At 61.5% G+C, this 54,752-nt stretch carries 59 protein-coding genes and 1 pseudogene (1 of these 60 only partly in view); 32 read left to right on the top strand and 28 right to left on the bottom strand.

The genetic code is table 11. From position 1 onward, the window contains the following. Positions 1-507, top strand: a pseudogene (locus tag AC1DMK_RS16105) (hypothetical protein); it begins 321 nt to the left of the window's first position. 145 nt (positions 508-652) lie between these two features. On the opposite strand, the gene AC1DMK_RS16100 reads toward AC1DMK_RS16105, so the two are convergent. Beyond that, the gene (locus AC1DMK_RS16100; protein ID WP_477860297.1) at positions 653-1,783 is read right to left on the bottom strand and encodes a DNA methyltransferase; all 1,131 of its coding nucleotides are present in this window, start codon (positions 1,781-1,783) and stop codon (positions 653-655) included. A gap of 102 nt (positions 1,784-1,885) precedes the next feature. Between AC1DMK_RS16100 and AC1DMK_RS16095 the strand changes: the two genes are divergently transcribed. Together AC1DMK_RS16095 and AC1DMK_RS16090 are read left to right on the top strand one after the other, a co-directional pair. Continuing rightward, complete coding sequence (locus tag AC1DMK_RS16095; RefSeq protein ID WP_477860369.1) at positions 1,886-2,101, top strand: nucleotidyltransferase family protein; 216 nt, start codon at positions 1,886-1,888, stop codon at positions 2,099-2,101. Positions 2,102-2,423: 322 nt separating this feature from the next. Then, entirely contained in the window at positions 2,424-2,570 is a 147-nt protein-coding gene (locus tag AC1DMK_RS16090; RefSeq protein ID WP_477860296.1) for a hypothetical protein, read from the top strand. Between the two features lie 99 nt (positions 2,571-2,669). On the opposite strand, the gene AC1DMK_RS16085 is transcribed toward AC1DMK_RS16090, so the two are convergent. Together AC1DMK_RS16085 and AC1DMK_RS16080 are read right to left on the bottom strand one after the other, a co-directional pair. Beyond that, positions 2,670-3,020 carry an antibiotic biosynthesis monooxygenase family protein gene (locus tag AC1DMK_RS16085; RefSeq protein WP_037059932.1) on the bottom strand — a complete coding sequence of 117 codons (351 nt, stop codon included), beginning with the start codon at positions 3,018-3,020 and terminating at the stop codon, positions 2,670-2,672. Continuing rightward, positions 3,017-3,346, bottom strand: coding sequence for an NIPSNAP family protein (locus AC1DMK_RS16080; protein WP_037059929.1), 330 nt, complete (start codon positions 3,344-3,346; stop codon positions 3,017-3,019). The genes AC1DMK_RS16085 and AC1DMK_RS16080 overlap by 4 nt, the downstream gene beginning before the upstream one ends. 84 nt (positions 3,347-3,430) lie before the next feature. Here AC1DMK_RS16080 and AC1DMK_RS16075 point away from each other — a divergent pair, with 84 nt between their 5' ends. Then, the gene (locus tag AC1DMK_RS16075; RefSeq protein WP_051973915.1) at positions 3,431-4,153 is read left to right on the top strand and encodes an ArsR/SmtB family transcription factor; all 723 of its coding nucleotides are present in this window, start codon (positions 3,431-3,433) and stop codon (positions 4,151-4,153) included. Between the two features lie 28 nt (positions 4,154-4,181). On the opposite strand, the gene AC1DMK_RS16070 is transcribed toward AC1DMK_RS16075, so the two are convergent. After that, positions 4,182-4,853 carry a GntR family transcriptional regulator gene (locus AC1DMK_RS16070; RefSeq protein WP_037059927.1) on the bottom strand — a complete coding sequence of 224 codons (672 nt, stop codon included), beginning with the start codon at positions 4,851-4,853 and terminating at the stop codon, positions 4,182-4,184. A gap of 181 nt (positions 4,854-5,034) precedes the next feature. On the opposite strand from AC1DMK_RS16070, the gene AC1DMK_RS16065 reads away from it, so the two are divergent. After that, on the top strand, positions 5,035-5,724 hold the full coding sequence (locus AC1DMK_RS16065) for an HAD family hydrolase (RefSeq protein ID WP_037059924.1): 690 nt from the start codon (positions 5,035-5,037) through the stop codon (positions 5,722-5,724). Here AC1DMK_RS16065 and AC1DMK_RS16060 read toward each other — a convergent pair whose 3' ends face one another. Together AC1DMK_RS16060 and AC1DMK_RS16055 are read right to left on the bottom strand one after the other, a co-directional pair. Continuing rightward, positions 5,725-6,645, bottom strand: a complete 921-nt coding sequence (locus tag AC1DMK_RS16060) for a diacylglycerol/lipid kinase family protein (RefSeq protein WP_477860293.1) — start codon at positions 6,643-6,645, stop codon at positions 5,725-5,727. 66 nt (positions 6,646-6,711) lie between these two features. Next, entirely contained in the window at positions 6,712-7,359 is a 648-nt protein-coding gene (locus AC1DMK_RS16055; RefSeq protein ID WP_477860291.1) for a hypothetical protein, read from the bottom strand. A 234-nt stretch (positions 7,360-7,593) separates the two neighbouring features. Between AC1DMK_RS16055 and thrC the strand changes: the two genes are divergently transcribed. From thrC to AC1DMK_RS16035, 4 genes are read left to right on the top strand one after another with little or no spacing between them, the layout of a single operon-like run. Then, complete coding sequence (gene thrC, locus AC1DMK_RS16050) at positions 7,594-8,994, top strand: threonine synthase (RefSeq protein WP_477860289.1); 1,401 nt, start codon at positions 7,594-7,596, stop codon at positions 8,992-8,994. 27 nt (positions 8,995-9,021) lie between these two features. Then, positions 9,022-10,320: a M16 family metallopeptidase gene (locus AC1DMK_RS16045; RefSeq protein ID WP_037059921.1), complete on the top strand. Its 1,299-nt coding sequence runs from the start codon at positions 9,022-9,024 to the stop codon at positions 10,318-10,320. 29 nt (positions 10,321-10,349) lie between these two features. After that, positions 10,350-10,964, top strand: coding sequence for a GNAT family N-acetyltransferase (locus AC1DMK_RS16040; protein ID WP_037059920.1), 615 nt, complete (start codon positions 10,350-10,352; stop codon positions 10,962-10,964). Beyond that, the gene (locus AC1DMK_RS16035) at positions 10,961-13,873 is read left to right on the top strand and encodes an EAL domain-containing protein (protein WP_037059919.1); all 2,913 of its coding nucleotides are present in this window, start codon (positions 10,961-10,963) and stop codon (positions 13,871-13,873) included. The genes AC1DMK_RS16040 and AC1DMK_RS16035 overlap by 4 nt, the downstream gene beginning before the upstream one ends. Before the next feature lie 6 nt (positions 13,874-13,879). Here AC1DMK_RS16035 and AC1DMK_RS16030 read toward each other — a convergent pair whose 3' ends face one another. From AC1DMK_RS16030 to AC1DMK_RS16020, 3 genes are all read right to left on the bottom strand, one after another. After that, positions 13,880-14,965: a putative zinc-binding metallopeptidase gene (locus tag AC1DMK_RS16030; RefSeq protein ID WP_037059918.1), complete on the bottom strand. Its 1,086-nt coding sequence runs from the start codon at positions 14,963-14,965 to the stop codon at positions 13,880-13,882. A 91-nt stretch (positions 14,966-15,056) separates the two neighbouring features. Continuing rightward, complete coding sequence (locus tag AC1DMK_RS16025; RefSeq protein WP_477860367.1) at positions 15,057-15,242, bottom strand: CsbD family protein; 186 nt, start codon at positions 15,240-15,242, stop codon at positions 15,057-15,059. A gap of 218 nt (positions 15,243-15,460) precedes the next feature. Continuing rightward, the gene (locus AC1DMK_RS16020) at positions 15,461-16,066 is read right to left on the bottom strand and encodes a YqgE/AlgH family protein (protein ID WP_037059916.1); all 606 of its coding nucleotides are present in this window, start codon (positions 16,064-16,066) and stop codon (positions 15,461-15,463) included. A 139-nt stretch (positions 16,067-16,205) separates the two neighbouring features. Here AC1DMK_RS16020 and AC1DMK_RS16015 point away from each other — a divergent pair, with 139 nt between their 5' ends. The 8 genes from AC1DMK_RS16015 (at position 16,206) to AC1DMK_RS15980 (ending at position 22,281) form a co-directional block, all read left to right on the top strand. Continuing rightward, positions 16,206-17,045 carry a protein-disulfide reductase DsbD domain-containing protein gene (locus AC1DMK_RS16015; RefSeq protein WP_051973914.1) on the top strand — a complete coding sequence of 280 codons (840 nt, stop codon included), beginning with the start codon at positions 16,206-16,208 and terminating at the stop codon, positions 17,043-17,045. A gap of 66 nt (positions 17,046-17,111) precedes the next feature. Next, a complete protein-coding gene (locus AC1DMK_RS16010; RefSeq protein ID WP_477860285.1) occupies positions 17,112-17,597 on the top strand; it encodes a redoxin family protein in 486 nt (161 codons plus the stop codon). 246 nt (positions 17,598-17,843) lie between these two features. Continuing rightward, on the top strand, positions 17,844-18,782 hold the full coding sequence (locus tag AC1DMK_RS16005) for a LysR substrate-binding domain-containing protein (RefSeq protein WP_477860283.1): 939 nt from the start codon (positions 17,844-17,846) through the stop codon (positions 18,780-18,782). Positions 18,783-18,874: 92 nt separating this feature from the next. Continuing rightward, a complete protein-coding gene (locus AC1DMK_RS16000; RefSeq protein WP_477860281.1) occupies positions 18,875-19,483 on the top strand; it encodes a hypothetical protein in 609 nt (202 codons plus the stop codon). A gap of 147 nt (positions 19,484-19,630) precedes the next feature. Further along, a complete protein-coding gene (locus AC1DMK_RS15995; RefSeq protein WP_477860279.1) occupies positions 19,631-19,759 on the top strand; it encodes a hypothetical protein in 129 nt (42 codons plus the stop codon). Then, positions 19,756-20,496: a metal ABC transporter ATP-binding protein gene (locus AC1DMK_RS15990; protein WP_477860277.1), complete on the top strand. Its 741-nt coding sequence runs from the start codon at positions 19,756-19,758 to the stop codon at positions 20,494-20,496. The genes AC1DMK_RS15995 and AC1DMK_RS15990 overlap by 4 nt, the downstream gene beginning before the upstream one ends. After that, positions 20,493-21,365 (top strand): metal ABC transporter permease, encoded by an 873-nt coding sequence (locus AC1DMK_RS15985; protein ID WP_477860273.1) that lies wholly within the window; start codon positions 20,493-20,495, stop codon positions 21,363-21,365. The genes AC1DMK_RS15990 and AC1DMK_RS15985 overlap by 4 nt, the downstream gene beginning before the upstream one ends. Before the next feature lie 16 nt (positions 21,366-21,381). Beyond that, on the top strand, positions 21,382-22,281 hold the full coding sequence (locus AC1DMK_RS15980) for a metal ABC transporter substrate-binding protein (protein WP_477860271.1): 900 nt from the start codon (positions 21,382-21,384) through the stop codon (positions 22,279-22,281). A 34-nt stretch (positions 22,282-22,315) separates the two neighbouring features. On the opposite strand, the gene AC1DMK_RS15975 is transcribed toward AC1DMK_RS15980, so the two are convergent. Beyond that, the gene (locus tag AC1DMK_RS15975) at positions 22,316-22,624 is read right to left on the bottom strand and encodes a Dabb family protein (protein WP_037059895.1); all 309 of its coding nucleotides are present in this window, start codon (positions 22,622-22,624) and stop codon (positions 22,316-22,318) included. A 223-nt stretch (positions 22,625-22,847) separates the two neighbouring features. Between AC1DMK_RS15975 and fdhA the strand changes: the two genes are divergently transcribed. Beyond that, positions 22,848-24,038, top strand: a complete 1,191-nt coding sequence (gene fdhA / locus AC1DMK_RS15970; protein ID WP_477860269.1) for a formaldehyde dehydrogenase, glutathione-independent — start codon at positions 22,848-22,850, stop codon at positions 24,036-24,038. 76 nt (positions 24,039-24,114) lie between these two features. Here fdhA and AC1DMK_RS15965 read toward each other — a convergent pair whose 3' ends face one another. The 6 genes from AC1DMK_RS15965 to AC1DMK_RS15940 all read right to left on the bottom strand — a co-directional run bounded on the left by AC1DMK_RS15965 (position 24,115) and on the right by AC1DMK_RS15940 (position 29,035). Next, positions 24,115-24,918, bottom strand: coding sequence for an endonuclease/exonuclease/phosphatase family protein (locus tag AC1DMK_RS15965; protein ID WP_477860267.1), 804 nt, complete (start codon positions 24,916-24,918; stop codon positions 24,115-24,117). Positions 24,919-25,013: 95 nt separating this feature from the next. After that, a complete protein-coding gene (rnhA, locus tag AC1DMK_RS15960; protein WP_037059889.1) occupies positions 25,014-25,454 on the bottom strand; it encodes a ribonuclease HI in 441 nt (146 codons plus the stop codon). Continuing rightward, a complete protein-coding gene (locus AC1DMK_RS15955) occupies positions 25,451-26,416 on the bottom strand; it encodes a homoserine kinase (protein ID WP_037059886.1) in 966 nt (321 codons plus the stop codon). Before AC1DMK_RS15955 ends, rnhA begins: the two co-directional genes overlap by 4 nt. Positions 26,417-26,672: 256 nt before the next feature. After that, the gene (gene ispH / locus AC1DMK_RS15950) at positions 26,673-27,674 is read right to left on the bottom strand and encodes a 4-hydroxy-3-methylbut-2-enyl diphosphate reductase (RefSeq protein ID WP_477860264.1); all 1,002 of its coding nucleotides are present in this window, start codon (positions 27,672-27,674) and stop codon (positions 26,673-26,675) included. A gap of 229 nt (positions 27,675-27,903) precedes the next feature. After that, complete coding sequence (locus AC1DMK_RS15945) at positions 27,904-28,683, bottom strand: SURF1 family protein (protein WP_477860262.1); 780 nt, start codon at positions 28,681-28,683, stop codon at positions 27,904-27,906. Beyond that, the gene (locus AC1DMK_RS15940) at positions 28,652-29,035 is read right to left on the bottom strand and encodes a DUF983 domain-containing protein (protein ID WP_037059880.1); all 384 of its coding nucleotides are present in this window, start codon (positions 29,033-29,035) and stop codon (positions 28,652-28,654) included. Before AC1DMK_RS15940 ends, AC1DMK_RS15945 begins: the two co-directional genes overlap by 32 nt. A gap of 130 nt (positions 29,036-29,165) precedes the next feature. On the opposite strand from AC1DMK_RS15940, the gene AC1DMK_RS15935 reads away from it, so the two are divergent. After that, positions 29,166-29,807 carry a chloramphenicol phosphotransferase CPT family protein gene (locus AC1DMK_RS15935; RefSeq protein WP_477860259.1) on the top strand — a complete coding sequence of 214 codons (642 nt, stop codon included), beginning with the start codon at positions 29,166-29,168 and terminating at the stop codon, positions 29,805-29,807. 60 nt (positions 29,808-29,867) lie between these two features. On the opposite strand, the gene AC1DMK_RS15930 is transcribed toward AC1DMK_RS15935, so the two are convergent. The 6 genes from AC1DMK_RS15930 to coxB form a co-directional block, all read right to left on the bottom strand. After that, on the bottom strand, positions 29,868-30,746 hold the full coding sequence (locus AC1DMK_RS15930; protein WP_477860257.1) for a cytochrome c oxidase subunit 3: 879 nt from the start codon (positions 30,744-30,746) through the stop codon (positions 29,868-29,870). A gap of 57 nt (positions 30,747-30,803) precedes the next feature. Continuing rightward, positions 30,804-31,409, bottom strand: a complete 606-nt coding sequence (locus AC1DMK_RS15925; protein ID WP_477860255.1) for a cytochrome c oxidase assembly protein — start codon at positions 31,407-31,409, stop codon at positions 30,804-30,806. A 1-nt stretch (position 31,410) separates the two neighbouring features. Beyond that, on the bottom strand, positions 31,411-31,548 hold the full coding sequence (locus AC1DMK_RS15920) for a hypothetical protein (RefSeq protein ID WP_037059870.1): 138 nt from the start codon (positions 31,546-31,548) through the stop codon (positions 31,411-31,413). Further along, the gene (locus tag AC1DMK_RS15915; protein ID WP_037059867.1) at positions 31,548-32,504 is read right to left on the bottom strand and encodes a heme o synthase; all 957 of its coding nucleotides are present in this window, start codon (positions 32,502-32,504) and stop codon (positions 31,548-31,550) included. Before AC1DMK_RS15915 ends, AC1DMK_RS15920 begins: the two co-directional genes overlap by 1 nt. A gap of 68 nt (positions 32,505-32,572) precedes the next feature. Continuing rightward, the gene (gene ctaD / locus AC1DMK_RS15910) at positions 32,573-34,276 is read right to left on the bottom strand and encodes a cytochrome c oxidase subunit I (RefSeq protein ID WP_477860253.1); all 1,704 of its coding nucleotides are present in this window, start codon (positions 34,274-34,276) and stop codon (positions 32,573-32,575) included. Between the two features lie 19 nt (positions 34,277-34,295). Next, the gene (coxB, locus tag AC1DMK_RS15905; protein WP_037059862.1) at positions 34,296-35,189 is read right to left on the bottom strand and encodes a cytochrome c oxidase subunit II; all 894 of its coding nucleotides are present in this window, start codon (positions 35,187-35,189) and stop codon (positions 34,296-34,298) included. A 337-nt stretch (positions 35,190-35,526) separates the two neighbouring features. Here coxB and AC1DMK_RS15900 point away from each other — a divergent pair, with 337 nt between their 5' ends. After that, positions 35,527-36,120: an invasion associated locus B family protein gene (locus tag AC1DMK_RS15900; protein ID WP_037059860.1), complete on the top strand. Its 594-nt coding sequence runs from the start codon at positions 35,527-35,529 to the stop codon at positions 36,118-36,120. 84 nt (positions 36,121-36,204) lie between these two features. After that, complete coding sequence (tldD, locus tag AC1DMK_RS15895) at positions 36,205-37,620, top strand: metalloprotease TldD (protein ID WP_477860250.1); 1,416 nt, start codon at positions 36,205-36,207, stop codon at positions 37,618-37,620. Between the two features lie 68 nt (positions 37,621-37,688). Here tldD and AC1DMK_RS15890 read toward each other — a convergent pair whose 3' ends face one another. Both AC1DMK_RS15890 and AC1DMK_RS15885 read right to left on the bottom strand, forming a co-directional pair. Then, positions 37,689-37,997 carry a nucleoside triphosphate pyrophosphohydrolase family protein gene (locus AC1DMK_RS15890; RefSeq protein ID WP_037059856.1) on the bottom strand — a complete coding sequence of 103 codons (309 nt, stop codon included), beginning with the start codon at positions 37,995-37,997 and terminating at the stop codon, positions 37,689-37,691. A 58-nt stretch (positions 37,998-38,055) separates the two neighbouring features. Next, positions 38,056-39,345, bottom strand: a complete 1,290-nt coding sequence (locus AC1DMK_RS15885) for a D-alanyl-D-alanine carboxypeptidase family protein (protein WP_477860248.1) — start codon at positions 39,343-39,345, stop codon at positions 38,056-38,058. 228 nt (positions 39,346-39,573) lie between these two features. On the opposite strand from AC1DMK_RS15885, the gene AC1DMK_RS15880 reads away from it, so the two are divergent. Continuing rightward, entirely contained in the window at positions 39,574-40,623 is a 1,050-nt protein-coding gene (locus tag AC1DMK_RS15880) for a polysaccharide deacetylase family protein (protein ID WP_477860246.1), read from the top strand. 34 nt (positions 40,624-40,657) lie between these two features. Here AC1DMK_RS15880 and pdxH read toward each other — a convergent pair whose 3' ends face one another. Then, entirely contained in the window at positions 40,658-41,278 is a 621-nt protein-coding gene (gene pdxH / locus AC1DMK_RS15875) for a pyridoxamine 5'-phosphate oxidase (protein WP_037059848.1), read from the bottom strand. A 66-nt stretch (positions 41,279-41,344) separates the two neighbouring features. Between pdxH and AC1DMK_RS15870 the strand changes: the two genes are divergently transcribed. From AC1DMK_RS15870 to AC1DMK_RS15855, 4 genes are all read left to right on the top strand, one after another. Then, positions 41,345-41,803 (top strand): RT0821/Lpp0805 family surface protein, encoded by a 459-nt coding sequence (locus AC1DMK_RS15870; RefSeq protein WP_037059847.1) that lies wholly within the window; start codon positions 41,345-41,347, stop codon positions 41,801-41,803. A gap of 261 nt (positions 41,804-42,064) precedes the next feature. Continuing rightward, positions 42,065-43,237, top strand: coding sequence for a DnaJ C-terminal domain-containing protein (locus AC1DMK_RS15865; RefSeq protein WP_477860243.1), 1,173 nt, complete (start codon positions 42,065-42,067; stop codon positions 43,235-43,237). 122 nt (positions 43,238-43,359) lie between these two features. After that, positions 43,360-44,178 carry an enoyl-ACP reductase FabI gene (gene fabI, locus AC1DMK_RS15860; RefSeq protein WP_037059845.1) on the top strand — a complete coding sequence of 273 codons (819 nt, stop codon included), beginning with the start codon at positions 43,360-43,362 and terminating at the stop codon, positions 44,176-44,178. Between the two features lie 86 nt (positions 44,179-44,264). Continuing rightward, a complete protein-coding gene (locus tag AC1DMK_RS15855) occupies positions 44,265-44,855 on the top strand; it encodes a histidine phosphatase family protein (RefSeq protein WP_037059843.1) in 591 nt (196 codons plus the stop codon). A gap of 26 nt (positions 44,856-44,881) precedes the next feature. On the opposite strand, the gene AC1DMK_RS15850 is transcribed toward AC1DMK_RS15855, so the two are convergent. Beyond that, positions 44,882-45,142 (bottom strand): DUF1344 domain-containing protein, encoded by a 261-nt coding sequence (locus AC1DMK_RS15850; protein ID WP_037060026.1) that lies wholly within the window; start codon positions 45,140-45,142, stop codon positions 44,882-44,884. A 278-nt stretch (positions 45,143-45,420) separates the two neighbouring features. Between AC1DMK_RS15850 and AC1DMK_RS15845 the strand changes: the two genes are divergently transcribed. The 3 genes from AC1DMK_RS15845 (at position 45,421) to ribB (ending at position 50,929) form a co-directional block, all read left to right on the top strand. Further along, positions 45,421-48,558, top strand: a complete 3,138-nt coding sequence (locus AC1DMK_RS15845) for a bifunctional diguanylate cyclase/phosphodiesterase (RefSeq protein ID WP_477860365.1) — start codon at positions 45,421-45,423, stop codon at positions 48,556-48,558. A 160-nt stretch (positions 48,559-48,718) separates the two neighbouring features. After that, positions 48,719-49,816: a chorismate synthase gene (gene aroC, locus AC1DMK_RS15840; protein ID WP_037059842.1), complete on the top strand. Its 1,098-nt coding sequence runs from the start codon at positions 48,719-48,721 to the stop codon at positions 49,814-49,816. A gap of 9 nt (positions 49,817-49,825) precedes the next feature. Further along, positions 49,826-50,929, top strand: coding sequence for a 3,4-dihydroxy-2-butanone-4-phosphate synthase (gene ribB, locus AC1DMK_RS15835; RefSeq protein WP_037059840.1), 1,104 nt, complete (start codon positions 49,826-49,828; stop codon positions 50,927-50,929). A gap of 173 nt (positions 50,930-51,102) precedes the next feature. Here ribB and AC1DMK_RS15830 read toward each other — a convergent pair whose 3' ends face one another. Beyond that, complete coding sequence (locus tag AC1DMK_RS15830) at positions 51,103-52,293, bottom strand: winged helix-turn-helix domain-containing protein (RefSeq protein WP_477860238.1); 1,191 nt, start codon at positions 52,291-52,293, stop codon at positions 51,103-51,105. Positions 52,294-52,435: 142 nt separating this feature from the next. On the opposite strand from AC1DMK_RS15830, the gene AC1DMK_RS15825 reads away from it, so the two are divergent. Genes AC1DMK_RS15825 through AC1DMK_RS15815 form a run of 3 tightly spaced genes read left to right on the top strand, consistent with a single transcriptional unit; the run spans position 52,436 to position 54,305 of the window. Further along, on the top strand, positions 52,436-53,110 hold the full coding sequence (locus AC1DMK_RS15825) for an energy-coupling factor ABC transporter ATP-binding protein (protein ID WP_477860237.1): 675 nt from the start codon (positions 52,436-52,438) through the stop codon (positions 53,108-53,110). Continuing rightward, positions 53,110-53,718: an energy-coupling factor transporter transmembrane component T family protein gene (locus tag AC1DMK_RS15820; protein ID WP_477860235.1), complete on the top strand. Its 609-nt coding sequence runs from the start codon at positions 53,110-53,112 to the stop codon at positions 53,716-53,718. The genes AC1DMK_RS15825 and AC1DMK_RS15820 overlap by 1 nt, the downstream gene beginning before the upstream one ends. A gap of 23 nt (positions 53,719-53,741) precedes the next feature. Further along, a complete protein-coding gene (locus tag AC1DMK_RS15815; protein WP_477860233.1) occupies positions 53,742-54,305 on the top strand; it encodes a biotin transporter BioY in 564 nt (187 codons plus the stop codon). Here the strand turns inward: AC1DMK_RS15815 and AC1DMK_RS15810 are convergent. Next, complete coding sequence (locus tag AC1DMK_RS15810; protein ID WP_037059829.1) at positions 54,302-54,703, bottom strand: hotdog family protein; 402 nt, start codon at positions 54,701-54,703, stop codon at positions 54,302-54,304. The genes AC1DMK_RS15815 and AC1DMK_RS15810 overlap by 4 nt on opposite strands. Positions 54,704-54,752 lie beyond the last annotated feature (49 nt).

The raw sequence follows: 54,752 nt of genomic DNA, 5'->3' as shown, positions 1-54,752 counted from the left end.
CGCGGGCAACGGCGACGGCAGTTGGTGCGGTCGGCGCTGCAGGCGCTGCAACGACCCAGTGACAGCAGCAGCGCTTTTTCTCCGGCCCACTTCACGGACGCGCTCCTGCGCCCTGCAAATTCGGCTTCACCTGCAAACCAAAGCGCACCTGCCAGCCAGAGCAATGAGGGCGCCAGCGCGGAGGTATCGCGCATCCTCTTGAACGGTGTTGCCGCGGGTGAACTTTCGGCCGACGAAAGGACCTATTTGAACCGGGTGGTCGCATCGCGCACGGGTCTTGCGGAAGCGGATGCCAAGGCCCGGGTCGATGCCGTGCAGAAGCGTATCGACGACGCCAAGGTGGCAGCGAAGCAGGCCGCAGATACGGCTCGCAAGGGCGCATCGGCTGTTGCCCTGCTTGGTGCCTTGTCGCTCTTTGTCGGTACTTTCATCGCAAGCGTGGCCGCGGCAATCGGCGGTCATCAACGCGACGAGGACGAAGAGCGGATGGCGTTGCTTCAGCGCTAGAAGCAAAGCCCACTTCAAAAACCGCTGCCTTGCCCGCAAAAAATGAAGACGCCCGGGGTGTTGATCCCCGGGCGCCTTTTCCTTCTTCCGCAACTGGAGGTACAAAAACCGGAAGAAGGCAGTCTCGATCAGGCTTAAACGTGGGTCACTCCGCCTTCGCCAGATCACTGCGGATCACGGACCGCAAATCGTCGATCGGGCGCAGGGATTTCCCGTCGTCGAAATGCCAGAATGTCCATCCGTTGCATGCATCAAGACCCTGGACCTTGGCCCCAAGGCGATGAATTGAACCCGCCTCGCCGCCGGAGGCGACAGTACCATCGGCGCGCACGATCGCGCTGTGGCGGCGCCTGGCATCGGTCAGCACCTGGCCGGGCTTGATCAGGCCGCTTTCGACCAGCACATTGAACGCCACCCGCACTTCCTGCTTCTTGCCGGTCATGACGGTCAGTTCCGCCTTGCCGAGCGGCTCCACCGCTTCGATGCGGGCGGACGCCGCGTCGATGTAGTCCTGCTCGCGCTCGATGCCGACGAAGTGGCGGCCGAGGCGCTTGGCGACGGCACCTGTCGTGCCCGAGCCGAAGAACGGGTCGAGGATGATGTCGCCGGGCTTGGAGGACGCCATGATGACACGGGCCAGCAGCGCTTCCGGCTTCTGGGTCGGATGCACCTTCTTGCCGTCATCGCCCTTCAGGCGCTCGTTGCCGCTGCAGATCGGGAACAGCCAGTCGGAGCGCATCTGCACGTCGTCGTTGGCAGCCTTCATCGCATCGTAATTGAAGGTGTAGCCCTTGGCCTTGGCGTTCGGGCTTGCCCAGATCATCGTCTCGTGGGCGTTCTGAAAGCGGCGGCCCTTGAAGTTGGGCATCGGGTTGGTCTTGCGCCAGACAATGTCGTTGAGGATCCAGAAGTTCAGATCCTGCAGCGTGGCGCCGACGCGGAAGATGTTGTGATAGGAACCGATGACCCACAGCGTGCCAGTCGGCTTGAGGACGCGGCGGCAGGCCAGCAGCCAGGCCCGCGTGAACGCATCATAGGCTTCGAAGGAGGCAAACTGATCCCACTCGTCATCGACAGCATCGACCAGCGACTGGTCAGGGCGGTGCAGCGTGCCGCCAAGCTGAAGGTTATACGGTGGATCGGCGAAAATGACGTCTACGGAGTGGGTCGGCAAGGCTTCAAGCGCAGCAACGCAATCGCCCTTGATGATCGTGTMGATCCAGGAACCCGGCTTTGCGGAGGCCTTGAGATCGGCAAGCGGAAATACTGACGCCATCTGGAAACTCGCTCATACATATTACGCTTTTTACTGTCTGTTATGGTTACTCAGTTTGGTTACCAAAGCCTGAATTACGGAGCGATTTTAGGAAAATAATCGCTGCGTGGAAAACTTTGGCGAGATGCTCAAGAGAGAAGCCATGAAAAAAGCGAAGCGGTCGAACGTCTGAAGAGCACCGCCGAAGCCGCCCGCGCGCTCGGTGCGACCTCGCTTTATCTCTTCGGTTCGGTCGCCCGCAACGAAGCCCAACAGGCAAGCGATATCGATTTTTCATCGACTATTACCTCGAGAGTCAGTTTAACGCCTTCGATCTGATCAGTATCAAACGGATGCTCGCGGAAAAGCTCGACGCCTCAGCCAGACCTCACGACGCGTGACGAGCCTGCATCCGCGCCTAAAAACCAAGATCGAGAAATCGGCGTTGCAGGTTTTCTGACGCCACGCGAAATCAGGCACGTGCTCGATGACATGCGGAGGCGATCGAAGGCATCGAGCGCGCTGTTTTGGGAAAGACCTTTGCGGACTACCAGAATGATTGGCTTCTTCGACATACGCTGCAACGTGCGATCGAGATCATATCCAAAGCAAGCCGAGCGCTGCCCGAAAGCATATGATCGCTGCGGCGGCGGGACATCCCATGGCCGCAGGTACAGGCGATCGGAAACGCCCTACGCCACGAATACATGGCCTTTCCGACAAGATCCTGTCGGACGTCATCATCGATGAGATCCAGCGTCTGCGGACCGCCATCGACGATCTGTGCGCGCGTTTTTCCTGCGCCTAGATCATTTTCGCGATCTCTTCGAATCGCGAAAACACTCTAGCCCTTTGTTTTTATGCAGTTCCGGACGCAAAAACGCTACGCACTTTTGCCGGAATTGCTTTAGGCGGCATCATGCACCCGGCGGCTGTCAGTGGGTGCTTCGGCACGCTCGTTCATTCCGTAGTCGCGAACGATGTGGCCGATGCGCAGGCGGTAGTCCGCGAAGACGCCGTTGCGGCCGGCGGCCTGGGCGGCGCGGTGAACTTCGAGGTTGCGCCATGCCTTGACGGCCTCCTCGTCGCGCCAGAACGACAGCGAGAGCAGCTTGCCGCGCGTCGTCAGGCTCTCGAAGCGCTCGATCGAGATGAAGCCATCGATCTTGTCCAGTTCGGCGCGCAATTCGCCCGCAAGATCGAGATAGGTGTGGCGTTCACCCATGTAGGGCAGCACTTCGAAGATGACGGCGATCATGGCGCGACCTGCTTTGCGTGAGGGAGGGAGACGTTCTTCAGGAAGATGCGGTCCTCTTTCAGAATGAAGCGTTCGCGCCTGGCAAATTCGTAGTTTTCCTTGCCGAGCGGGTCGGCGGCGAGCCGCGCGCGGTAGGCCTCGTAGGCGGCGAGGCTTTCGATGTTGTAGACGCCGTAGGCCGTGGTTGCCGAACCCTCGTGCGGGGCGAAATAGCCGATCAGGTCGGCACCGTTGCGCGGGATAGCCTGGCCCCAATTGCGGGCGTATTCGGCAAATTCCTCCTTCCTGAACGGGTCGATGTCGTAGCGGATGAAGCAGGTTAGCATCTTTGTCTCCAATGAAAGAACTCCTTGTACTGTGAGACCGTTTCGCATGTTGCCGGACGACAATGCTTCGGTTACGATCGAAGTATGAAAGAAGGACCTGACATCGCCCAGATCGGAGCACTCATCGGCGACCCCGCCCGCGCCAACATGCTGACCGCACTGATGGACGGCAAGGCATTGACGGCAACCGAGCTCGCGGCGGCCGGCGGCATCACCGTGCAGACGGCGAGCACGCACCTCGCCAAGCTCCAAGCCGGCCAATTGCTAGCCCAGCGCAAGCAAGGCCGCCACCGCTACTTCACGCTCGCGGATGACGGCGTCGGCAAGCTGCTGGAAAGCATCATGGGCTTTGCGGCCGGGCGGGGGCAGCTGCGCCACCGGCCAGGCCCGAAGGAGCCGGCGCTGCGCAAGGCAAGGATCTGCTACGATCATCTCGCCGGCGATTACGGCGTGCGGATGCTGGACAGCCTGATCGCCAGGGGCGCGATCGATGCGGTCGGTGACGGTCTGGCCATTACCCAGCAAGGCGAGAGCGAGCTGCAATGCATCGGCATCGATGTCGGCGATCTCAAATCGTCGCGCCGTCCGCTCTGCCGCTCCTGTCTCGACTGGAGTGAGCGGCGGGCGCACCTGGCAGGCAGCCTCGGTAAGGCCCTGCTTTTTAATTTCCTCGACAAGGGCTGGGCCCGGCGCACGGCAGGAAGCCGGTCGGTGATATTCTCTCCAGACGGCGAGCGGCAATTTCTGTCGCTCTTTCCGCTGCAGCCGTCGGGCCGGTCGCTGCCTGCAACATCGGGGGAAGCCTGACTTCCGCGGCTCTTCGCTGCGCAGGCGATCAGCCGACGATGGCAAATGCCTCGCGGGCGCCTGTGCCCTTTTGAGCGGACTGCGGCGCACGGCCGATCCATTGCACGTGCCTCTCGAGCGTGGAGGCGGCCTCCTCTACCCTGCCCTGCCGCAGTGCCAGCAGGATGGCGCGGTGATCGTGGTCCGTGCGCTTTTCCCAGCCCGAACGCCAGGCGGAAAAGAGAAAGCGGGCACTTGCCGCATGAAGATCATCGATCGAGGCAAGTAAGCGGCTCATGCTGCAGGGTGCGAGGATCAGGCGATGGAAGCGTCGATTGGCGTCCTCCCAGGCCTGGACATCCGCGGCCGCATCGCCATCGCGCGTGGCTTCCTCAGCGGCATCGAGGATGGCGGGCGTCAGGTGCTGGGCGGCATGGCGCAATGCCAGCACTTCAAGCGCAGCGCGCATTTCTGCCACCTCGCGTACCTCCTTCAGGTCGAAGGATGCGACGCGCACACCTCGGCGCGGCTCGCTGATCGCCAGGCCCTGCGCCTCCAGCCGCCGGAAGGCCTCGCGCACCGGCACGTGGCTGGTGCCGAACTCCTCGGCGATATGATCCTGGCGAAGACGCAACCCGGCCGGCAGCTCGCCGTGAACGATGCGGTCGGCGAGAACGCGACTGATGCGGCTTGCGATTGTGTCTTCAGGTTCTTTGCCCATGCTCATCCATTAGAGAGCCGGAATTGGCTTGTCGAGGCTAGAACGGCGGCGCACGGCCGGCAATTCCCGCAGGAAAGCGACAAAGCCGCCCGCACCACGCAATCCAGCCATGTCGCGCAGCCGGTTGAGCTTATGCCAACCATCATGTAAAGCGGCATGATCCCAAACAAGGCTTGATAACATGGACGGCTTCGACCTCATCATTTTCGACTGCGACGGCGTTCTCGTCGATTCCGAAATCATCGCGGCGCAAGTCGAATCCATGCTTCTGACGGAAGCGGGCTATCCGATCAGCGTCGAGGAAATGGGCGAGCGCTTCTCCGGCATGACCTGGGAGAACATTCTTTTCCAGGTCGAGCGCGAGGCAAGCATTCCGATTTCGGCATCCTTGCTCGACAAGTCTGAACAACTGCTCGACCTGCGTCTGGAGCAGGACGTGCAAGCCATCGCCGGCGTTCAATCGGCTCTGTCTCGGCTGAACCTTAAGCGTTGCGTCTGCTCCAACTCCAGCAGCAAGCGCCTCGACATGATGCTCGGCAAGGTCGGCCTCAAGCCGCTGTTTGCGCCACACATCTTCTCAGCCAAGGATCTCGGTGCCGATCGCGTCAAGCCGAAGCCGGACATCTTCCTGCATGGCGCAAAGCAGATGGCCGTATCGCCTTCCCGGGCCGTGGTCGTCGAGGATTCCGTTCACGGCATCCATGCAGCGCGTGCGGCCGGCATGCGCGTCATCGGCTTCACCGGCGCATCGCATACCTACCCTTCGCACGCGGACACGCTGACGGACGCAGGGGCCGAGACGGTCATCTCGCGCATGAGCGACCTGCCGGGCGTCGTTGCAGCGCTCGCCGAATGGGAAGGCGCTTTCTGATCAGAGCCTGAGCGACAAAGCGCCCGCGAGCACCTCGAAGCGAGCCGGGAGCTGCCCCGGTGCCTCGCCATCGCTGTCGATCAACGCGACTGCCTTGCCGATCGGCCACGCTTCGACGCACTTGGCCCTGTGAACGCTGACGAGCGGGCTCTTGAGGTGGCCGCCGCTGTATATGCTGTTCATCAGCGTGAGGATCTTCAGCCTCGGCGCGGCGCGAATGATGACGACGTCGAACCAGCCATCGGCTACATCCGCATCGGGCGCCACCTTCATTCCACCGCCGAACCAGGCGCCGTTGGCGACCGCGACCGTTGTGATCGGCCCCTCGTAGACATCCTTGCCATCGAGCCGGAGACGGATGCTGCAGGGCTTGTAGCGCAGGATCTGCAGCACGCTGTGGTACAAGAAGACCATACGCCCCGACAATTGCCGATGCCTGCGCGCGGCGTTGACTGCGCGAACGATCTGTCCCGAGACGCCAAAGCTCGCAACGTTGGCGAAGTGCCGCGCGAGATTGTCGCCATCCTCGTCGCTGCATGTCAGCAGACCGGCATCTATCTGACGGATCGCCGGTGATGTCAGATGCTCGGCGAGCTTTTCGGGGTTCTGCGGCATGTCGAAATTGCGCGCAAAGTCGCAGCCCGTGCCGGTCGCAATGAAGGCGAATGCCGTTTCGGGGCGGCTTGACTTCAAAACGCCGCCTGCCACCTCACCGATGGTGCCATCGCCACCGACTGCAACCACGAGATGGGAGCCGCCCTCCGCCAGCTCGCGCCCGAAACGCTCGGCGTCGCCGAACCCCTCGGTCTCGCGCAAGCTGATGTCGGCGCGCCGTATCACCAAAGCACGCCTCAGCATCGACCAGAACAACTTTCGTCCACGCCGGCCGGAGGCCGGATTCACGACGATGCCGATCTTCACCTGGTCCTCTTTCCCACAGCTGGTTGGAAGCACCGTAACGCCAGGGTACAAGGAAGGGTGCCGAACTTACTTCTTCTTCTTGTCGCCTTTCGGCGCGCCTTGATCAAAGCCGATGTTGACGCGAACGAGAGCGCCTGAGCCGACCGGCAGCTTGATGCCGTCCTTGCGGAACAGCACTTGCGTCGCAGCGGTCGACGAAACCTCGGCCGGGAAGTTGGTGACTTCCGAATACAGCGCATCCTCGCCGTCGAGAACGGTGATGCGAACGGGCAGCGTCACCTTACCGGAATTGCCGGCCGGTCCGGCGAGGACACGCAATTGCGCCACCACCGTCATCGTCAGGTTCGTTTCGTTCAGCGTGCACTGGCGCGTGTAATTCGCGATTGAAGCCTGGTAGGCCAGCTTCTCCGGGTCGCCTGTCCTGGCGCCGCCGGCAAAGCTCTTGAAGACCGCCTCGGCATCCTTCATGTAGATCTGCGGGCACGCGCCCTGCACGACCGGGGCGGTGGCCCCCGACGCTGTCGTCGCCGTGCCGATGGCAGGGTTGCTCGAAGAGGGATTGGCGGGCGCCAGCGGCATGATCTGCGCCGTGCCGTCGGACTGGGCCGGCGCTGCAGCCTTGTTCTCCCCGCCACCCATGCCGAGAGAGTTGCAGCCGACCAGAACAACGGCGACCGATGCAGAAACGATAAGACGCGAGACCTTGCCAAGCACGACTATTCCACCCTCTTCACAAAGTTTTTTGCAGGCCCGATGAGTTGCAGACAGGGCCTTTCGTGACAGTTTGCGATGGTCTATATCAGCGGCGCAAACAAAAATCGATTGGGCAAGCACTGTTTTGATGCACATTTCGGGACTGCTGTCGGCCAGGTACGACAGGGCGAGCGAAATGCTACGCCGGGCAAGCTTTCTCTCCAACCCGGATTTCCTCCGGCCGGCACATCAAGGATGACGACAGTGGATTATATCTCGACCCGCGGCGAAGCCCCTTCCCTCGGTTTTTGCGATGCATTGCTGACGGGTCTGGCGCGTGACGGCGGCCTTTACGTACCCCGCGAGTGGCCGCAGTTTTCGAAGAAGGACATCCGGGCGCTTCGCGGCAAGAGCTATCAGGATATCGCCTTCACGATTCTTTCGCCTTTTACCAACGGCGAGATTCCCGACGACACCTTCCGGGCGATGATCGACGAAGCCTACGGCACCTTCCGTCATCCGGCGATTGCGCCCCTGGTTCAGACGGGACCGAACAGCTTCGTGATGGAACTCTTCCACGGCACGACGCTTGCCTTCAAGGACGTCGCCATGCAGCTGCTGGCTCGGTTGATGGACTATGCGCTGGAGAAGCGCGGCGAGCGGGCCACCATCGTCGGGGCCACCTCGGGCGACACCGGCGGCGCCGCGATCGACGCCTTTGCGGGACGCGAGCGCACCGACATCTTCATCCTTTTCCCGCACGGCAAGGTCTCACCGGTACAGCAGCGGCAGATGACGACTTCCACAGCCGCCAACGTTCACGCACTTGCCGTCGAAGGCAACTTCGATGACTGCCAGAACCTCGTCAAAGCCATGTTCAACGACGCGGCCTTCCGCGACAAGGTGAGGCTCGCCGGCGTCAATTCGATCAACTGGGCGCGCATCATGGCCCAGATCGTCTACTACTTCACGACCTCGATCGCGCTCGGCGGGCCGGACCGCAGGATCTCGTTCACGGTGCCGACGGGGAATTTCGGGGACATTTTCGCAGGCTATTGCGCAAAGCGCATGGGCTTGCCGATGGGCAAGCTGGTGGTCGCCACCAACGAGAACGACATCCTGGCGCGCACGCTGAAGACCGGCCGCTACGAAATGAAGGACGTCAAGGCGACGACCTCGCCGTCCATGGATATCCAGATTTCCTCGAACTTCGAGCGGCTGCTGTTTGAAGCCTATGATCGCGATGCATCCAGGGTGCGAGCCGCCATGGACAGCCTGAAGCAGTCGAACGGCTTCGAGATCGCGCCCGACGCTCTTGCCTTCATCAGGAAGGACTTCCGCGCGGGGCGCGCCAGCGAAAAGCAGGTGGCCCAGACGATCAAGAAGACCGCCGCCGATACCGGCTATCTGCTGGACCCACACTCGGCCATCGGCGTTTTCGTTGCGGAAAAGCACGAAACGCCGAACATGCCGATGGTCACGCTCGCCACGGCTCACCCCGCAAAATTCCCCGCGGCCGTAAAATCCGCCTCCGGTATTGACCCCGCGCTTCCAACGTGGCTTGCTGATATGATGCACAAGGAGGAGCGTTTCCAGATCATCAAGCCCGAGCTAAAGGCCGTTGAAACCTTCATCGGCAAGCATATCCGGGCCTGATAGACGGCAGGCGCAGAAAGATAGCCAATGACAGTTGAGTGCACCCGGCTCAAATCCGGGCTGACAGTAGTCACACAGACCATGCAGCATCTCGAAAGCGCTGCGCTGGGCGTGTGGATCAAATCAGGTTCGCGTAACGAAACGGAAGACGAGCACGGCATTGCCCACCTGCTCGAGCACATGGCCTTCAAGGGAACGGCCCGCCGCAGCGCCCGCGAAATCGCGGAGGAAATCGAGGATGTCGGGGGCGAAGTCAATGCTGCCACGTCAACCGAGACGACGTCTTATTACGCCCGCGTTCTGAAAGACCACGTGCCGCTCGCTGTCGATATTCTTGCCGACATCCTGACGGAATCCGCCTTCGAAGAGGAAGAGCTCGAGCGCGAAAAGCAGGTCATCCTGCAGGAAATCAACGCCGCGAACGACACGCCCGACGATGTGGTTTTCGACAAATTCTCAGAGACAGCCTATCGAGACCAGACGCTCGGCCGCGCCATTCTCGGCACGCCGCAGACCGTCGTCTCTTTCACACCGCAGCAGATCCGCAGCTATCTCGGCCGCAACTATACGACCGACCGCATGTTTGTGGTCGCCACCGGCGCCGTGCAGCATGACGAATTCGTGCGCATGGTCGAGGACCGGTTCGCATCGCTGCCGACGGCGCCGAACGCACCGCCGGTCATGGAAGCTGCGAAATATATCGGCGGCAACATCCGCGAAACGCGCGACCTGATGGACGCCCAGATTCTCCTCGGCTTCGAGGGCAAGGCCTACCACGCCCGCGATTTCTACTGTTCGCAGATCCTCGCCAACATCCTCGGCGGCGGCATGTCGTCCCGGCTGTTCCAGGAAGTGCGCGAGATCCGCGGCCTCTGCTATTCGATCTACGCGTTCCACTGGGGCTTTTCCGACACCGGCATCTTCGGCATCCATGCCGCGACCGGGGGCGAGAACCTGCCGGAACTGGTGCCCGTCATCATCGACGAGCTGCACAAGTCGGCGGCACACATCGACCAGAAGGAAATCGAGCGTGCCCGCGCGCAAATCCGCGCGCAGCTCTTGATGGGCCAGGAAAGCCCGGCAGCGCGGGCCGGCCAGATCGCACGGCAGATGATGCTCTATGGCCGACCGATCTCCAATCCGGAGATGATGGAGCGCCTCGAGGGCATCACCGTCGAACGACTGACGGATCTCGCCGGCCGCCTGTTCTTCGACACCGTGCCGACGCTTTCGGCGATCGGCCCACTCGAACATCTTGCTCCGATGGAAGATATCGCCGCGTCTCTTTCGTCGCCCGCCCTTCAGGGCAAACGGGCCGTACTCTGAACCGACGCCCATCCTGCCGGGAGTAATCGATGCCCAAATCGGTTTTTCGGTTCCTGTCGCGGCAGCCGGAAGCAGTGGAGCTTGAAAGCGAGCATTATGTGCTCCGCCTGCCCCGCTACCAAGATTTCAATCAATGGCACAAGCTGCGGGCGGCAAGCCGGCAGTTTCTGGAGCCCTGGGAGCCGACATGGCGTCGCGACGAACTGACGGAGGGCGCCTACCGCGCCCGCGTCATTCGCGGCAAGCAGGAATACGCTTCAGGACAGGCGATCCCGCTGTTGCTGTTTCACAAGAACAGCATGACGCTGCTCGGCGGCATCACCATCGGCTATATCCGGCGCGGCGCCGCTCAGAGCTGCATGATCGGCTACTGGATGGGCGAAGCCCATGCCGGCCAGGGCCATATGTTCGCCGCACTTCGGTTGGTTATACCCTATATCTTCGCAGGGCTTGAGTTGCACCGTATCGAAGCAGCCTGTATTCCAGACAATGCTCGGAGCATCCGCCTGCTTGAAAAAGCCGGGTTTCAGCGGGAAGGTTATCTGCGCGGATACTTGAAAATCAACGGTCAGTGGCATGACCATGTGATGTTTTCACTACTGGCCACCGACACGGATAAAGGCAGGACAACCGACAGCCGATGACTAAACACCGCATGCTGCCCTCATCACCGGCCGGACGACTTATCGCGGTGATCGCAGCTCTTTTTCTGTCGGCTTTGGCACTGATGGCAGGTGCCGCGCAGGCAGCCGAGCCTGTGAAGATCTCGCGTGACGACACCGCTCTCGACCTGACCGCCACCACGGAAATCTATGCGAACCAGGGCGAGGCCTTCCAGGTCTCGACCGCGGCCGGCGCCGACGGTATCCGCCGCCGCATTGAGGTACGTTCCAGCTCCGACAACCATCAGGGCGACTGGGCGGTGTTCGCGCTTGCCAATGTCTCGGACGAGCAGCTGGAGCGCGTGATCGTCGCCCCGCATTTCCGTCTCGTCAACTCCAAGCTTTTCTGGCCGGATCTCGGCTCGCAGCGTATCATCGCGATCACACCGAGCGAAGGCTTCGCGCTCGATCGCCAGCCGAGCGACGAGGCAGACGTCTTCCGCATCACGCTCAACCCCGGCGCGGTCATCACTTTCGTCGCGGAACTGGCGACACCCGAGCTGCCGCAGATCTATCTCTGGGAACCGGACGCCTACAAGGACACGATCAACGCATTCACTCTCTATCGGGGCATCGTGCTCGGTATTGCCGGCCTGCTCGCCGTATTCCTGACGATCCTGTTCGTCGTCAAGGGAACCTCGATGCTGCCGGCGACTGCGGCGCTCGCCTGGGCGGTGCTCGGCTATATCTGCGTCGACTTCGGCTTTCTCGGAAAGCTCGTCAGCATCGCATCGGCGGACCAGCGAATATGGCGCGCCTGCGCCGAGGTGGCGCTGGCATCTAGTTTCGTCATCTTCCTGTTTACCTACCTGAACCTGAACCGCTGGCACACGCATCTCGGCTACCTGACGCTCGCGTGGGTGCTCGGCCTTGCGCTGCTCTTCGGCGTCGCAATCTACGACCCGTCGATTGCCGCAGGCGTCGCCCGGCTGTCCTTTGCGCTTACGGCGACGCTCGGCCTTTTGCTGATCATCTATCTCGGCCTCAACCGCTATGACCGCGCGATCCTTCTGGTCCCGGCGTGGGCGCTCATTCTCGTCTGGATCTTTGGGGCGTGGCTGACGATCACCGGCCGGCTCGACAACGATATCATCCAGCCGGCGCTCGGCGGTGGCCTCGTTCTCATCGTGCTGCTCATCGGCTTCACGGTGATGCAGCATGCCTTTGCCGGCGGCGCGTTCCAACAGGGGCTGTTCTCGGATCTGGAACGTCAGTCGCTTGCACTGACCGGTTCCGGCGACATGGTATGGGACTGGGACGTGGCGCGCGACCGCGTCGTCACTATTCCCGATGTTTCCGTCAAGCTCGGCCTTTCGCCGGGCGCCATGCATGGCGCGGCGCGCAACTGGCTGCCGCGGCTGCATCCCGACGACCGCGACCGCTTCCGCGCCACGCTCGACGTGCTGCTCGAGCATCGCCGCGGCCGGCTGAACCACGAATTCCGTATCCGTGCCGAGGACGGCCATTTCCACTGGCTTTTGATCCGCGCCCGGCCTGTGCTCGGTTCGAACGGCGAGGTCATCCGTTGCGTCGGCACGGTGGTCGATGTGACGGAACAGAAGAACTCCATCGACCGCCTGCTGCAGGATGCCCTTCACGACAACCTGACGGGTCTGCCCAACCGCCAGCTGTTCCTCGACCGGCTGCAGGGCGTGCTGGCGCTGGCTCCCGGCGGCGACATGCTTCGCCCGACCGTGATGGTCATCGACATAGACCGCTACAAGCTGGTCAACGATGCGCTGGGCATTGCAGCCGGCGACAACATCCTGATTGCGCTTACCCGCCGCCTGCGCCGGCTGCTCAAGCCTCAGGATACGCTCGCCCGCCTCTCGGGCGATCAGTTCGGTCTCATTTTAACGTCCGAGCGCGATCCGACGAAAATTGCCGACTTTGCAGACGCCGTCAGCAAGGCGATCATGGTGCCCATCAATTTCTCCAACCGCGAGATCATTCTGACCGCGTCGATCGGCCTTGCCTCCTTCGTCGACCAGCAGGAAAACGCGTCCGGCATGCTGAGCGATGCGGAGCTTGCGATGTACCGCGCCAAGCGGGCCGGCGGCAATCGCGTCGAGCCGTTCCAGCCGGCCTTCCGCGATTTCGGCGCCGACAGGCTGCAGCTGGAATCGGACCTTCGCCGCGCCCTGGAGCGCAAGGAACTCTCCATGGTTTACCAGCCGATCGCCGGGTTGGAAGACGTCGAGATCGCCGGCTTCGAAGCGCTGATGCGCTGGGAACATCCAAAGCGCGGCAACATTCCGCCGTCCGAATTCATTCCGATCGCCGAAGCCTCCGACATCATCAACATGCTCGGCATCTTCGCGCTCGAGCAAGCGACGAACGACCTGATGGGCTGGGAAAATCAGACCGGCGAGCTGCCGATCTTCGTCTCCATCAACCTGTCGAGCGCGCAATTGCTCAACAACGAGCTCTATGACGATGTGCGCTCGGTCCTGGCCAAGACGCATTGCGATCCATCGCGCCTGAAGCTTGAACTGACGGAATCCATGGTCATGGAGAATCCGGAACAGGCTCGTCTCGTGCTGGAGAAACTGAAGGACATCGGGCTCGGCCTGGCACTCGACGACTTCGGCACCGGCTATTCGTCACTTGCCTACCTCACGCGCTTCCCGTTCGACACCATCAAGCTCGACAAGGCGCTGGTGTGCGACACCAGCGACAGGAAGTCGACCGTGCTCCGCGCGGTCATATCGATGGCGCGCGAACTGGAGATGAAGGTCGTGGCCGAGGGCATCGAATCCAACGACGACGCAATCGAGCTTGCAAAAATGGGCTGCACCTACGGCCAGAGCTATCTGTTTGGGCCGCCCATGGCTTCCGAGTCCGTGCTGCGGCTGCTCAAGGAGCGCTTCCCACTGACGAAGCGGGCGTAAGGCAACTCAGGCCGCCGCTTGTCGCTGTTCCGCTGCTGCGTCCTGGATCAGGCGATGCAGGTATTCGAGCTTGGCGACGACAGGCGCGGAGAGGACGAAGGGGTAGGAGTCTCGCTGCCCCATGCTGCGCTGAATGGCATTGATGGCAACCGTCAGCGGGACCCAGGCGCTGACCAGCTGCTCGGCGCTCCGTGCCCTATACGGATCGAAATCCACTTCCGACGCCATTTCCTCGTGGCCGCGCGGATCGATCGCGAGGCCGAAACTGCGCGCGGTTTCCAAGGTATCGACGATATGGAGGTAGTGCGCGAAGCATTCGGCGAAATCCTCCCAGGGATGCGAAGCAGCGTAGGCACTGATGAAGCTCTGCTGCCAGCCAGGCGGTGCGCCGTTGGCGTAGTGATATTGCAGCGCTGCCGCATAATCCTGGCGTTCGTCTCCGAAGACCGCGCGAAAACCATCTAAGCCGCCACGATCCCGGACGAGCCTGTTCCAGGCGAAATGCCCGGTTTCGTGACGGAAATGGCCGAGCAGCGTACGATACGGCTCGTTCATTGATGCGCGGGCCTGTTCGCGGGTCAAATCGTCAGCCTCGGCGGCGCGGATTGCGATCAATCCCTCCTCGTGTCCGGTCATTGCCGGAACGACGTTGCCGTCTTGCTGAACGCTGTCCTCCAGGAAGTCGAAGACGAGCCCGCTGACGGGATCGCGTTGACGATCGGGGGGAGAAAGGTTCCAGCGCAGCAGGGAATAGAAGAGATGCCGTTGCGACTGGCTGATGCGTCGCCAGCGGTCCACCCCGTCCTGTGTGTCGATGTTCGGCACCAGCCTGTTGTACCGGCATGCGATGCAATAGCCGCCTGGATGGCCGTCGGCGACCAACCAGTTGCAGATATCGAGCGCCGCATTGGCGCAGAAGCGAACATCGCGATGCGGCCGAGCCAGAAGCTGCCAGCCGCCGCCGTCCTGCGGAACGAGCGCGCGCATGGAAAGGTCATCGGGCAGGAAGCCCAGCCGATGGCTGCAACGCATGCACTGACGATTGTCAAAATGAACGACCTGATCGCAGTTGTCGCAGGCAAAGAGCCTCATCGCACGTCTCCAGCCAATGGACATTTACATCCGAAAGCGCGCCACGCAGTGCGTGGCGGGCAACGTCTGCACAGCGAGACAAGAGGATATGTCAGAGCTCGTCGACAGCGTCCTTCAGCTTGTCCTTGGCGGTGCCGGTTGCGACCTGCACCTTACCCTTGGCTTCCTGAACCGCGCCTTCTCCAGGCAGCGCATCGTCACCTGTCGCCTTGCCGACCGCCTGCTTCGCCTTGCCGGCGATCTCATTGGTTTTACCGGAAATCTTGGGTTTTACCAGAAATCTTGCCGGTCGTGCTTCCCATCTAAATGGCTCCTTCTTCAGCGGGCTTGGTGGCCGCTTGCCAGTAGGAAACACGCGCTGGCTGAAATCGTTCCGATAATTATGCGCCATCCGATTTCCGAGGACATCACTCGCAGTCACTCCGATTTGCAGCGACGAGCATCGCTTTACAAAAATCCAGGAGGTGGAAAACCGAGCGAGCGCCCGATGGCAAATTATGCGTGGCCTGCCTCGGTCGAGAGCATGGCGGCGCTCACTCCCATCCCGGCAAGGGCGCGCTCATACTTGTCGTCGAGACCGCGATCGAAGATCAATTCCTCGTTCGCCGGGCAATTGAGCCACCCGTTGCTGCCGATTTCGGCTTCCAATTGTCCGGCTCCCCAGCCCGCATAGCCAAGTAGCATGGTCGCGCGCTTCGGGCCCGTCCCCTTGGAAATGGCGCGGATGATGTCCAGGGTCGCCGTCATGCAAATATCGTCGCTGACGGGGATGCTGGATTCGGAGAGGTAGTCGTCGGAGTGGAGCACGAAGCCACGGCCGCTCTCGACAGGGCCGCCGGTCTGGATCGGCAGGTCGCGCGAATGGGGAGGTAGGACGATCGCCTCGTCATCCTTGATCATGTCGAGATGCAGCAGAACATCGGTGAAGGTAAGGTCCTGGGGGCGATTGATGATGAACCCCATGGCGCCGGCATCCGAATGGGCGCAGATATAGATGACTGCACGGGAAAAATTGCTATCCATCATGCCCGGCATGGCAATGAGGAATTGGCCATCGAAGAAACCGCGTTCACGTCTGTTCTTCAGCGTCGATAAGGACATTATTCCTCCTGCTGCCAGACCGCCGAGGCCCCGACCCCGGAAGAATGAGCCAATGTCCGGGATCAATCAACCGAAAATGAGAATTTAATTGTACGAAGCTTCTGGCCGAAGCCTGCTGTTATCAATAAGTCTTTGTTCCATGACTTTTATTTTCCTCCCTATACGCCGAGTTCTGGCAATCGCCATGTCATCCGGTCTTTTGCTCTCGGTCTGGCCCCCCGCACGTGCGGAGATGAGCGCATGGGCCGACAACGAAGGCGGCCGGATGCGGCTGATCGCGCTGCCGCCGGATGCGAATGGCAAGATACGCGCCGGACTGCAGATCGAACCGAAGCCCGGCTGGATCACCTATTGGCGGGAGCCCGGAAAAAGCGGGATCCCGCCCCAGATCACGTTCCCACCGGAAACCGGCATCACGCTCGACCGGATGGACTACCCGGTTCCCAAGCATATCTCAGACGGAACGGTCGACGACGTGGGCTACTATACTCCTGTGACGTTCCCGCTTCAGCTGTCGGCGAAAAATGGGGCGGCGGGCGAGATCAGGGCCGATGCGTTCATTGGCATCTGCAAGGACATCTGCGTACCGTTCAAGGCGCAGTTCGCGATCAATCTTTCGCCCGTGGCGCAATCGCGGCCGCAAGAGGAAATGATCCTTGCGTCGGCAGAGGAAAAGCTGCCCGAAGCACCCTCGTCCACGTTCGAGGTAACGAAGCACCTGCTCTCCGAAGACATGAAGGAGCTGACACTTGAGATCACCCTGCCTGAATCCGGGGAGACCACGCCTGAGGTGATCGTCGCAGGCCCCAGCGGCTACGTGTTCACGCGACAGTTGAGGAGCAAGCGCGACGGCACCGCGCTCACCACGACCCTCGCCATTCTCAAGCTGCCGAAGAACTACGATGTTCGCGGAAAGACCTGGAGCGCACTCGTCATCGATGGCAAGCGCGCGATCGAAAGCCCGCTTGCCTTTGAATAGCCGTATCCTATAGTCCACCCACAATCCCGCGGCACGCGCGGACACCCCAGAACAAGGAGAAATCCAATGACGATCGCAATCGGCGATACGCTTCCTGCGGCCACTTTCAAGGAAAAGACGGCGGATGGCCCGGTTGAAACAACGACCGAGCAGCTGTTCAAGGGCAAGCGTGTCGTGCTGTTCGCGGTGCCGGGCGCATTTACGCCGACCTGCTCGCTGAACCACCTGCCCGGCTATCTCGAAAACCGCGATGCCATTCTAGGCAAGGGCGTCGACGATATCGCCGTCATCGCCGTCAACGACTGGCACGTCATGGGGGCCTGGGCACAGTCTTCCGGCGGCATGGGCAAGATCCACTTCCTCGCCGACTGGGATGCAGGCTTCACCAAGGCGCTCGGCCTCGACGCGGACCTGTCCGGCGGCGGTCTCGGCGTTCGCTCGAAGCGCTACTCGATGCTCATCGAAGACGGTGTCGTCAAGTCGCTCAACGTCGAAGAAAACCCCGGCCAGGCGACCGTCTCCAGCGCCGCCACGATGATCGAACAGCTGTAAGCGGCCGGGACAGAACAGGGCGCCGTGCTCGGCCACGGCCCCTAACGCAAATGTGGCGCGCGTTCTCTTCTGCAACTGTTCTCGATGCCCTCGTTCCGCGACTGAAAGGTCGCGATGCGCAAGGCCTCGGTCAAGGCCTCGTAGATTTGCTTCCACATGGTCACGTCTCCTTCGTGACCATTCAATCCACTTGCACAAGTCTTTCAAACGAGCTTATCGTCAGCTTCGGATAACTTGAGGTTATGGATGAAGCGTGGACGCCTGCCGTTGACGGCCCTGAGGACATTTGAAGTTGCCGGGCGCCTGCGAAGTTTCACTTCGGCGGCCGACGAGCTGTTCGTATCTCAAGCGGCGGTCAGCAGACAGGTTCGTGACCTGGAGGCAGCGCTGGGGCAGAAGCTGTTCGAACGGAAGCATCGCAGTGTCGAGCTGACATGCGATGGCGAACGGCTGCTTTCCGTCCTTACCGATGCATTTGACGACATCGGGGATTGCCTGGAGAGCATTCGAAACAGCGACGTATCCGCATCTGTCGTCGTCAGTTCCGAGCCTTCTTTTGCTGCTTGCTGGTTGCTCCCGCATCTACCCCGGTTTCAACGGGATCACCCTGACATCGACATCGTTCTCGATGTCGACCCGCGCCTGATAGAATTTCGGACCGATCAGGCCACCATCGCTGTTCGCCACAGTGCTCGAAACACACACTGGCCGCGGGTGGAATGCCGGCACTTGATCGACGTGACCCTGGTGCCCGTCATTGCTGCAGGCATGATCAAGCCCGACGCGCCGCTGGCCAAACCGTCCGACCTGCTGCATTTCCCCCTGATCCACGAGGAGAACCGCGATCTGTGGCAATCCTGGTTCGATGTTGCCGACCCCGATACCCCTGCCGCCGTGGAACGCGGAATGGTCTATCCCGACAGCGGCCTGGTGCTACAAGCCGCCTTGCGCGGCCAGGGAGTGGGCCTTATCGATGAGTTCTTTGTCCGCGAGGAGATATCCGCCGGTCGATTGATCCAGCCCTTTGACACGACGATCTCGCATGGCGCGTACTGGATCGTGGCAAGAGACTTCGACGCGATCCCCGAGGCGACCGCAACATTCATAGGCTGGCTGCAGACGGAACTGCGTGATGGCGAGCGAGCATTGCGAAGGCCTGAAGCCCGGGCTGGACTTGAACGTTGACAGGTCATCCGTGCCCTGTAGCATAGGACCTGTTCATCAACTGGCCCCTCCCGTTTGGGCGCGCCTCATCTTTCAAAGGAAAGGGGTGCGTCATGACCAAACGTCGCATCGGGCCTCCGCCCCATCATCAAGATCCGTACTCGAAGCTTACCTCCGCGCATGGCATACCGGTCGATCAACTGGTCTCCGTTTTGCAGAAAGAGATCAGACGCTGCAACGTCGACAACGCCGTTCTTGCTGCTTACGAAATGCTGCTCACCTCCGCCGAGGTCGCGAATCACATGTGGCATCGACTCAAGCTCATTGCGGTCGAGGATGTCGGCATGGGTAATCCCTCAGCGCCACTCCTCATCAATTGCCTCCAGGACAACTATAATACATGCGAAGGGGGTGAGAGAATCATGATGGCGATACATGCCGTGCGCCTTCTCGCCAACGCCAGAAAAGACCGGACGAGCGCAGAGCATACCGACCTGCTCATCCACCTTGTCGCTATCGGCGAGGATTTGGTCGAGATCCCGGATTACGCTCTTTGTGTTCACACCCGCGCCGGCCAGGAAATGGGGCGCGGGCCGATGCAGTGGTGGGAAAGCGGAGCGACGGTCAAAAACGAATCAGCAACGGCTGATCACCGCTATCGCGAGCATCTTATCGACATCTGCCGCCATGCCGAAAACGACTCCGCCAGCGAGATGCCGTAAGCAAGGGGACGCCTGCGTACACGGGTCGACAGGCGTCTCGCACTCCGCCTCGCGCAGCAACGGAAAATCAGGCTCTCAGCCACTCGCCTCTATTCCGCCACATTCGTTATAACATAACAGTAATGTTATTACATTATTGAGGGCGAAATGAGCAAGCGGAGAAGACCAATCGCGGCGGGGCTGATCGGCTATTCCGCGGCCCATCGCGCCTTTGGCGCGCTCATCGCGATCGGCGCGCTTTGGGCGGCGATCTCCTGGGCGGTGCGCCTGCCATGAGTTCGGACCTGATCCGGCTCTCCAACCTGACCGTCGCCTATAACAGGCACCCGGCGGTCCACCACATTTCAGGAGGTATCGCCGCAGGCAGCCTGACGGCGATTGCCGGGCCGAACGGCGCCGGCAAGTCGACGCTGCTGAAGGCGATCATGGGTGAACTCCGTCCCGCCGAAGGACGTGTCGAACACCGGCTGCAACGCACAGACTTCGGCTACCTGCCGCAGGCTGCCGACATCAACCGGCGCTTCCCGATTTCCGTGCTGGACACCGTATTGCTCGGCGCCTGGCGGCAGGCGGGTGCTTTCGGACGGGTCGGAGAAAGCGAGATGGCGAAGGCGCTTGAGGCCGTTTCGGCAGTCGGGTTGGAAGGGTTCGAGGCGCGGCAGATCGGCACCTTGTCTGCCGGCCAGGTGCAGCGCGTGCTCTTTGCCCGGCTGCTCCTCCAGGACGCAAAAGTCATCCTCCTCGACGAGCCCTTCACGGCGATCGACGCCCGCACCACACGCGACCTGATCGACATCATTCTCCGCTGGCATGGAGAGCGCCGGACGATCGTCGCGGTGCTTCATGATTTCGAGCAGATCCGGGCCCATTTTCCGCAGACGCTGCTGATCGCTCGCGAGATGGTCGAATGGGGCGCAACGGCCGAGGTGATGTCTGCGCAGAACCTGCTGAAGGCCCGCGCCATGGCCGAACGCTGGGATGACGACGCAGGCATCTGCGAGCCGGCGGCATGAGCGCCTACGATCTGCTTTTCGCTCCCTTCGTCGACTACGGCTTCATGCGCCGGGCGCTTGTCGCCTGCCTTTGCCTGGGGCTCGGGTCGGGGCCGATCGGCGTTTTCCTGATGCTGCGGCGGATGAGCCTCGTCGGCGACGCGATGAGCCACGCCATCCTGCCGGGCGCTGCGATCGGCTATCTGGTCGCCGGCTCGCTGTCGCTGACGGCGATGGGCGTCGGCGGCCTCGTGGCGGGGCTGGCGGTGGCGCTGCTGTCGGGCGCCGTCAGCCGGGCCACGGTGTTGCAGGAGGATGCGAGCTTTGCCAGCTTCTACCTGGCGTCGCTCGCGCTCGGCGTCCTGATCGTTTCGCTTCATGGCTCGAACATCGACCTGCTGCACGTGCTCTTCGGCACCATTCTGGCGATCGATGCCCCTGCCCTCCACCAGATCGGCGCCATCACCTCGCTGACGCTTCTAGTGCTCGCGGTCATCTACAGGCCGCTCATCGTGGAGTGCTTTGATCCGAGCTTCCTGCGCGCGATCGGAGGGCGAGGCTCCGTCTACCATTTCCTGTTCCTGCTGCTCGTCGTTCTCAATCTCGTCGCGAGCTTTCAGGCGCTCGGGACGTTGATGGCAGTCGGGCTGATGATGCTGCCGGCGGCGATCGCGCAGCTCTGGTCGCGCAGCCTGCCGTCGATGATCGCCGCTGCCGCCGCGAGCGCGACGGCGTCCGGCTATTTCGGCCTCGTCGCCTCCTACCATCTCGAGCTCGCCTCGGGACCGACGATCATCATGACGGCCGCCTCGATCTACGGCCTTTCCATCTTCTTCGCACCGTCGGGGCTTGTCCGACGCCTTTTCCCCCGCCCGCATCTGAAGGGCTGACAAGACGGAGACTTCCATGATTTCCCGCAGGTTATTTCTATCCTTGGCGCTGCCCGCGCTGATGTGCTTGTCCGCCATGCCGGCTTCGGCCGAAACGCTGAAGGTCGTCGCCTCCTTCACGGTGCTCGCCGATGTGGTCAAGCAGGTCGGCGGCGAGCATGTGAAGGTCACCAGCCTTGTGGGTCCGAACGGGGACCCCCATGAATTCGAGCCTTCGCCTGCAGATGCCAAGAGCCTCAATGCGGCGAAGGTCACCTTCGTCAGCGGCGAGGGCCTCGAAGGCTGGATGGACAGGCTGATCAGCGCCTCAGGCTACAAGGGCCAGCCGGTCGTCGTCTCGGAAGGGATCAACACCCGCACCATGGAAGAGGACGGCAGGACCGTCACCGATCCGCATGTCTGGAACAACCCCGTCAACGTGAAGGTGTGGGTTGCCAATATCGAGAAGGCGCTGTCGTCCACCGACCCGGCCGATGCCGGCGCCTTCAAGGCCAATGCCGAATCCTATTCGAAGACACTCGATCAGCTCGATGCCTATGCGCGCTCGAAATTCGAGGCGATACCGGCCGACCGGCGCAAGGTGCTGACCAGCCACGACGCGTTCGGCTATTTCGGCCGCGAGTACGGTGTCGGCTTCCTCGCGCCTCTCGGGGTCTCGACCGAGAGCGAAGCCTCGGCGGCCGACGTCGCCAAGCTGATCGAGCAGATCAAGGCGGAGCACGTGAAGACCTATTTCTTCGAGAACTCGAACGACCCCCGCCTTGTCAAGCAGGTCGCCAACGCGACCGGCGCCAAGCCCGGCGGCGAGCTCTATGTCGAGTCCCTGTCCGATGCGAAGGGGCCGGCATCGACCTACGAGAAGATGTTCCGCTACAACGTCAACCAGATCGCCGCGGCCATGGCGAAGTCCAGCTGACGGCCGGGATCACGGCCGGCTGAATTTGGAGTTCCTAGACCTGGAGATCAAAGACGATCAGCCCACCCAGGCCCCCGTCCGTCGACGAGACGATGCGCTCGCCGACGGCCACATGCTCGGGATGGACGAGATAGACGTCGCGGGCCTCGGGACTTTCGAAGGTCACGGCAAAACCGTCGACATACCCCGCATGCAAGCCTTCCGGCGAAACGTTCGGGCCGTGCTTGATGTCGAGAATGCCGGGGATGAGCTGCTTCAGCGCGACGATCGATTCGAACAAGGACTGCTTCTCTTCGCCCGACATAGCGGCCTTCAGCCGCATCAGCACGCAGTGCAGGATCATATGGTGGCCTCCCTAGTGATATCGCGGCACAATAAAGGGAAAAGACGACAGAGCAAGCACCAATGACCGGGAGTAACGCGCACCGGAGCCGCGGCCATTTCCGGTGTCAATCCGTCGTAAACGGAACGACACTCAGCCCGTTCTGCTCTAAGCTGCCGTGAACGACCGCGTGAGGAAGAGGAGCCCCGCGCGGCCGGCAGCATTCTCAACGGAGGAGATGAAAATGAGCAAGAACCGAGGCGTCGTCTACATGCGGCCCGGCAAGGTCGAAATCCACGACATCGACGATCCGAAGCTCGAGGCGCCCAATGGTCGCCGTATCGAGCATGGCGTCATCCTGAGGGTCATTTCAACCAATATCTGCGGATCGGACCAGCACATGGTGCGCGGCCGCACCACCGCCATGCCGGGGCTGGTTCTCGGCCACGAAATCACCGGCGAAATCATCGAGAAGGGCATCGACGTCGAGATGCTCGATGTCGGCGACATCGTCTCCGTGCCATTCAACGTCGCCTGCGGCCGCTGCCGCTGCTGCAAGGAGCAGGACACCGGCGTCTGCCTGACGGTCAATCCGTCGCGTGCCGGCGGCGCCTACGGCTATGTCGACATGGGCGGCTGGATCGGCGGTCAGGCCCGCTACGTCACCATCCCCTATGCTGATTTTAACCTTCTGAAAATTCCGGATCGCGACAGGGCGATGGCGAAGATCCGCGACCTCACCATGCTCTCCGACATCCTGCCGACGGGCTTTCACGGTGCCGTCCGGGCGGGTGTGGGCGTCGGATCGACGGTCTATGTCGCCGGTGCCGGCCCGGTCGGGCTCGCGGCTGCCGCCTCGGCCCGCATTCTCGGCGCCGCCGTCGTCATGATCGGCGACTTCAACAAGGATCGTCTCGCCCATGCCGCGAAAGTCGGCTTTGAGCCCATCGACCTCTCGAAGAGCGATCGTCTTGGCGACATGATTGCGCAGGTGACGGGCAGCAACGAGGTGGACAGCGCCATCGACGCCGTCGGTTTCGAGGCGCGCGGCCATAGCGGCGGCGAACAGCCGGCGATCGTGCTCAACCAGATGATGGATATCACTCGGGCGGCTGGATCGATCGGCATTCCCGGCCTCTACGTCACCGAGGACCCCGGCGCGGTGGACAATGCGGCCAAGCACGGCAACCTCGCGCTGCGCTTCGGCCTCGGCTGGGCCAAGGCGCAGTCTTTCCACACCGGCCAGACGCCTGTCCTGAAGTATAACAGGCAGCTGATGCAGGCGATCCTGCACGACCGCTTGCCGATTGCCGATATCGTCAACGCCAAGGTCATCCCACTCGAAGACGCGGTCCAGGGCTACGAACTGTTCGACCAGGGTGCAGCCACCAAGTTCGTGCTCGATCCGCATGGGGACGTGGCGAAGGCTGCCTGAGACCAAAGCCTCCCAGGGCTCGGCGCGGCGGGTGCGCAATGCATCCGCCGCGTCACTTTTTCCCGAGGGGCCCCCGCTATTCGATCTCAAGCAGCAGCGCGCGGTGGTCGGAGACCTCCGGCTGCGCGACGACGTCGAACGTGACGACATTCACATCAGCCGTGACCAGCATGTAGTCTGCGAAACGTCCTTCCTTGACGTAGTGCGACGTCCTCGTGTCCGTGTAGCCGCGTGACACCACGAGATCGGCCAGGCCGAGTTCGGCAAGCGCATCGAACATGACGCTGCCGGGCAGGACGTTGAAATCGCCGCAGACCACGAGCGGCTCGCCCTGGGGCCAGACACGACATATCAGGTCAACGAGGCGTTCGGCCTGGGCGCGGCGCGCGGGCGTATCGCCCTTGCCGGCGAGATCGCGCAGGCCGTGAAGCTGGGCGATCATCACCGGACGATTGGCACCATAATCGAAGAGACGGATGCACTGCGCGTTGCGGGCGCGCGGATGCGGTCCGTAGCCACCGGCAGAGAAATTGCCGTGCACGAAGTCCATCGCCTGGCCGATGACCGGAAGCGTTCGGCGGACGAAGGTCGCGAGGCCGAATTCGGACCAAACTTCGGTCTCGCCCGCAAACAGCTTACCCCTCGCCATCGGCGCGAAGAAGGCATCATGCTCGGGAAGCAGCGCCTTGATCTCGTCGAAGAGGTTGGCGCGCTGCGGCAGGACATGGCTGCCGTCGCGATAGACCAGCCAATCGGTCGCAACCGACGGCGACCGCGTGACCTCCTGCAGGCAGAGCACGTCGGGATCGGCTTCCCTGAGATACGGCATCAGCGGCGCATGCAGCTTGCCGCCCCAGGCGTTCAACGAGATTATGCGCATCGCATCCCTCCCCGCTACCTCAGAGAATCGCTTTCCCGATCGATTCGGGGAAGCGCTCTGTATCCTTGCTTTTGCGCAGTTCCTGACCCGAAGTTCTAGCGCTTCTTGAATGGCTCCATGCCCTTGCGGGCAAGCTCGTCGGCACGCTCGTTCTCCGGGTGGCCGGCGTGGCCCTTGACCCAGTGGAGCGTGACCTTGTGCCGGTTGCGCGCATCTTCGAGCGCCTGCCAGAGCTCGGCGTTCTTGACCGGCTTCTTATCGGCGGTCTTCCAGCCGTTCTTCTTCCAGCCGAAGATCCACTTCGAGATACCGTCCATGACGTATTTGGAATCGGTGTGGAGATCGACCTCGCAGGGCGATTTCAGCGCTGTCAGCGCGGAGATCGCAGCCAGCAGCTCCATGCGGTTGTTGGTCGTGTCGGCTTCGCCGCCGCACAGTTCCTTTTCGACATCGCCGTAGCGCAGGACAGCGCCCCAACCGCCGGGGCCGGGATTGCCGGAGCAGGCTCCGTCGGTGAAGATATCCACGTGCTTCATGCGGCAAGCCCGTATTCGACGGCCGATGATATCTGCCGGTGGAAGCGCAGCTTGCGCAGATATTCGAGCGGATCCTTCTTGGTGACCATCGCGCCTTCCGGCGTCGTCAGCCAGTCGTAGAGCCGCGTCAGGAAGAAGCGCAGCGCCGAGCCACGCGAGAGGATCGGCAGGGCCGTACGTTCGGCATCGCTCAGCCGCCGGACGCTCTGGTATCCCTCCAGCATCGCCATGCCCTTGGTGATGTTGTAGGCGCCATCCTTCTCGAAGCACCAGGCGTTCAGGATGATCGAGACGTCATAGGCCAGCAGATCGTTGCAGGCGAAGTAGAAATCGATCAGGCCCGAGAGTTCGTCGCCGAGGAAGAAGACGTTATCAGGAAAGAGATCGGCATGAATGACGCCGGCCGGCAGCTCTTTCGGCCAATGGGCCGACAGAAATTGCAACTCTTTGCGAACCTCGTCCTGCAGGCCCTTTTCGACTTCGTCAGCGCGGGCTTCAGACTTGTCCCACAGCACCTGCCAGCCGTCGACGGAGAGTGCATTCGGACGCTTCAGCCCGAAGCCTTCGCCAGCGACATGCATCTGCGCCAGCGCCTTGCCGACTTCCCGGCAGTGCTTGGCTTCCGGTTTGCGCAGCCACATGCCCTCCAGGAAGGAGATCAGCGCGGCCGGGCGGCCGGACAGCGTTCCGAGCAGCGCGCCGTCCCTGCGCGGCAGCGGCAGCGGGCATGAGAGGCCGCGCGCTGCGAGGTGCTGCATCAGGCCAAGGAAGAAGGGCAGATCGTTCTTTTCGACGCGCTTTTCATAGAGCGTCAGGATCAGCGGGTCTTTCGAAGTATGCAGAAGGAAGTTCGAATTCTCGACGCCTTCCGCGATCCCCTTGTAGGAGAGCAGAGTGCCGGTATCGTACTCCGTCAGGAACCACTTCAAATCGTCTTCGGAAATATCGGTGTAGACTGCCAAGGCGGGCTCTCATTGCAAACGGGACCAGGAAAATGCGGTCGGAACGTGGAAGATGCTTACAGTGCAGTCGCCCTACATTCCCTCATTCCTGAACTTGTCACAGGAATCCAGCCACGGCGCGTCCGCGCCGTGTATGAACGGGAGTATCGAGCGGCGTCAGGCGCATGGTCTTTCGCGCCCAAGGACTTGGGCACGCTGGATTCCTGTGACGAGCACAGGAATAAGGGCGAGTTTGGACCTTGAACACCATCATAGCTCACCCATTCACGAATGCCATGTCCGATGTGGTCAGCTCTATATCGCGCAGTTCGCGGTTGACGAGAAAATGCTCGTTCTCCTGGACGGTCTCGGCAAGCTCGACCTTCGCATCGAAACGCGTACGGAAAGCCTCGATGATCTCGTTGACGATAACCTCTGGTGCCGAGGCGCCGGCCGAAAGGCCGAGCGTCGAGATCGAGCCGATCCCGCTCCAATCCAGCTCGGAGGCACGCTGAACGAGGATCGACATCTTCGCCCCCGCCCTGAGCGCGACTTCGACCAGCCGCTTGGAGTTGGACGAATTCGGCGCGCCGACGATGATGAAGAGATCGCAGCCGGGCGCCGCCTGCTTGACGACTTCCTGGCGGTTTGTCGTGGCATAGCAGATGGAATCGGCTGCCGGCGCCGTCAGGTTCGGGAAACGCTCCTGCAGGCGCGCGATGACGCCTGCGGTATCGTCGACGGAAAGCGTCGTCTGCGTAACGTAGCCCATGTTGTCGGGATCGACAGGAACGTAGACATCGGCATCCTCGACTGTCTCGATCAGCGAAACGGAGCCTTCCGGCAGTTGACCCATGGTGCCGATCACTTCCGGATGACCGGCGTGGCCGATCAGGATCACATGACGGCCGAGCCTGTTATGGCGCATGGCCTGCTTGTGTACCTTGGAGACCAGCGGACATGTGGCGTCGAGGTAGAAGAGATTGCGGGCGCTCGCATCTTCCGGAACCGACTTCGGAACGCCATGCGCGGAGAAAACGACGGGCTGGGCGCGATGCTCTTGCGGGATCTCGTTCAGTTCCTCGACGAAGACGGCGCCCTTGGCTTCCAGTCCTTCGACCACATAGCGATTGTGCACGATCTCATGGCGGACATAGACCGGCGCGCCGTAGGATTTCAGCGCCAGCACCACGATCTGGATCGCGCGGTCGACGCCGGCGCAAAAGCCGCGGGGGCCGCAAAGCCTGATCGTCAAAGGAGGTTTGGCTGCGATATTCATGTCTGTTCCGTCATATATTCCCTCATTCCTGTGCTCGTCACAGGAATCCAGCCACGACGCGTCCGCGCCGTGAACAATCCGCCTCGCCCAAGGACTTGGGCGCACTCAATTCCTGTGACAAGCACAGGAATTGAGGGAGAGTTTGGAAAGAACCGAACTCCACAGGCAGCCACCCGTTTCCGGGATCCGTTGATCCTCTAGCTCAATATAGGTGAGATTTGAAGCGATACTATTGCGTGGGCGGGTTGCCGCGCTTGCGGAACCGGGCAACGGCGACGATCACGACCAGCGTCGCGGCCAATCCATACCAGGTCAAGGCATATTGCAAGTGGTTGTTCGGGAGATCGACCTCCGTCACGCCACCGATCGGCAACCCCCTTGGATTGGGCGTATCATCGGCATCGACGAAGAAGGGAACGACGCTTGCCTTGTCGAGACCGACGCTCGACGCCATCACGTCGAGGTCCTTCCAGTAGAAGATGTTCTTGGGGATGTCGTTGTCCGGCACCACCCATGAAGGCTTGCCAGGCAGCTTGGCACGCGCAAGCCCGGCAACCGCCTGCTGGTCGGTCAGCTGACCCTGCATGCGCATTTCCGGTTCCTTGTTGTCGTAGGGAACGAAGCCGCGATTGACGAAAAGGTAGCGGCCGTCGGCAAGCTGCAGCGGGGTATAGATGTAATAGCCGGTCTGGCCGCGCCAGGTGGCGAAAAAGTGCCGTTCCCTGCTGTTGTCGTACACGCCGCTGGCGGTGACCCGGCGATACTCGATGTCGCCGCCCTTCGCCGCCATCGCCTCAATATCGGTCAGCGGAACCGGTGGCGTCTCGCGGCGCTCTGCGATGTCGGCGAGCAGGCCTTCCTTCCAGTGCAGGCGCTCGACCTGCCATGTGCCGAGCGTGACGAGAATGGCAAGCGCGATCACTACCGCGGTGCCGGTCAGGACCGGCAGCCTGCGGCGAGGCGCCGGGTGTTGAGTGTCAGTCACGGGAAAGGCGTCCTTCGCGGGCATTGTGGCGGAATTGCATGGCGATCAGGATGCCCTTGCACCAGCGCAGCGAGATTAGCGAGAGGATGACCGTCAGCGGGCCGAAGAGAAGTATATGCAGCCAGATCGGCGGCGAATAGTTCACCTCCAGCCAGAGCACCGAGCCTATGACGATGAAGCCGACAATCAGGATAACGAAGACCGCGGGTCCATCACCGGCGTCTGCGAAGGAATAGTCGAGTCCGCAGGCGGCGCAGCATGGTTTCAGCGACAACAGGCCGTCGAAAAGCTTGCCCTGGCCGCAGCGCGGGCAGCAGCCCTTGATGCCGGTTTTTACCGGATCGACAGGCGGAAAATGCGCATTGTCGTCGTTCATGCTATCCTTCCAATTGGCTGTGGATCTCAGGAGCCACGCCATAACTCACCCATAATGTATTCGCAGAACGAAAGGAAATGCCTGCGCGCTTTCGCCTCACCGATTCGCGCCAAACAGAAGAAGAAAACTGATGACCAACGAGAGCTCTGCCGCCCAGATCGTCATTCTGAACGGCGCACCGCGAAGCGGAAAATCGTCGATTGCCAAGGTAATCCAAGAGCAATTCGAGGGCCCGTGGATGAACCTCGGTGTGGATACCTACTACGATATCACGCCTGAGCGCTACCTGCCGGGCATCGGCCTGCGTCCGGGCGGAGAACGCCCGGATCTCGAGGAAGTCGTGCCGTTCTTCTATGCTGCACTCTACGAGTCGATCGCCATTCACGCAGGCCTCGGCCTCAACGTCGTCGCCGATCTCGGCCATCATGACGCCTACTCCCAGCCGCTCGGCATCCTGGCGGACTGCGCGCGGCGGTTGGAGGGTTTGCCGGTGCTTTTCGTCGGCATCAAATGTCCGATCGACATCATTATGAAACGGCGCGAGGTCATGGTTCCCGGTCGCGACACGCTGTATGCCAAGGCAAGCGATGCCGAGACGATCCCGCAGGCGGTGGCGCGCTGGCAGGAGGAGGTCCATATTCCCGGTATCTACGATATGGAGCTCGACACTTCCGTGCTGACACCCGCCGAGTGCGCCGAAGCCATCCGCCACCAGCTCGATATCGGCATACCGGAGCCTTCGGCCTTCGAGCGCATCGCAGAGGCGCGCTGATCGGCAAAGAAAAAGGCGGGCCCCGTGGCACCCGCCTTTTTCAATGGAGTTTCGCTCCGGTCAGCCGGCTGCGAGCGGTGCGCCCCAGCCGCCCCAGACGTAGATGCTGAAGAACAGGAAGAGCCAGACAACGTCGACGAAGTGCCAGTACCAGGCGGCCGCCTCGAAGCCGAAGTGCTGCTTCGGCGTGAAGTCGCCGCGGATGGCGCGGATCAGGCAGACGATCAGGAAGATCGTGCCGACCAGCACGTGGAAGCCGTGGAAGCCAGTCGACATGAAGAAGGTCGCGCCGTAGATCGAGTTCTTAAAGGCGAACGGAGCATGGGCGTATTCGTAGGCCTGTACCGACGAGAACAGAATACCCAGCAAAACCGTCAGCGTCAGGCCCTGGATCAAGCCCTTGCGATCGTTGTGGAGCAGGGCATGGTGCGCCCAGGTGACCGTCGTGCCCGACAGAAGCAGGATCACGGTGTTGTAGATCGGCAGGTGCCAGGGGTCGAGAACCTCGATGCCCTTCGGCGGCCACTGGCCACCGGTGAAGGCAAGGCGCGAAGCCTGGATCGCCTCTTGCGGATAGAGGCTGGCGTCGAAATAGGCCCAGAACCAGGCGACGAAGAACATCACTTCGGAAGCGATGAACATGATCATGCCGTAGCGCAGGTGCAGCGACACGACGCGGGTATGGGAACCTTCGTGAGCTTCCTTCACCGTATCGGACCACCAGCCGAACATGACGTAGAGCACCAGAGCCAGGCCGATGAAGAATATCCACGGATGAGCCCACTCGATGCCGAAGATATGCAGCGAACCGCCATTGATGTAGCGCATGAAGCCGACGCCACCGAACGCCATGATGAAGGCGCCGATCGAGGCTATCAGCGGCCATGGGCTCGGGTCGATGATGTGATAATCGTGATGTTTCTGATGCGCATCAGCCATGTAAGCTATCCCCGGTCTCTTCCTCTTCGTCCCGGCTTAACCGGAAACGACCCTCAATCAAAGTTTCTTTTCAAGCTTTACCGTTCCACCCTCGTTCGAAGCCAGCGGCTTCGGACCCTCTTTCGGGTAGAAAGTGTAGGACAAGGTAACCGTGTGAATATCCTTGGATTCCACGGTCTTGGTAATTTCCGGATCGATGTAGAAGACGACCGGCATTTCAAGTTTTTCGCCCGGCTTCAAAACAGTCTCGTTGAAGCAGAAGCACTGTACCTTGTTGAAATAGGCGCCCGCCTCGCCCGGCGTCACGTTGAAGACCGCCTGACCGCGCTGCGGCTCGCTGGACTTGTTAACGGCAGTGAAATTGACCTGAATGGTCTCACCGATACGCGGGTTGACCTCGCGCTCAACCGGCTTGAACTCCCACTCCAGGCCGGGAGCGACATTGGCATCGAAGGTGACGCGCATCTTGCGGTCGAGAACGACGCTTGAGGCCTGTTCGACGCGCTGCGTCGTTCCGTTGTAGCCGGTGAACTGGCAGAACATCCTGTAGAGCGGAACGGCCGCATAGCTTGCGGCACCMATGCCCACGACGAAGGCAAGGCACATGAACACGACGGCGCCGTTGTTGCGCGGCTTTCTGGGCGTGCTTTGCATCTCGCTCATCTCACATGTGCCCCGACGCAAACTTCACGATAGTGATCGCGTAGAAAAGAATGACGAGGCCGGCAAGAACCAGGCCAAGGGCAACGTTGCGGTTGCGGCGCGACTTGCGCTGCGCATCGGTAAGCTTGATCGTATCCATCAGAACCAACCTCCGGTGTGGGAAACCAGCACGCCGGCCAGCCGATCGAACATCAGCGCAGAGAAGATCGCGAACAGGTAGAAAATCGAAAAGGCGAACATCTTCTTCGCGGGAACCATCTTCTGATCGCCATCCGGCATCCGCCAGACGGCGATGGAACAGTATACGAAGATCGCGCCGAGCGCTGCGGCGACGAGGCCGTAGCCGACGCTGGCGAAGCCGAGGACTGAAGGCAACACGGCGCAGACGGCCGTCAGAATGGCGTAGGCGACGATCTGATGTTTGGTGGTACGTTCGCCGGAGACGTTGGGCAGCATCGGCACGCCGACGGCCTCGTAGTCGCCCATCTTGAAGAGAGCGAGCGCCCAGAAATGCGCGGGCGTCCAGAGGAAAATGATCATGAAGAGCACGACGCTCTCGATCGGGACCGTGCCGGTGACGCAGGCCCAGCCGATCACAGGCGGAAACGCGCCGGCAGCGCCGCCGATGACGATGTTCTGCGGCGTCGAGCGCTTCAGCCACATCGTATAGATCACCGCGTAGAAGAAGATGGTGAAGGCGAGGATCGACGCAGACAGCCAATTGACGGCAAGCCCCAGGATCGTCACCGCGAAGCAGGACAGAACCAGGCCGAAGGCGAGCGCTTCGCTCGGGGCAATGCGCCCGGCCGGAATGGGGCGCTTGGCAGTGCGGGTCATGATGGCGTCGATGTCGGCATCGTACCACATGTTCAGCGCACCCGAGGCACCCGCACCGACTGCGATGCAAAGGATGGCGATCAGGCCGATGACCGGGTTGATGTGGCCCGGCGCCAGTACCAGGCCGGCAAATGCCGTGAAAACCACGAGCGACATGACCCGCGGCTTCAGAAGTTCGAAATAATCGCGCGCGCTTGCTTCCGACAGGCGAAACTCGCTGTCGCGTGCAAGAGCTTTGCGATTGCCGATGACTGTCATTATCTCGTCCTGCAAACTTGAAGGCGACCGCCGCACTCTAGCATGCGGCGATCGCAATTTCTCGCATCCTACTTGATGCGCGGGAGCTGTTCCCACTGGTGATACGGCGGCGGTGACGACAGCTGCCATTCGAGCGTCGTTGCGCCCTCACCCCACGGATTGTCGCCGGCGACGCGCTTCTTGGCGAACGCCTCGAACACGCAGACCAGGAAGATCAGCACGCCGACAGCGGAGATGTAGGAGCCGATTGAGGACACGTAGTTCCAGCCGGCAAACGCATCGGGGTAGTCGATATAGCGGCGCGGCATGCCTGCGAGGCCGAGGAAGTGCTGCGGGAAGAACACCAGGTTGACGCCGATGAACATGACCCAGAAGTGCAGCTTGCCGAGGAACTCGCTGTACATGTAGCCGGACATCTTCGGGAACCAGTAGTACCAGGCGGCGAAGATGGCGAAGACGGCGCCGAGCGACAGAACGTAGTGGAAGTGAGCCACGACGTAATAGGTGTCATGCAGCGAGCGGTCGAGGCCGGCGTTGGCGAGCTGGACGCCCGTGACGCCGCCGACGGTGAACAGGAAGATGAAGCCGATCGCCCAGATCATCGGCGTACGGAAGGTGATGGAGCCACCCCACATCGTCGCGATCCAGGAGAAAATCTTCACGCCGGTCGGAACGGCGATGACCATCGTTGCGAAGACGAAGTAGCGCTGCGCGTCGAGCGACAGGCCGACCGTGTACATGTGGTGCGCCCACACGACGAAGCCGACGGCGCCGATCGCGACCATGGCGTAGGCCATGCCGAGGTAGCCGAAAACCGGCTTCTTCGAGAAGGTCGAGATGATGTGGCTGACGATGCCGAAGCCGGGCAGGATCAGGATGTACACTTCCGGGTGACCGAAGAACCAGAACAGGTGCTGGTATAGGATCGGATCGCCGCCGCCTTCAGGCGAGAAGAAGGCCGTGCCGAAGTTGCGGTCTGTCAGCATCATAGTGATGGCGCCAGCGAGAACCGGCAGCGACAGGAGCAGCAGGAACGCGGTGATCAGCACGGACCACGCAAACAGCGGCATCTTGTGCAGCGTCATGCCCGGTGCGCGCATGTTGAGGATGGTGGTGATGAAGTTGATCGCACCGAGGATCGAGGACGCACCGGCGATGTGGAGCGCAAAGATCGCAAGGTCGACGGCCGGACCCGGCGTTCCCGTGCTGGAGAGCGGCGGATACATCGTCCAGCCGCCGCCGGCGCCGTATGCGCCTGCCGGGCCCTCGACGAACATCGACATGATGAGCAGCAGGAAGGCCGGAACGATAAGCCAGAAGGAGATGTTGTTGAGGCGCGGGAATGCCATGTCCGGTGCGCCGATCATGATCGGCACCATCCAGTTGGCAAAACCGCCGATCATCGCAGGCATGACCATGAAGAAGATCATGATCAGCGCGTGAGCGGTCGTGAACATGTTGAACATCTGCTTGGCGCCGTCGATGGCGGCGTCACCTTCGTAGCCGTAGACCATGGCTGCCAGACCGTGGAAGATCTGGATGCCCGGCTCCTGCAGCTCCATGCGCATGGCGACAGAAAGCGCGCCGCCGATGATGCCGGCGATGATCGCGAAGATCAGGTAGAGCGTGCCGATGTCCTTGTGGTTCGTCGAAAAGAACCAGCGATTGATGAAGCTCGGCTTGTGCGAGTGGTCATGGTGGTCGTCATGGGCATGAGCGCCATGAGAGTGATCATGCAAATGATGATCGTCGTGTGCGGAAGGTCCAGCCATAGTCCCGTTCCCTCTTCCCTTACTGTGCGACGTTTTCGGCAACATCAACGGTCTTTGCGGGACCATCGGTTGCAGCGATGAGTGCCTTGTAGGCTCCGGGCAGGTCGGCAGCGGCAGCGGTCAGCCACTGCTTGTACTTGTCCTCGGAGACGACGCGAATGGCGATCGGCATGAACGCATGGTCCTTGCCGCAGAGCTCGGAACACTGGCCGTAGAAGAGACCTTCGCGTTCGGCCTTGAACCAGGTTTCGTTCAGACGTCCCGGAACGGCGTCGATCTTGACGCCGAAGGACGGCATTGCGAATGCATGGATGACGTCGGTCGGAGCGGCGGTCACGAGGACGCGCACGGTCTTGTTGACAGGCAGCACAAGCTCGTTGTCGACAGTCAGAAGACGCGGATAGATCGCCTTGTCTTCCTTACCGGCCGCAGCGCGATCCTGATCCTTGAGCAGGAAGGAATCGAAGGCGAGTGGACTGTCGCCGGTGCCTTCATATTCGTAGTTCCACTGCCACTGGGTCGCGGTCGCCTTGATGGTCACATCAGGATTTTCCGGCAGCGTGAGCTGGGCGGTCAGCAGGTTGAAGGAAGGAACGGCCAGGAACAGAAGAACCAGAACCGGTCCCACGGTCCAGGCGACTTCGATCAGCGTGTTGTGGCTCGTCTTGGAAGGCACCGGGTTCGCGCTGGCGCGAAACTTGAAACAGACGACGAGAATAAGGACCAGAACGAAGAGCGTGATCGGAACGATAAACCACAAAGTATACTGTTCGAACCAATGAATGTCCCGCATGATCGGCGTGGCCGCCGGTTGCAAGGTCGCCTGCCAAGGCGTCGGCTGGTCGGCATAACTGCCGGAAGCAAAAAGCAGACAGACCAGCGCGGTCAGAGCTGCATAAGCCTTCTTAATCACGTTTATATCTCCCTCGAGCGCTGATCTGCGTAAAATGCGTGCAGAATCCTTGCCATCTTCTGCGCTTCAAACCACAGTTTGGCATCCGCCGCAACAGGCCAAAGCATTTGTCTGTGCGGCATTTTTGCCTGAAGACGCATTCCTCCAAGCACAACGAAACGTTCCATCTTTTTCGTCATGATACGGAAAAGACGGCCGCAGGCCAGTCAACGGCGGCAACATTCTTGGGCAAAGGTCCCATTTCCGCCGTAGTCCCCCGCTTTTGAGCGGGTGGGGCTTTTCATTTTGGATGCCGGGCCCCAACTTAGCGGCACTGATTCGAACTGCAGAGGTTTTCATGGGTTTCCGTTCCCTCGCACGGCCATTTGTGCTGACAGCGTGCATTGCGGCCGCAGCGACTGCTCCCGCTTTCGCCCAGCAGCAACCTGCGCCGGCGCAACCCGCCCCCGTCCCCACAGCACCTGCGACGCAGGCAACGCCCGGACAAACGCAACCGCAGGCGCCCGGCACCGTCAAGTCGAACCATGGCGCATGGTCGGTTGTGTGCGACAAGCCTGCCGGTGCTTCGGCGGAGCAGTGCGCGCTGATGCAGAACGTCATTGCCGAAGACCGGCCCGAAGTCGGCCTCTCCGTCGTCGTGCTGAAGACCGCCGACCGCAAGTCGAAGATCCTGCGCGTGCTTGCACCTCTCGGCGTGCTGCTGCCGAACGGGCTTGGCCTCAATGTCGACGGCAAGGATATCGGCCGTGCCTATTTCGTCCGCTGCTTCGCCGACGGCTGCTATGCCGAAGTCGTGCTTGAAGACGAGCTGTTGAAGACCTTCCGTAGCGGCGCCAGCGCCACGTTCATCGTCTTCCAGACACCGGAAGAAGGCATCGGTATTCCCGTCGATCTCAAGGGTTTTGCCGAAGGCTACGACGCCCTGCCCTGATCGTCTCCATTTCTGGGCTTGCTCGAACCGTCCCCGGGACCTACATCGGCTGAAAGCATTCCTGCTTCAGCGGAGCATAAAGATATGAACACCGATCTCCTTACGCTTTTCGACGCTGACGAAGCGAAGATGCGCGCGCTCGTCGCCGAAGCGCTTTCGGGCGCCGATGACGGCGAACTTTACATCGAGCACGCCCAGGCAGAATCGCTGATGTTCGACAACGGCCGCCTGAAGGGCGGAAGCTTCAACACCGAGCAGGGTTTTGGCCTGCGTGCTGTTGCCGGAGAAGCCGTTGGATATGCACATGCCGGCGATCTCTCGGTGGCGGCGCTCAAGCGCGCCGCCGACGCAGTCGGCGCGGTGACGCGCGGCTATTCCGGCAGCTATGCCGCCGCACCCCAGCGCACCAACAAGAAGCTCTATTCGGACGAAAACCCGATCGGCTCCCCGACCTTCGAGGAGAAGGTGAAGGTGCTTCAGGACATCGACGCCTATCTGCGCGGCAAGGACGACAAGGTTCGGCAGGTGACGGCATCCGTCGCCGCAGGCTGGCAGGTGGTCGACATCCTGCGTGCCGATGGACACCGCGTCCGCGACATCCGGCCGATGACGCGCATCAACATCTCCGTCATGGTCGGCGAAGGCGAGCGGCAGGAAACCGGTTCCTATGGCAGCGGCGGCCGCATCGGCTTCGGCGATTTCATTGCCGAGGGCAGCTGGCGGCATGGCGCCGATGAGGCGCTGCGCCAGGCGCTCGTCAATCTCGAAGCAATCGAAGCGCCTGCGGGCACGATGGACGTCGTGCTCGGCTCCGGCTGGCCAGGCGTCATGCTGCACGAAGCGGTCGGCCATGGGCTGGAAGGCGACTTCAATCGCAAGAAGACATCGGCATTCGCGGGCCTGCTCGGCCAGATGGTCGCAGCCCCCGGCGTGACCGTCGTCGACGACGGCACGATCGACAACCGTCGCGGCTCGATCACCATCGACGACGAAGGCACGCCTTCGGCCTACAACGTGCTGATCGAAGACGGCAAGCTCGTCGGCTACATGCAGGACCGGCAGAACGCGCGGCTCATGGGCCTGAAGCCGACCGGCAACGGCCGCCGGCAGGGCTATGCCCACGTGCCGATGCCGCGCATGACCAACACCTACATGCTCGGCGGCGACAAGACGCCGGAAGAGATCATCGCCTCCGTAAAGAAGGGCATCTATGCCGTCTCCTTCGGCGGCGGCCAGGTGGACATCACTTCGGGCAAGTTCGTCTTCGGCTGCACCGAGGCCTACCTGATCGAGAACGGCAAGATCGGCGCGCCGGTCAAGGGCGCGATGCTGATCGGCAACGGACCCGACGCGATGAAGCGCATTTCGATGGTCGGCAACGACATGAAGCTCGACACCGGCATCGGCAACTGCGGCAAGGCCGGCCAGTGGGTCCCGGTCGGCGTCGGCCAGCCGCATCTGAGGATGGATCAGGTGACAGTCGGCGGAACCAAGGCGTAGTGCGCCCGTTCGGCCTGATGGCCATCGGCGGAAAATTCCACCAGCCGGCTATCCGGGCGGCCTTCAGGCTACCCTTCGTCCGGCCCGAACAGCCACTTGCGCCTGATGGCGGCCGGGAGATCCAGTTGGTTCCTGTGGGCGAACAGCAGGATGTGCCCGAGCACGTCGGCCGTCTCGTCCGCAAGATCGCGTGACATTTCCTCGTCGGAGCGACCCTTGCGGCGGCCTCGGCCGCTGATGCGGTTCCAGGCCTGGGTGAGCTCGCCAATTTCTTCCTGAAGCTTCAGCAAAAACCAGTCGTCATCGCGCTCTATGCCGTTCGCCTGCGCATAAGCCCGGGACGCCAGCTCAAATTTCCAGGCGAGTTCATGCAGCATGTCGTTCTCCTTTTGTTTGCGAAGGAGAACGCTGATTCCCGGACTGAGTCCAGACCGCTCAGCCGTGATCGGGGAGAAGCATGCAGTCGTAGGAGCGCTGCCTCAGTGCGTCGCAGGCCGACGTTGCGGCCTCGCGGCTCTGGAACCCGATGAAGCGGGCCCGGTAGATCTTGTTGGTGCCCTTGCCGACAGCTTCCGTATAGGGTGACGCGGTCTTCAGCGCCGCGCCGCCTTCGGATTTGGCCAGCGCCAGCAGTGCGCGCGCGGCATCAGCGCTTGGAGCCGCGGAAATCTGGATCTGCCAATCGCCTGACGACGATGCAGCACCCCCAAGCGGCTGGGCTGCGGGCTTGCCGATGTTCGCCATTTCCTCAATCGCAGAGGGCCGCTCCATCGGCACGGCGCTGTCGCTCAAGTAGCCCAACGCCCTTGGAGCCAAATCGTCCGAACGCGGCGCGGTTGCCGGGACCGGGAGGTCGCTCGCCTCGGCAGCAGAGGCAACCTCGACAGGCTGGCGCGCATTGACACTGGCCACCAGCTTGGCGCCGCCCGAAGAGGAGGCCCGGCCCAGGTACTTGTCGAGCAGGACTGCCATCTTGTCGTCGCGGCTGCGGGCCGTGCGGCCGCCGAGCACGACGCCGACAACGCGCCGGTTTCCATCCTTGACGGCGCTGACGAGGTTGAAGCCGGAGGCGTTGGTATAGCCGGTCTTGATACCGTCCATGCCCTGGTAGCGGTACATCAGGTTGTTGTGCCCGCGGATCGTCTTGCCACGGAAAGTGAAACTCGACGTGGAGAAGAGGCGGTACTCGCTCGGATAGTTCCGCATCAGGGCGATGGCGAGGGTGGACATGTCGCGGGCGGTCGTCAACTGACGGGCGTCTGGCAGGCCTGAAGCATTATAGAAAGTCGTGCGGCTCATGCCGAGCTGGCGAGCCTTCTGCGTCATCATGCGCGCAAAATTGCTTTCCGATCCGCCGAGCGTCTCGCCCATCGCGGCAGCTGCATCGTTCGCGGACTTGGTGATCATTCCGAGGACCGCTTCTCGAACCGTAATGGTGCCGCCAGCGCGCACGCCGAGCTTCGTAGGCGGCCGCGAAGCCGCATATTTCGACACCGTGATCGGCGTATTCCAGTTGATTTTGCCGCGGCTCATGGCCTCGAACGTCATATAGATCGTCATCATCTTCGTCAGCGACGCGGGATGGTTCAACTCGTCGGCATTTTCGGAGGAGAGAACCTTGCCAGTTCTGGCGTCGAGGATCAGGGAGGCACTGCCCGCCATCGCCATCAAAGGCGCCGCAACGACGAGCGTTGCGGTCAGAAACGCGGCCACCAGCTTATTCATGCACTTCCCCTCAGAGATCGAACGACATCCGTCGCCCGGAATTGTCCCGTTCCGCTACAGAAGGCCCAATGTGGCGCGACATTGCGGCAACTAGTATTATTTTTGACAAGTTTTATCCTTCATAGTGAAAGAACGGTAAAGGCGCCACGCGAAAAGTCAGTATTCAGTAAGACTTAACCTCGCGCCTGCTAGTTTCCGCGCTCAACGGAACCGGAAGATGGGGCGGAGATGACGGCGAGCGCCAGAATGCTTGCGAGGCGAATCGCCATTACCGGCGGGCTGGAGGCTGCAAATCTGCTGCGCGCGGCGGGTCTGATGCGCGGTGCCCGCGGTCGCGGCGCGATTTTCACGCTCCATCATGTTCGCCCTGGTGAAACAACACCCTTCGCGCCCAATGCTCACCTGGAGATCACGCCGGACTTTCTCGACGCCGTGCTCACGCAGTTGAAGGCAGACGGCTATCGGTTCGTGGCGCTTGGCGATATTCCCGCCCTGTTGTCGGAGCCTGCGCCGAAGCAACCCTTCGCCGCCTTCACGCTGGATGACGGTTACCGGAACAACCTCGTCTATGCGCTGCCGATCTTCGAGCGCCACCGGGCGCCTTTCACCATCTTCGTGTCCAAGGGCCTGGCAGAACGCACCCACACGATCTGGTGGGAGACGCTGGCAGCCCTTCTGCGAAAGGAGGAAACGCTCGGCTTCGATTTCGGCGGTGGGAACGAGATCGTCGATCTTGCAACGGCCGCCACCAAGCACCGCGCTTTTGGGCGCTTTGCACAGTATCTGCATCGAAACGACGAGGCAGCGGCCGTTCTGGAGATCGATCGCCTCGCGCGAGACCATCAGCTCGATCCCGTCGAGATCGTCGATGACCTCGTCATGGGTCCTGCGGAGCTCAATCTGCTGGATGCCAGCCCGCTGGCCTCCCTCGGCGCCCACACGGTCAGCCACCGCGCCGTTTCGCGCCTCGCCGATGCGGAGGTCCGTGCGGAGATGGAAGCGTCCTGCGAGTACGTTGCCACAATTGCCGGCACGCGACCCCGGTCCTTCGCCTATCCCTATGGAACGCGGGAAGCGGTCACCCGACGCCAGGCGGAGATCGCCCGCGACCTCGGCTTCATGATCGCCGTCACGACGCAACCCGGCGTGGTGGCGCAGCGCTCGCTTTCAAGCATCACCTACCTGCCCAGGCTTTCGATCAACGGTCTCTATCAAAAGGCCCGCTACGTCTCGGGCCTGGCCTCAGGCATCCCCTTGAAGTTCATGGGCAACGGATGACGAAGGCACCGGCGGCCCTGATCTCTCTCAAGACCTAGGGATACATCCGCACCTTCGACCAATCACCGTCCGGCGAGGAACGGCGAAATTCGATGCGGTCATGAAGGCGGAATTTCTGGTCCTTCCAGAATTCGATGGAAACCGGCCGGATGCGGAAGCCCGACCAGTGCGCGGGACGCGGAATTTCGCCGATCGCGTAACGGGCCGTGTATTCGGCAACGGCTTTTTCCAATGCGAACCGGCTTTCGAGCGGTCGCGACTGCTTTGATGCCCATGCACCGATGCGGCTGCCGCGGGCACGCGTCTTGAAGTAGGCGTCGGCCTCCTCGTCGGTGACAATATCCACAGGGCCACGCAGGCGAACCTGCCGGCGCAGCGTCTTCCAGTGGAAGCACATGGCCGCTTTTTTCTGTCCGAGGACTTCGCGGCCTTTCTGACTCTCGAAATTCGTGTAAAACACGAAACCGTCTTGATCGAATCCTTTAAGGAGAACCATGCGGACATTGGGAAGGCCGTTCTCGTCGACCGTCGCAAGCGCTACCGCATTCGGGTCATTGATCTCGGAGGCTTCCGCCTCTTTCAGCCAATCGGCGAAGAGATCGAACGGTTCGTTTCGCTCGGTGAAGTCACCGCTTGTTAACTCATTTGCCGACATATTAGCTCAAATGCCCCGGGTTTATTCGAAGATTGCCCAGCTTTACGCTACTGGACAGGACGCAGGGTGGAAGTCATAGCAAAGTCAGATCGTGATACAAAGGGTCTGCTGCGGCAATGCGCGGCCTTCTGCGTTGTCGGCATGGCTGTGTTCTCCCTCTCCGGCTGCGTCTCCAGCGGGCTCGACATGTTCAGCAGCAGCAAGGTCGACCGCTCGGTCGCGACAGGCACCGTGCCGCAGCCTGCGCCGACCAGCGATTCGATTTCGGACGAGATGACCGTCGGCAATGCGGTGACATCGGCCGACATCCAGAGACTGGAAGGACGCCCTCTCCCCTGGGCGAACGCGTCGACCGGCAGTGCCGGGGTCATCGATACGATCGTCGAGAACAGCGACGCGGGTCAGGTCTGCCGCCAGTTCCGCACCACCCGCCATTCCTATGTCGGCATCTCGAAATTCTACGGCAGGACCTGCCTCGTCGGCGGCGGTAACTGGCAACTGTTGAGCTTCCAGCCCGAAAGCTGAGCAAGCCCGTCGCGCGTCCTTAACGCCCCCTGCCATTTTACTTCGAAATTTAGCAAAACAATAACCATCCGGCATGAAACCGCCGCTCGTCCCCCCGTGCAATAAGGACTGATTAGCAACTTTACCGGAGGATCATTCGCAAAGTCCGTTCATTTTTCTTCTTGGGAAGCGAACCTGAACGCACCAAATGAGTTGTAAGTGGGCTTCGGGGTGCTGGACAAAGGACAAGCACACCGCATTGGAACACCGGCGGTTTGAAACATGCGCGATCCTTACAAGATACTGGGCGTCAAGCGCGACGCGGGGCAGGACGAAATCAAGGCGGCTTGGCGCAATATGGCCAAGGCTGTGCACCCCGATCACAATCAGGGTGATCCGACGGCGGGCGCGCGCTTCGCGGAGATCGGCCGTGCCTATGACACGCTGAAGGACCCCAAGAAGCGCGGTCTCTTCGACAACGCCCTGCGCATGGCGGAAGCAAAACAGAACGGAAACACTATCATGCAGCAGCGCCAGGCAGCCCGCGAAGCTGCGATGCGCGCAAAGGCGGCGCAGGCAAACGCCGAGCGCGTGATGGAAGAACTAACCCGAGCGGCGGCGCAAAAGGCAGCAGCCGATGCAGCCAAGCAGCAGCAGGCCCAGCAACAGCATAGCGGCACCGCCGAACCCGCCGAGGAGATGATCGAGCGGATCTTCGGGGCACAAGCGCGCACGGCAAGTGCCGGCGGCCGGGCTCATGGTTTTGCTGCAGGCACGACAAGGCGTCCCGAGACCGAGGCGTCGAACGCCGAAGCACAGAGCGAGCCGGCGCGGGATGGAGAGCCGACCGCTGAGGAAACAGCTGCCGCGGCGTCTGCAATTCTGCAACCACTCAGCCTGCTGACATCGCTTGTTCGCCGTTTCACAGGCAGCGCTCCCGCACCCGAAAAGGCGCCGGACCAGATCGCCACCGCAACGGTGACCATCGACGAAATCCTGAAGGGAAGCTGGGTGAGCGTCGATCTCGGCGAAGGTCGCGAAGCGGGCTTTGCGCTGACATCTGGCACGGCGGAAGGTCATCAGGTGCGGCTCAAGGGCCAGGGGCACAAGCTCGCCGGCATGCAGCGCGGGGATGCCGTCATCAACATCCACATTGCGCCGGATGCGCGCTTCACGGTGGACGGCTTCGACCTGCACACGGTCCTGCCGGTGACGATCGAGAACGCCGTTCTCGGCACAGAGGCACACATCAATGGGCCGAACGGCTCACTGACGGTGACAGTTCCCGCCTGGTCCGGTTCCGACAAGACGATCCGAATCCCAGGTCACGGACTCGCCAGCGGCGACGGCGGCAAGGGTGATCTTGTCGTGGAGCTGCGTATAATTCTGTGGGAAAAGCCTGACGCCAAGGTGACGGATCTCATGCGAAGCATGAAGAATGGGCTGTTTCTGTGAAATTTTGGTGACAAGAGCACCCTTTGTTACGTTCCCTAACAGTTGATGATTGCTGCTAATCTTGAACCGATTAGCAGCCTATGCCATAGGCAGGGCCGATCAATTTCCTTAGGGGGCGAAATATGGCTCAGGCATCAGGCCTCATGTCAGGCAAACGCGGCGTCATCATGGGCGTTGCCAACAATCGTTCGATTGCGTGGGGCATTGCCAAGGCTGTTCATGCACAGGGTGCCGAAATCGCGTTTACTTATCAGGGCGATGCACTGAAGAAGCGGGTTGAGCCGCTGGCGGCCGAACTCGGCGGCATGCTTGCTGGCCACTGTGATGTCAGCGATGAAGCATCGATCGACGCGGTTTTCGACAATATCGAAAAGACGTGGGGCAAGATCGACTTCATCGTGCATGCAATCGGCTTTTCCGACAAGGACGAACTGACCGGCCGCTATGTCGACACGACGGCCGACAACTTCGCCAAGACCATGCAGATCTCGGTCTATTCCTTCACCTCGGTCGCACGCCGCGCCGAGAAGCTGATGACGGACGGCGGCTCGATGCTGACGCTGACCTACTACGGCGCCGAGAAGGTCATGCCGAACTACAACGTCATGGGCGTCGCGAAGGCCGCGCTTGAGGCGAGCGTCAAGTATCTGGCCGTCGATCTCGGACCGAAGAACATCCGCGTCAATGCGATTTCAGCGGGTCCCATCAAGACGCTCGCGGCGTCCGGCATCGGCGACTTTCGCTACATCCTGAAGTGGAACGAGTACAACGCGCCGCTGCGCCGCACCGTGACGATCGAAGAAGTGGGCGATGTCGGCCTCTACATGCTGTCGGATCTCTCGCGTTCGGTCACAGGTGAAGTTCACCATGCCGACAGCGGCTACCATGTCATCGGCATGAAGGCTGTGGACGCGCCGGATATTTCCGTCATAAAGGACTGATCGCACTCCTCTACTGCGTCGTGCTCGCGGCCCCTCCCCCACGCGACAGCGATTCGGGGGCCGTGCGCGCCAAACGGAGCCGATCATTGCTTATCTACGTCATCCGACACGGCCAGACAGATTGGAACGCGGAGCGCCGCCTGCAGGGACAGAAGGATATTCCGCTGAATGCCATCGGCCGCGAGCAGGCCCGGCAAAACGGCCTCGACCTTGCCGAGATCCTGAAGGTCGAGGCTATTCCCTTCGAATTCGTTGCAAGTCCGCTCGGCCGCACCCGCGCCACCATGGAAATCATGCGCGCGGCGATGAACCTGCCCGCGCAGAATTACCGCACCGACGAGCGACTGGTGGAGGTTTCCTTCGGCGACTGGGAAGGCCACACGGTCAAGGAATTGAAAGCCACGGTCCGTGATCGCATCGTCGAGCGCAATCTCAACAAATGGGACTTCATTCCACCGGGCGACGATGCCGAAAGCTACGAAATCATGTCGTGGCGTGTCGCCTCATGGCTGAATTCCGTCGAGCGACCCACAGTCTGCGTCACGCATGGCGGCGTGATCCGGAGCCTTTTCCGGACGATCGCCGATGTGCCCAAGAACGAAGCCGCGGAAGGCGAAATTCCGCAGGATCGTATTCTGAAGATCGAAACCAGGGATAGGCTGATAGGCTGGATCTGACCCGCCTTTTACTAGACGATATCGCCTTACTGGACGATATCTAGGTCGTTTATGACGCGCTTGCCGTCCACTTCGGTATAGAAGACGATAACCTTGACGCCGGCCTTCAGCCCTTCGAAATTGAATTCCTCGGAAGCCTGATAGGTCTTTCCGTCATCGAGAGTGAGGCTGAGGTTGGCCATGTCGACCTTCTTGATCGTCGCCTCCACGTCCGCGCTCTCGGCAAAGCCGCTGATCGGCGAAAGGAAGCTCGCTGTGGCCAGAAGCGTAGCTACTACAAAGCGCATKACGACATTCCTTCGAAAACGCGACTCAAACATCCAATTGCGCACAGATAACCTCCCGAATATGGCGAAAGTTGCCCTGAAGAGTGACCTTCCGCGCCCAATTGATGAATAGCATTTTAACAAAAATCAACACTGTCCGTTAGCAAACTCGCCGCCGCCCGCTCGTCTCAAGGTGATCTCCGGGAAATCGTAAATTAACCGCTTCAATCTAAGGTCATTCCGAATAGGGGACCCTCATTTTGTCATTCCGCATCAACTACATCAGCACGTCAAGGCGCATTTTGCGGAATACATATGTCTCTATTTTGGTTTCCTGCCTTGTCGCAGTTGTTGTCGTTTGGGTCGGCTTCAGCCTCGACCGTGCCAATACTGCGGCTCACCTTCGAGAATCGACCATTCGTACGGAGAACGAGACGAACCTCATCCGCGCGCGCGTGATGGCACAGATCAACATGGACATCACGGTCGTCCGCGATCTCGCCAATATGGTGGCGGTCAATTCCAGCGTGAACGCCGAGGAGATGGAGCGCCAGATAAACTGGCTGCTGATCCAGAATCCTCACTTCATGCGGATTGCCATTGCCCCCGACTTCATCGTTAATTCGGTCTTTCCGTCGCCGACGGCACAGGCGCGGCTCGGAAAGGACGTGCGCGCGGCGATGTTTGCGCACCAACCTGCCGCGCGCAACACAAGCAATCAGCAGGCACGCTTCTACGGTCCGATCGGAAACCCCGACGGCAAGGAGGTCTTTGCGATATTCTTCCCCGTCTTTGTCAAGGAAGAGGGACAGCGTCGCGTCTGGGGAGCCGTCGAGGTCGCGATCGACGCCGACATGTTCTACCGGAACACCGGGCTGAAGCCGGCGCGCAACGCCGAGAACGAGGAAAAGTATCCTCACCTCGATCACCTGCAGATCGCGGTTCGCGACCTGGTCACCGCCGATGGGGCAACCGCTCCTTTCTTCGGTTCACCGGAAGTGCTGGCACAGCAGCCGCTGACACGGAAGATCGGATTTGCGGGAGGACACTGGGAGATCGCGGCCGTACCGAAGACCGGCTGGGATGCCGTTCCGGAGAACCAGCTCTCCCTGCGTCTGATCATTCTTGCGGCCGGATGCGTCACGATCGTACCGATCTTCTTTGCAACATTGCTGCTCGGCGAGCGCAACCGCAACATTGAGCAATTGGAGAAGCGCGAAGCGACGCTTCTGGAGCTGTCGCAGCGGCTCGATCTGGCGCTGGATTCATCGAACATCGGGATCTGGGAGCTGCACGATGGTGGGCGCACCCTGTATTGGGACAGCCGCGCCTCCACGCTGCACGGCCGGCCACCGCTGGACGGCGGCCATTCCATCGATGACTGGCTTGGCTCGATCGTTCCCGAAGACCACGGCACTGCGAAAGTGCACCTGCTCAACGAGGATGCCTCCGGCTCGTCGTACACGGCGCAATACCGGATTCGCCTCGCAAACGGCAATCTTCGGCACTTGCGCTCGGTCGGCTCCGCCTACACGGATGCAGCTGGCGCCAACAAGACCATCGGCATCGTATGGGATGTGACTGCCGATGCGGAGGCGGCCGATACGCTGCGAAAGGCGAAGGATACGAGCGACATCAAGAACGCGGAACTGGAACTGGCGCTCGACGAACTCTCCCATCGCGAAGCCGAACTCGCCGAACTCTCAGGCAAGCTCGACCTGGCGCTCGACTCCTATCAGTGCGGCATCTGGGAAGCGACCCTCGGCGACGAGGGTGGCTCTATATGGGATGAACGGATGCACGAGCTCTATGGACTTGCACCGCGGACGGGCTTCATGACCGAGCCGACATGGCTGTCGTGCATCATTCCGGAAGACCGGCCACTGGCGATAGAAAGCGCCCGGCATTTCGAGCGGATCGGCGACACGCACACGCTCATCTGCCGCGTGCCGGCGGACAACGGAACGGTGCGCTACGTCCGCTCCACCGGCAAAGTCCACCAGACGCCAAGCGGTCAGTTGAAAATCATCGGCGTCGCCTTCGACATCACCGAAGACGCGCTGATGACGGCGCAGCTCAAAGCCGCCAAGGACGAGGCGATCGCCAAGAATATCGAGCTCGAACTTGCCAAGAACCGCATCGAGCACAATTCGTTGCACGATCCCCTGACCGGGCTCGCCAATCGCCGCAAGCTGGATATGGCACTCGAAAACCTGACCCAGGACGGCAGAAGCGGACGGCAGAAATTCGCGATCCTTCACATCGATCTCGATCGTTTCAAGGATATCAACGATACGCTCGGCCACGCGGCGGGCGATGCTATGCTCGTCCACGCGTCGCAAGTCCTGTCGAGGAACCTCAGAGCCGACGACATCGTCGCGCGTATCGGGGGCGACGAGTTCGTCATCCTTGCCGACAATGCCAGCGATGCGGAGATGTCAGGGCTGTCGGGGCGGATCATCGAGCAAATGCGCCAGCCTGTCGACTTCCAGGGCTTCGGATGCCGCTGCGGCGTCTCGATCGGCATCGCCCTTGCGAACGGTATGCATGTCGACGCCCGGAAGGTCCTGATCAATGCCGATATCGCGCTCTACCGCGCCAAGAGCCAGGGCCGCAACCGCTACCAGTTCTTCAATCACAACCTGCAGGCAGACATCATCAACAACAAGCGGCTGGCGGACGAAATCCTGTCCGGCATCGAGAACAACGAGTTCACGGCGTGGTATCAGCCTCAGTTCAGCGCGCAGACCATGCGGCTGACCGGTGTCGAGGCACTGGTGCGATGGCAGCACCCCGTCAAGGGTTTGCTGACGCCCGACAAGTTCCTTAAAGTCGCCGAGGAGATCAACGTCATGCAGACCCTCGACCGCATCGTTCTGGAAACGGCACTGAAGGACAAGATGCGCTGGGCGGCGCTCGGCGTTTCCATTCCCAAGGTCTCGGTCAATGTTTCAGCGCGACGCCTGCACGACGAAAGCCTCATCGAATCTCTGCGCAACCTGCAGATCCGGCCAGGAGAGATATCGTTCGAACTCGTGGAGTCCATCTTTCTCGATGAAAGCGAGGACATTGCCGCGCACAACCTTGACCGCATCAAGGCGCTCGGAATCGACATCGAGATCGACGACTTCGGCACTGGGCACACCTCGATCGTCAGCCTGCTGAAGCTGAAGCCGAAGCGGCTGAAGATCGACCGGCAGCTCGTGCAGCCGATCGTGACCTCGCAGCAGGAACGGGCGCTTGTCAGCTCGATTATCGACATTGCCCGCTCGCTCGGCGTCGAGACCGTCGCGGAGGGTGTCGAGACCGCCGCCCATGCCACCCTGCTCAATGAACTCGGCTGCGATCTGCTGCAGGGCTACGCCTTCTCGCGCCCCCTTTCCTTCCACGACTTCACGGCGGTCGCTATCGGGACCGCCTGGCGGATGGCGTCGTAAGCCGACTGTTCTCAATTTGAGGAAACAGCATTTCCTCAAAGTGGCGATTTCGCGCAAAGAAAGGCGTTTGCCGCCGCTGTTTTTTGGCCTATGAGTGTCGCGCCTTTCAAGAGAATGACGCGGCCGGTGACGACCGGCTGGCGCGATCCGGTCGGAACATATGTCGCACAATACATTCGGTCACCTTTTTCGCGTAACCACCTGGGGCGAAAGCCACGGACCGGCGCTCGGCTGCGTCGTCGACGGCTGCCCTCCCGGCCTGCGCTTCAAGCTCGAAGACCTGCAGGTCTGGCTCGACAAGCGCAAGCCAGGCCAGTCGCGCTTCGTGACGCAGCGGCGCGAGGACGATCTCGTCAAGGTTCTATCTGGCGTGATGCTTGACGCCGACGGCGAGACGATGATCACGACAGGCACGCCGATCTCGATGTTGATCGAGAACACCGACCAGCGCTCCAAGGACTACGGCGAAATCGCCCGCCAGTATCGTCCCGGGCACGCCGACTATACCTACGATCTGAAATACGGGATCCGCGACTATCGTGGCGGCGGGCGTTCGTCGGCCCGCGAAACGGCGGCGCGCGTCGCAGCCGGCGGCATCGCCCGCCTCGTCGCGCCCGGCGTCACCGTGCGCGGCGCGCTCGTGCAGATCGGCAAGCACAAGATCAACCGGCAGAACTGGGACTGGGCGCAGGTCGACAAGAACCCGTTCTTCGCGCCCGATCCGGAAATCGTCCCGGTCTGGGAAGAGTATCTCGACGGCATCCGCAAGAAGGGGTCTTCGATCGGCGCCGTCGTCGAAGTCGTGGCCGAGGGCGTTCCGGCAGGGCTCGGCGCGCCGATCTACGGCAAGCTCGACCAGGATATTGCCTCGCTGCTGATGTCGATCAACGCCGTCAAGGGCGTCGAGATCGGCAACGGCTTCGAAGCCGCCGAAATCACCGGCGAGGAAAATGCCGACGAGATGCGGATGGGCAACGGCGGCACGCCGCTGTTTCTTTCGAACCATGCAGGCGGCATCCTCGGTGGCATCTCCACCGGCCAGCCGGTGATCGCGCGCTTCGCGATCAAGCCGACCTCCTCAATCCTCACCGAGCGGCAGTCGATCGACGCCGACGGCCGAAACGTCGATGTGCGCACCAAGGGCCGGCACGACCCGTGCGTGGGCATTCGCGCCGTGCCGATCGGCGAGGCCATGGTCGCCTGTGCCATCGCCGACCACTATCTTCGAGATCGCGGCCAGACCGGCCGGCAGAAATAGGAACGAACCATGCCTTATGACCAGAAGCGCGTCGTGGATGCGATCCGAGCCTTCGAGGCCGGCGAGATTGTCGTCGTCATGGACGACGACGACCGTGAAAACGAAGGCGACCTGATCGTCGCGGCGGTGCATTGCACGCCGGAGAAGATGGCCTTCATCGTTCGCCATACATCGGGGATCGTCTGCACCCCCATGCCAAAGGAAGAGGCCAAGCGGCTGAACCTCAACGCCATGGTTGCGGAAAACGATTCCGCCCATACCACGGCCTTCACCGTCACGGTCGACTTCAAGCACGGCACGACCACCGGCATTTCGGCCGATGACCGGACGCTGACCGTCCGCAACCTCGCCAATCCGAATGTCGGCCCGGCCGATTTCGTTCGCCCCGGCCACATCTTCCCGCTGATCGCACGCGAAGGCGGCGTTCTCATGCGCTCGGGCCACACTGAAGCGGCGGTCGATCTCTGCCGGCTCGCGGGCCTACCCCCGGTCGGCGTGATCTGCGAGCTCGTCAACGACAACGGCACCGTCACGCGCGGCCCCGAGGTCATCGATTTCGCGCAACAGCATGGCCTGAAGCTCGTCTCGGTCGCGGACCTCATCGCTTATCGCCAGCGCAAGGAAACGCTGATCGAACTCGGCACCAGCTTCGACATCGAAACGCCTTTCGGCAAGGCAAGGGCGCACACCTATTCGCTTCCCTGGGATCCGATGCAGCATCTCGCCGTCGTCTTCGGCGACATCCGCGACGGCATCGACATTCCCGTGCGCCTGCATCCGGAAAGCGTGGCCGAGGATATCTTCGGCAAGCGGCGCCCTGTCGATCAATACATGAAGCGGATCGCCGAGGAAGGCCGCGGCGTGATCGTCTATCTGCGTGAGGGATCGGTTGGCGTCGGGCATCACGACAACGGCAGGAAGGCGCGTTCACAGGGCCGCGAAGAACATGCCGAAGCGCAGAACCGCGAAAGCGAATGGCTGGAAATCGGCCTCGGCGCACAGATCCTGAAGGACCTCGGCGTCTCCTCAATCAAGCTGCTGACCAGCCGCGAACGGCACTATGTCGGGCTTGAGGGTTTTGGGATCAAGATCACCAAGACCGAGATCGGGTGAGGCTTCCCTTCTCCGCTTCGGAGAAGGTCACATGGAGGCGGCTACAATACCTCCCTCATTCCTGTGCTTGTCACAGGAATCCAGTGCGCCCAAGTCCTTGGGCGCGGGAGACCCCTTGGGTTTTAGCTGATCCATTCCTGTGACAAGCACAGGGATGAGGGTGCGCATCGCGGCTACCCTCGCCATCCATCCAAGTAGACAACCTTCTCGACACCGGAAAAACGCGCCAAGCGCTCCAGCTCGGCCCCCAGCCGGTCCAGCCGCCCGGCGGACGCCCGCACGCCCGGTTCCAGCCATAGCCGCTTGACGTCGAGGGTTCCGCGCTTGCGGTCGGCCTTCATGTCGATGCGGCCGATCAGCCTGTCGCCCTCCAGAAGCGGAAAGACGTAGTATCCGTATTCCCGCTTCGGTTCCGGCACGAAGATCTCGATGCGATAGAAGAAGCCGAAGAGGCGTTCGGTGCGGTTGCGGTCGCGGATCATCGGATCGAACGGGCTCAGCACGCGAATGCGGGCAGGCGCTTCGGGGTAGGTGTCGAGCGCCGGGAGGAAATCCGCAAAGGCAAGGGACAGCCGCGGCTTGCCGCCAAGTGCAGGCTCGACCAGCACCTCTGTCAGCTCATCGCGGTGCGCCGCCACCCAGGCCCTGGTCTCGTCGGGCGAGAGCAGATCCCAGAAAGCGGCGATCTCCCCATGGGTGGCAAAACCGAGGCGCGTCAGCGCGCTACGGCAGGCCCAGTCCACGAAAACCTCGCGGCTGACTTCCGGCTCGTGGAACTCGGCCGGAATGACACGCTCGACAAGGTCGTAGACCTTCTGGAAATTCAACCGCCCGGCAATGGCGAACTTGCCTGTGCGCCAGAAATATTCGAGCGCCGTCTTGTTCGGATGCCAGTTCCACCAGCCGCCGGAGACGTGGCCGTCCGCCTTGATCTCGCGGGCCATGATGGCGCCGTCCCGCTGTACGCGCTCGTAGGTCTCGTCGAACGCGTCCTCGAAGCCTTCGCCGCGCCACTTGCGCCAGCGCTCGACCAGCACCTCTTCCTCGTGGCGGAACTTGTGCTTCCAGTAGCGAAAGAACGCGCTCGGGACGATCGAGGCATCATGCGTCCAGTGTTCGAAGAGTGTGCCATCCTTCTCCAGCAGCGCGGTCAGGTGTTCGCGCCGGTAGGTCTGGTTGCGGGCAAAGAGGATCTGGTGGTGCGCGCGCTCTACCGTCTGGATGCTGTCCACCTGGACGAAGCCAATGTCATGGATGAGCTGGAGCAACCCCGGCTTGGTCAGGGCCCTGTTCGGCGGTGCGCTGAGACCCTGCTTGGCAAGGAACACGCGGCGAGCATCGGAATTCGAAATGAGATTCGTCATGGCTGACATCATAATCCGGAAAATGTTCCTAGCCACCCGTTATGGACGACCTTTCTCGGATCCCTTCCGGTCGGGCCGGATTTTCGTCTTTCAATATGGAGGTTTCGTTTATAGAACGGCGGTTTCAAGTCAGGGGGATCGATTGGATATCCGCTTCGAAGGCACTGGTGTCAGCTACGGAACGCGTGTGGCACTGCAACCGCTGACGCTCAGTCTCGCCGAAAGACGGATCGGCATCATAGGCCTCAACGGCTCCGGGAAGACGACATTTGCGCGGCTTATCAACGGACTGACGAAACCGACCACCGGACGCGTCATCGTCAACGGGCGTGACACGGCCGACGAGAAGGCCGTGCTGACCGATGTCGGCTTCATCTTCCAATCGCCGCAGAACCAGATCATCCTGCCTGTCGTGCGCGACGACATTGCGTTCGGCCTCAAAAGCCGAGGCTACACGAAGCCGGAGATCGAAGCGAAGGTGGAGGACGTGCTGCATCGCTTCAATGCCCGCCACCTTGCCGATCGCCGCGCGCACGAGCTTTCCGGCGGCGAACTGCAGCTGGCGGCCCTCTGCTCGGTCCTGGCAACAGGGCCGGACATCCTCATCCTGGACGAGCCGACCAACCAGCTCGATCTGCGCAACCGGGGCCTCGTGCAGGCCCTGATCGACGGCCTGCACGAGAACGCCATCGTCATAACCCACGATCTGGAACTGATCGCGGACTACGAGCGCGTACTGGTGTTCCACGAAGGCCGGCTTGTCGCCGACGCACCTGCGGCGCAGGCTGTGTCGCGCTACAGGGAGCTTGCCGCCTGATGCAATCGCTTTTCGTCGAAGGCAACAGCGCCATGCATCGCCTTTCGGCGCGGGCCAAGCTGATCGTTCTGGCCAGCCTCGGCGTCGTCCTTTTCACCACGGCGAACATTCCGAGCCTTTGCGTTGCGGTGCTCGCAATCGCGGCTCTTTACCTGAGCATCGGGCTTCCGGTACGGCCTGCCCTGGCACGGCTGAAGCCGATCTTCCTGACGATCCTCGTCGTCGCGGTTTTCAGCCTCGCCTTCAATCCGTGGCACGGGGCTGTCGTCGCCCTTCTGCGGCTGACCGCGCTGATGCTGTTTGCGGCGACCGTTACCGCGACCACCACGATTACGCAGTTCATCGACGAGATTACGTTTCTCGCCCGGCCGCTGGAGCGCATCGGGCTGGTGCGGGCGGACGACGTGGGCCTCGCGGTCGGGCTCGTCGTCCGCTTCGTGCCTGACATTCTCGGACGCTACCAGGCCATTCGCGAGGCGCACGTGGCACGCGGCCTGAAGGTGCGGCCGACGACCGTGCTTGTACCGCTGATCATTTTGACGCTCAAGGATGCGGATAACATCGCCGCTGCGATTGACGCACGCGGCGTTCGGCGGCATGTCAGTTAACACATCTTAAACACGGAGCCGACATGAGCACCCGCGACCTCGTTCTCTCTGCCCTTTTTGCCGCGATCATCGTCGCTCTCGGCATACTGCCGCCGATCACGCTCGGCTTCATCCCGGTGCCGATCACCGCGCAATCGCTGGGCGTAATGATGGCCGGCGTCGTCCTCGGCGCCCGGCGCGCGACCATCGCCGTGCTGATCGTGCTGGTGCTGGTCGCAATCGGCCTGCCGGTTCTGTCGGGCGGACGCGGCGGTCTTGCGGCTTTCGCGGCCCCCACCACCGGCTTTTTGGTCGGCTGGGTCTTTGCAGCTTTGACGACCGGCTTCCTCAGCGAGCGGCTGGCGAAACCGGAACAGTCGGCCGCCCTGCAGTTGGTCAGCTTTTTCCTGGCAGCGACGATCGGCGGCATCATCGTGCTCTACGCCTTCGGCATCGCCTATCTGGCAGTCGCCGCGCAGATCGGCCTCAAGCAGGCCTTCGTCGGTTCACTGGCCTTCATCCCCGGCGACGTGATCAAGGCTTTTGTGGCCGCCTTGGTCGGCCGCGCCGTGATGGCCGGCTATCCGTTGCTGCCGGCAAGAAACTAGTTCACGAAGCGATAGAGCCAGTCGCGCGTGATTTCCGGAAGTGGGACGGGCGTGCGATCCTCACGCGCCCGCGCCTGCCAGATGATCTCGACCTCGGCGGCGCGCTGGCCTGCAGCGTCCGCGGCGACGATGAAGCCGACAGACCGGACACCGATCTTGTCGACTGCGGCGGTAAACACGACCTTCTCGTCATAGTGCAGCGGCCGGTGCAGGATGCAGGTGACTTTCGAGGCGATGTAGAGCGGTTCATCCTCGACGTCCGGCCGCAGCGACCAGAAACTGGCGAGCACCGACTCCGCATAGGAAATATATGAACCCAGGAACATCTGGCCGTTCATGTCCACATCGCGAAACGGCACATGCATATGCACTGTATTCGAGCGCTGCATCTCATTCATCTGTCTATCCACCCCTGCTCCCCTTGCAAAACAGTAGAACATGATGCCG

Source organism: Rhizobium sp. 05L419, from assembly GCF_056397845.1.
This window is presented reverse-complemented; position numbering and strand designations above follow the sequence as displayed.

Excerpts from the sequence above, each read along its gene's own strand:
- AC1DMK_RS16090 (WP_477860296.1), top strand. The coding sequence starts at position 2,424 with ATGGCCGCAGGTACAGGCGATCGGAAACGCCCTACGCCACGAATACAT.
- AC1DMK_RS16085 (WP_037059932.1), bottom strand. The coding sequence starts at position 3,020 with ATGATCGCCGTCATCTTCGAAGTGCTGCCCTACATGGGTGAACGCCAC.
- AC1DMK_RS16080 (WP_037059929.1), bottom strand. The coding sequence starts at position 3,346 with ATGCTAACCTGCTTCATCCGCTACGACATCGACCCGTTCAGGAAGGAG.
- AC1DMK_RS16075 (WP_051973915.1), top strand. The coding sequence starts at position 3,431 with ATGAAAGAAGGACCTGACATCGCCCAGATCGGAGCACTCATCGGCGAC.
- AC1DMK_RS16070 (WP_037059927.1), bottom strand. The coding sequence starts at position 4,853 with ATGGGCAAAGAACCTGAAGACACAATCGCAAGCCGCATCAGTCGCGTT.
- AC1DMK_RS16065 (WP_037059924.1), top strand. The coding sequence starts at position 5,035 with ATGGACGGCTTCGACCTCATCATTTTCGACTGCGACGGCGTTCTCGTC.
- thrC (WP_477860289.1), top strand. The coding sequence starts at position 7,594 with ATGACGACAGTGGATTATATCTCGACCCGCGGCGAAGCCCCTTCCCTC.
- AC1DMK_RS16045 (WP_037059921.1), top strand. The coding sequence starts at position 9,022 with ATGACAGTTGAGTGCACCCGGCTCAAATCCGGGCTGACAGTAGTCACA.
- AC1DMK_RS16040 (WP_037059920.1), top strand. The coding sequence starts at position 10,350 with ATGCCCAAATCGGTTTTTCGGTTCCTGTCGCGGCAGCCGGAAGCAGTG.
- AC1DMK_RS16035 (WP_037059919.1), top strand. The coding sequence starts at position 10,961 with ATGACTAAACACCGCATGCTGCCCTCATCACCGGCCGGACGACTTATC.
- AC1DMK_RS16030 (WP_037059918.1), bottom strand. The coding sequence starts at position 14,965 with ATGAGGCTCTTTGCCTGCGACAACTGCGATCAGGTCGTTCATTTTGAC.
- AC1DMK_RS16020 (WP_037059916.1), bottom strand. The coding sequence starts at position 16,066 with ATGTCCTTATCGACGCTGAAGAACAGACGTGAACGCGGTTTCTTCGAT.
- AC1DMK_RS16015 (WP_051973914.1), top strand. The coding sequence starts at position 16,206 with ATGACTTTTATTTTCCTCCCTATACGCCGAGTTCTGGCAATCGCCATG.
- AC1DMK_RS16010 (WP_477860285.1), top strand. The coding sequence starts at position 17,112 with ATGACGATCGCAATCGGCGATACGCTTCCTGCGGCCACTTTCAAGGAA.
- AC1DMK_RS16005 (WP_477860283.1), top strand. The coding sequence starts at position 17,844 with ATGAAGCGTGGACGCCTGCCGTTGACGGCCCTGAGGACATTTGAAGTT.
- AC1DMK_RS16000 (WP_477860281.1), top strand. The coding sequence starts at position 18,875 with ATGACCAAACGTCGCATCGGGCCTCCGCCCCATCATCAAGATCCGTAC.
- AC1DMK_RS15995 (WP_477860279.1), top strand. The coding sequence starts at position 19,631 with ATGAGCAAGCGGAGAAGACCAATCGCGGCGGGGCTGATCGGCTATTCC.
- AC1DMK_RS15990 (WP_477860277.1), top strand. The coding sequence starts at position 19,756 with ATGAGTTCGGACCTGATCCGGCTCTCCAACCTGACCGTCGCCTATAAC.
- AC1DMK_RS15985 (WP_477860273.1), top strand. The coding sequence starts at position 20,493 with ATGAGCGCCTACGATCTGCTTTTCGCTCCCTTCGTCGACTACGGCTTC.
- AC1DMK_RS15980 (WP_477860271.1), top strand. The coding sequence starts at position 21,382 with ATGATTTCCCGCAGGTTATTTCTATCCTTGGCGCTGCCCGCGCTGATG.
- AC1DMK_RS15975 (WP_037059895.1), bottom strand. The coding sequence starts at position 22,624 with ATGATCCTGCACTGCGTGCTGATGCGGCTGAAGGCCGCTATGTCGGGC.
- fdhA (WP_477860269.1), top strand. The coding sequence starts at position 22,848 with ATGAGCAAGAACCGAGGCGTCGTCTACATGCGGCCCGGCAAGGTCGAA.
- AC1DMK_RS15965 (WP_477860267.1), bottom strand. The coding sequence starts at position 24,918 with ATGCGCATAATCTCGTTGAACGCCTGGGGCGGCAAGCTGCATGCGCCG.
- rnhA (WP_037059889.1), bottom strand. The coding sequence starts at position 25,454 with ATGAAGCACGTGGATATCTTCACCGACGGAGCCTGCTCCGGCAATCCC.
- ispH (WP_477860264.1), bottom strand. The coding sequence starts at position 27,674 with ATGAATATCGCAGCCAAACCTCCTTTGACGATCAGGCTTTGCGGCCCC.
- AC1DMK_RS15945 (WP_477860262.1), bottom strand. The coding sequence starts at position 28,683 with ATGCCCGCGAAGGACGCCTTTCCCGTGACTGACACTCAACACCCGGCG.
- AC1DMK_RS15940 (WP_037059880.1), bottom strand. The coding sequence starts at position 29,035 with ATGAACGACGACAATGCGCATTTTCCGCCTGTCGATCCGGTAAAAACC.
- AC1DMK_RS15935 (WP_477860259.1), top strand. The coding sequence starts at position 29,166 with ATGACCAACGAGAGCTCTGCCGCCCAGATCGTCATTCTGAACGGCGCA.
- AC1DMK_RS15930 (WP_477860257.1), bottom strand. The coding sequence starts at position 30,746 with ATGGCTGATGCGCATCAGAAACATCACGATTATCACATCATCGACCCG.
- AC1DMK_RS15920 (WP_037059870.1), bottom strand. The coding sequence starts at position 31,548 with ATGGATACGATCAAGCTTACCGATGCGCAGCGCAAGTCGCGCCGCAAC.
- AC1DMK_RS15915 (WP_037059867.1), bottom strand. The coding sequence starts at position 32,504 with ATGACAGTCATCGGCAATCGCAAAGCTCTTGCACGCGACAGCGAGTTT.
- ctaD (WP_477860253.1), bottom strand. The coding sequence starts at position 34,276 with ATGGCTGGACCTTCCGCACACGACGATCATCATTTGCATGATCACTCT.
- AC1DMK_RS15900 (WP_037059860.1), top strand. The coding sequence starts at position 35,527 with ATGGGTTTCCGTTCCCTCGCACGGCCATTTGTGCTGACAGCGTGCATT.
- tldD (WP_477860250.1), top strand. The coding sequence starts at position 36,205 with ATGAACACCGATCTCCTTACGCTTTTCGACGCTGACGAAGCGAAGATG.
- AC1DMK_RS15890 (WP_037059856.1), bottom strand. The coding sequence starts at position 37,997 with ATGCTGCATGAACTCGCCTGGAAATTTGAGCTGGCGTCCCGGGCTTAT.
- AC1DMK_RS15885 (WP_477860248.1), bottom strand. The coding sequence starts at position 39,345 with ATGAATAAGCTGGTGGCCGCGTTTCTGACCGCAACGCTCGTCGTTGCG.
- AC1DMK_RS15880 (WP_477860246.1), top strand. The coding sequence starts at position 39,574 with ATGACGGCGAGCGCCAGAATGCTTGCGAGGCGAATCGCCATTACCGGC.
- pdxH (WP_037059848.1), bottom strand. The coding sequence starts at position 41,278 with ATGTCGGCAAATGAGTTAACAAGCGGTGACTTCACCGAGCGAAACGAA.
- AC1DMK_RS15865 (WP_477860243.1), top strand. The coding sequence starts at position 42,065 with ATGCGCGATCCTTACAAGATACTGGGCGTCAAGCGCGACGCGGGGCAG.
- fabI (WP_037059845.1), top strand. The coding sequence starts at position 43,360 with ATGGCTCAGGCATCAGGCCTCATGTCAGGCAAACGCGGCGTCATCATG.
- AC1DMK_RS15850 (WP_037060026.1), bottom strand. The coding sequence starts at position 45,142 with ATGCGCTTTGTAGTAGCTACGCTTCTGGCCACAGCGAGCTTCCTTTCG.
- aroC (WP_037059842.1), top strand. The coding sequence starts at position 48,719 with ATGTCGCACAATACATTCGGTCACCTTTTTCGCGTAACCACCTGGGGC.
- ribB (WP_037059840.1), top strand. The coding sequence starts at position 49,826 with ATGCCTTATGACCAGAAGCGCGTCGTGGATGCGATCCGAGCCTTCGAG.
- AC1DMK_RS15830 (WP_477860238.1), bottom strand. The coding sequence starts at position 52,293 with ATGACGAATCTCATTTCGAATTCCGATGCTCGCCGCGTGTTCCTTGCC.
- AC1DMK_RS15820 (WP_477860235.1), top strand. The coding sequence starts at position 53,110 with ATGCAATCGCTTTTCGTCGAAGGCAACAGCGCCATGCATCGCCTTTCG.
- AC1DMK_RS15815 (WP_477860233.1), top strand. The coding sequence starts at position 53,742 with ATGAGCACCCGCGACCTCGTTCTCTCTGCCCTTTTTGCCGCGATCATC.
- AC1DMK_RS15810 (WP_037059829.1), bottom strand. The coding sequence starts at position 54,703 with ATGAATGAGATGCAGCGCTCGAATACAGTGCATATGCATGTGCCGTTT.